The following is a 45433-nucleotide window of genomic DNA, read 5'->3' as shown; positions in this document are numbered from 1 at the left end:
ATTGCTTCCCAACCGATTCCTTCGGCGTCCGCGACGGCGCCCGCCGCTTCCGCTTCGCGAAGCAGCTTGGTCTTCAGCGGGTTGTAAATCAGGTCGCTGACGACCGCGCCCGGCCGGACGGCCGCGACGGAGATCGGAGACGCGTCCGTATTCGGATGCATGCCGATCGGCGTCGTGTTAATGAGAATATCCGCTTCGCCTATAATATGGTCGATTGCTTCCCAACCGATTCCTTCGGCGTCCGCGACGGCGCGAAGCTCGCCCGCGAGCGCCTCCGCCTTGGACGCCGTCCGGGCGGCGATCGTGAGTCTCGCCGGCGCTTCCTTCGCGAGCGCGTACGCGACGCCGCGGGCCGCCCCGCCCGCGCCGAGCAGAAGGATGCGAGCCCCGCGCAGCGCCGCGCCCGTCTCCTCCTTCAGCGAGCGCACGTAGCCGATGCCGTCGGTATTGTAACCGATCAATCGGTCGTCGCGGCGCACGATCGTGTTGACGGCGCCGATGGCGCGCGCCGTCTCGTCGATCTCGTCGAGATGCCGCATGACCTCGACTTTATGCGGAATCGTCACGTTCACGCCCCGAACGCCGAGCGCCCGAACGCCGCGGATCGCGTCGGCGAGGCTTTCGGGCAACACATGGAACGCGACGTACGCCGCATTGACGCCCGCCTCCGCGAACGCCCGGCCGAGCATGATCGGCGAGCGCGAATGGCGCACCGGATCCCCGAACACCCCGTAGAGCTCCGTGTAGCTGTCGATCCCGCTCCCCGCGCCTAGTTTCCATCCATCGTTCCCCACGTCCGCGTCTCCCCCGTTCCCTGTCTTACACCCGGACGCGCCTTAGATCAACGCGTCCCTCATGATCACCTTCACGCCCTTAGGCGCATGCACGTCCACGGTCGCGCCGGACGTACCGTTCGCCCGAATCCAGCCGAGTCCCGCGATATACAAATCGACGTCCGTCCCGGGCTTCACCCGGAAGCGGTGCCGCGTCAGCGGCGGCAGCGCCGACAAATCCTCCTTCGCGGGCGGCTGCAGCAGCTCGCCGGCGTGCTCCGCGTACAAGGCGTCCGCTTTCGCGAGCTTCGTGCGGTGAATCGTTAGCGCTGGACTCACGTAACAGGTGAACGACTGATGCGCGCCTTCGACGAAGTCGAACCGGGCGAGCGCCCCGAAAAACAGCGTCTGCTCCGCGTCGAGCTGGTACGAAGCCGGCTTCACGGGACGGCTTGGGACGATGCCCTCCAAATACCGCTTCGGCACCCGCTCCGTCAGCCGCGTCTCGTATACGATGCCCGGCGTGTCGATGACGCTCGCTTCGTCGTCGAGCGGAATATGGATCAGATCGAGCGTCGTCCCCGGATAGGACGACACCGTCACTTCGGCGTCGAGATCGCTGTAATCCGCGATGAGGCGATTGACGAGCGTCGACTTGCCCACGTTCGTCGCCCCGACGATGTACACGTCGCGTCCGCGGCGGTGCGCCTCGAGCGTCTCCGCGAGCCGCTCGAAGCCGGTGCCGCGCTTCGCGCTGACGAGCAGCACCTCGACCGTGCGCAGCCCTTCCTCCTTCGCCCGCCGCTGCACCCAATTCCGAATCCGGTTCGGATTGACGCCAGGCGGCAGCAGATCGATCTTGTTGACGACGAGCACGACCGGATTGCTGCCGACGAACCGCTGCAGCCCCCCGATCAAGCTCCCCTCGAAATCGAAAATGTCCACGATATGGACGACGAGGCTGTCCGTATCGCCGACGCCCCCCAGCAAGCGAAGAAATTCGTTCTGATTCGGCGTCACGCTCAACGCTTCGTTATAATGCTTCATGCGGAAGCAGCGCTGGCAGACGAGCGGCTTTCGCTCGAGCGCCGCTTTCGGCACGTAGCCGAGCGCCGCTTTCTCCTCCGTCTGCACCCCGACGCCGCAGCCGGAGCATTTCAATCCCGTATTCGCCGCACTCACTTACGGCAGCCACCCTTTCTTTCGCAGCCTAGAGATGAACGCCCGTTCCAAATTTCGGTTGACGTTGCGCGTCACCCAGCTCTCGTCCGCCTTCGCGATCGGTTCGACGAGAATCGTATACAGCCCGAGCCGGTTGCCCCCCAGCACGTCGGTCATCATCTGGTCGCCGACGATGGCCGCCTCGTGCGGCCGCAGCCCCATCATGCCGAGCGCCTTCGCGAACGCCGCGTTGAGCGGCTTCCGCGCCCGGGAGACGAACGGCAGCCGCAGCGGCTCCGCGAACGCCCGGACCCGGGATTCGTTGTTATTGGAAACGACAACGACCTGGAAGCCGCGAGAGCGAACGCCGTCGAGCCAAAGCCCGAGCTCCGGCGTCGCGAGCGGCACCTTCGCGCCGACCAGCGTATTGTCGAGGTCCGTCATGATCCCCCGGATGCCGTTCGCCCGCAGCGCCTCCAAGTCGATGTCGTAAATGGTGCGAACCGTCTGCTTCGGCAGCATCAACTGTAGCAAAAGCGTTCCCTCCGAGCATGGTTTCTTGGGCGTATCATACCATAATTTGCACGCCCGCGCCAAAAACGAACCGCCCCGAAGCCCAAAGGCTCGAGGCGGCAAGCGGACCGCGGCTATAAGCTTTCCCGTACTTTGCGGATGCGGTGCTCCGCTTGGGCGTATTCTTCCTCCGTCAATCGCGTCCCGCTGTATTTCGCCTTCTCGAACGTAGCCAGCAGCGCTTCGAAATCGTGCTGCAGCCACGTGTATTGCCGCTTCCAGCGCGCCGCCGTCTCGCGCAGCGTCTCATGCTCCGTCCTTCCGAGCCCCTTGCGGCGGAAACGCGCCAACAAGCGCTCCATATCGGCCAGAAACTTAAGATTGTAGTTCGGCGATTTCCGAAGGCCGCGCGTGCGCAGCAGCGTCAGCCATTGGTAACGGACCGCGAAGAACGCGAGGAAGCCGGCGGCGAGCAGCGCCGCTGCGGCCGTCACGATCCAAACGACGGCGCCGCCGCCGGAACCGGCCTCCGCGACGGGCGCCGAGGCCTCTACGGCCGGCAGGTCGGTCGGGAGCGGCGTTTCGGTTTCGTTTTCCGCTTGGAGGATCGGCAGCGTAAACCCTGCGGTCGGCTCGAACGGAATCCAACCGAACCCTTCGAAGTACACCTCCGCCCAGGAATGCGCGTCGGCGTTGCGGACCGTGAACGTGCCCGGGCCGTCGAGATCGACCTCTTCTCCGGGCAAATACTGTTCGAAAATAATGTCGGTGCTCGATTGTCCCGGCACGTAGCCCTTCACCCATCGGGCGGGCATGCCGAGCGTACGGGCCATCACGACCATCGCCGTCGAGAAATAGTCGCAGTACCCTTCTTGAATTTCGAAAAGGAACCCGTCCACGAAGTCTTCGCTCTTCTTCTTGCTTAGATCCGGATCGTTCGTATAAGGGAACGTTATGCTCAAATACGTCTCGAGCGCCTTCGCCTTCTCGTACTGCGTAGCCGCCTGCGCCGTCACCTCGGCCGCCAGCGCTCCGACCCGCGCAGGCAGCGTCTCCGGCAGCCGCAAGTATTCCCGGAATTCGCTCGCATCCTCGACCGGCGGCGCCGTCTTCAGCTTCTCACCGTCGATGATCGGCATCCGCGAAGTGACCTGATACGCCGCCGGATACGGAAAATCGTCCCGCTCCGCCCACAGTATCGTCCGGGTATCCGTATCCCAAAACCCTCGCCCGAGCGGCACCGGCTCGCCGTTGAGCAGCGCAGGCTCGACACGATCCGCGAACGGCGCCGCGAACAGCACCGGGAACGACTTGCCCTCGATGATCCGGAACGTCTGCGTCACCTCGATCGTGTCGAGGCCGCCTTCGGCGGGCGCCTCCGGGTAGTCGGGCGACATCGCGAGCGGGACGAGATTGTTGCGCTCCGTGAACGTCGAGGGCTCCCACCCGCTGCCCGTATAGAGCGATCGCGTCTCCCCCCGCCAGTAACTGCGCCGCGAGGCGTCGACCGTAAACACCGGCGTAAAGTCGAAGTTGAACGCTCCGCCGAGATTCGAATCGTTGCGGCTGTACCCCGACGCCGAGCTGCCCGCGTTCAGCGCCGCGAAGCCCGGACCGCTGCTGAACGCCGGCACGACCTCTCCTTGGTACGTCTTCCAGGCCGTATACGGATCCATAATGATCGGACGGATGCTCGGAGCCAGCACGCCCAAGGCGAGCGAGGCGGAGACGATCGTCACGATCATGACCGTGATCGGCAGCGGATAGTCCATGAGGTTCCCGTAGCCGTCCGGGTCTCTCGCCTTAAGCTGCTTCAGATGGAAAACGACGAGCATAAGGAGGCCGCAGCCGATCATGACGGCCACCTGCTCCCAAAGCCGGAACAAGCTGAACGAATCGACGACGCAAAACAAGACGATGGAGGAAAGCATGACGGAAAACAGGCGCCACTTCGTCCGGATATACCAAGCGACGATCGAGTAGACCGCCCAAGCCCCTAGCGCGAACCAAAGATACGGCCCGAGCCGGAACGTATATTCGAGCGCCCCGAGCGCCCATCCGAGCAAGTGGTCGGGCACGTCCTCCACCGCCTGCGGCCGAATCGTCCGCGCGGTCGCGTAGTACGTCGCGGCGATCGCCGCGGCGCCGCGGAGCCAAGCGGGCTTCGGCAGAAACCAGGCGCTCAGCAGCGTGGCGGCGAGCGCATAGCCGACGACGGCGACGGTCTCGTTCAGCCAGTAGAAATCGAACCAGACGACGTATTGATATAGGAAGACGCCCAGAAATAACAGCAGCGCTTTATCGTGCCAATCCGACATCAGCCACTTCGCGGCCGCCGCGAACGGATTCCGGCGCCGCTCCGCCCCCTCGAACCTCCAGCCCGTCGTCATAAGCCCTTCCCTCCTAACACGAGCGGAAGCTCTTCCAGACGCTGCACGCCGTAGGCGGCGACGCCGACCGAGCGCAGCGCTGCGGTCCAGTCGTCCCGATGCTTTGCGTTCGTCTCCTGATTGATCCACAGGTGGCAGGCGCTCAAGCCGCCCAAATCGAGCCACTTCAGCAGCTTTAGGACCGCCTCGCCTCGCTGCGGGCTGACGAGGACGACCAGCCCGCCGCTCGCCGGCAGGCGCGAGCGATCCCGGAGCGCGCGCGTCGGATCGCCGTTCGCATCGGGCTGCACCTCGATCAAGTGCTGCTCGATGCGCCTGCGCGTCTCGTGGCCGCCGGGCGTCTCCGCGTACGCCTTGCCGCCGCCGACCGAGAGGAAGCCGACGGACATGCTGCGGGTCGCGGCGAATTGCACGATGGAAGCCGCGACGGATACGGCCAGCTCGAATTGCTCGCCGGAGCGATAAGACGTCGTCTGGCGGTCGAGCACGATCGTCAGCTTCGGCAGCGATTCGCGCTCGAATTCCTTGGACTTCCAATGTCCGGTGCGCGCCGTCGCGCGCCAATGCACCTTGGCCAAACGATCGCCGTAAATGTATTCGCGCACGCCGTTAATCTGCGTCGTCTCGCGGTGCGAGCCGTTCACGGACGACTGCTGATGATTGCCCTTGAACAGCGTGCGAAGCTGGCGCCACTCGGGAATCGCGACCGTCCGGGGCAGCACGCTGAAGGAAAGCGGCATCGAGATGACGCCTCCGTGCTCGAACAAGCCGAAGATGTCCTGCGTGGCGCATTCGACCGCCTCGTATTTGTAAACTCCGCGCGCGAGCGGCGGCGTGACGTACGTCAGCTCGCCGCGACGTTTCCAATCCGGGACGAACGTGCCTTCGAACACATGGGTTTCCCCGCCCAGCTTCGTGAGCTTATCCTTGACCGTCACGTACGGAATCGGCCAGAAGCCGGGAATATCCACGTGAATGTTTGCTTTGATCGCGCTGCCCGACTGCAGCATCGCGCCGCCGGCGACGCCGCCGATTTCGCGGCGGCCGCGGGCGGAGGAGATGCCGCTCCAGCGGCCCATCAGCAAATAAACGGATAAACAAGAAATGATGATGAGCAGCATCAAACTTAACTTGCCGCCTTGGAACGCAACGAAAAACAAACAGGAGATGAGACACAGCGCCAGTCCCCAAGCTTTCGCGGACCAACGGATCGTTCTGGGGGCTCGCTGCATGCGCTTATCGCTCCAATCGGACCGGAACCTTCGCGTCCCGGAAGATCGATTCGAAGATCGAGTCCATCGATACGCCTTCCAATCTCGCTTCCGTCTCTAGTACGAGCCTATGACCGAGGACGTAAGGGGCCAGCCATTTGATATCGTCCGGGATGACGAACGCCCGTCCTTGCAAGAAGGCGTACGCCTTCGCCGCAGACAGCAGCGCCAGCGTCGCGCGGGGGCTCGCGCCGAGCATCAACTGGCGGTGCTCCCGCGTGCGCCGCACGATGTCGACCGCATAGTGGCCTACGCCGTCCTCCACGTGGATCGTTTTCACCCTATTCTGGATATCTAGCAATCTAGCGCCGTCGGTGACCGGCTGCAGCTCGTCGATCGGATGCGACACCGTCTGCACCTGCGCCATCCGCCGTTCCGTTCCCTCGTCCGGGTAGCCGAGCGCGAATTTGAGCATAAAGCGGTCCATCTGCGCCTCCGGCAGCACGTAGGTGCCCTCGAAGTCTATCGGATTTTGCGTGGCGAGCAGCAGGAACGGTTCTGGAAGCGGATACAATTCGCCGTCGACCGTGACGTGGCGCTCCTCCATCGCCTCGAGCAGGGCGGATTGGGTTTTCGTCGTGGCGCGGTTGATTTCGTCGATGAGCAATATATTCGTCATGATCGGGCCGGGGCGAAATTCGAACGTCTCGTGCTTCGGATGATAGATCGATACGCCCGTGATGTCGGTAGGGAGCAAATCGGGGTTGCATTGAATGCGGCGGAATTGGGCTTGTACCGACTTGGCCAACGCCTTGATCAGCACGGTCTTGCCCGTTCCCGGAACGTCTTCTACCAAAACATGCCCGCCGGCGAGCAGCGCCGTCAGCATGAGATCGATTTCGGCACTCTTGCCATAGATGCACGATTCTAAGTTGCGCTTCAATTCTGTTACGATGCGAACGTCGTCTTCCATGCGCATTTCCATGTCCGGTGCCTCCTCTTGTTCACGTATATCTACATATTACTAAAAGTAAGCAAACCGGTACACCTTTGGAGGTTCTAATTTTTTTTGTAACGATTTCCATGCCGCCCGGCAACAAAAAAACCGTCCCGCGGTTGGACCGCTGCAGGACGGTACGCGCAGGAGCAGCGCGCGCTACCCCTTCGGACGGACGAGCAGCGCGGCGAAGAACGAAAAGACGATCGCCGCCGAAATCCCCGCGCTCGTATAATGGTATATGCCGCTGACGAGACCGACGGCTCCGTTCTGGTGAAGCTCCGTCAGCGCGCCGTGCGTCAGCGAATTGCCGAAGCTCGTGATCGGCACCGTCACGCCCGCGCCGGCGAATTCGATGAGCGGGTCGTACCAGCCGACGCCGTCCAGGATGGCGCCGATGACGACCAGCGTCACCATCGTGTGCGCGGGGGTCATTTTCAACACGTCGAACATGAGCTGGCCGACGACGCAAATCGCGCCGCCGATGACGAACGCCCAGAAGAACGGCAGGACGGTTTCCAGCATTAACGAGCACCTCCGCTCTCGATCGCCACCGCGTGGGCGATGCAAGGTATCGTTTCCTTCTGCTGCACGGTCAGCGGCGAAAGCAGCGAACCCGTCGCCACGACCAAGATGCGATGCAGCTCGCCGCGTTCCAGCCGCTTGAGGAGATGGCCGTACGTGACCGTCGCCGAGCAGGCGCAGCCGCTGCCGCCGGCGAACACTTGCTGCTTGTCCCGATCGTAAATGAGCAAGCCGCAATCGTCGAACGTCGTCTCCTCGATCGGGACGCCGTTCTTCTCGAACAGCTCGCGCGCCATCGCGGAGCCGACGGCCGCAAGGTCGCCCGTTACGATCAAGTCGTAGTACCCCGGCGATACTTCCAGGTCGCTCAGGTGCTGCGTGATCGTGTCGACGGCCGCCGGCGCCATCGCCGCGCCCATATTGAACGGATCGGAAATGCCCAGATCGACGACGCGGCCGATCGTCGCGGCCGCGATCCGGGGACCGTCCCCATAACGGGAGACGAGGGCCGCGCCCGCGCCGGTCACCGTATTTTGCGACGTCGGCGGCTTCTGCGCGCCGTATTCCGTCGGGTATCGGAATTGCCGCTCCGCCGTGCAATTGTGGCTGCTCGTGCCGGCGAGCACCCGATCGGCGTTCCCGCTCGAGACGGTAAGCGCGGCGAGCGCCAAGCTCTCCATCGAAGTCGAGCAGGCGCCGAAGACGCCGAGATACGGGATGCCGAACGTGCGGCTCGCGAACGTCGCGCTGACGATTTGGTTCAGCAAGTCTCCGCCGATAAAGAGGTCGACGTCGTCGATCGCCACGCCCGCCTTTTGCACCGCTAGCAGCGCCGCCTCCTCGAGCATCTTCCGCTCCGCCTTCTCCCACGTCTTCTCCCCGACGAACAGGTCGTCGTGCACGATGTCGAAATCGTCGGCGATCGGCCCTTGCCCTTCCACCGGTCCGACGACGGCCGCTTGGGACGCGATGACTGGCGGCTCTTGGAACACCCAGGTTTGTTTTCCCCGCTTCATCAGGATTGCCCCCCTGTCCCGATCAGCCAATGCACGAGCGCGACGACGAACGCGGCGACGGTGCCGAAAACGACGACGGCGCCCGCAAGCTTGAACATGCGCGTCGCGACGCCGAGCACGATGCCTTCGCTGCGATGCTCGATCGCGGCGGACGACATCGAATTGGCGAAGCCCGTCACCGGCACGGCCGTCCCCGCTCCGGCCCATTGCGCGATCTTATCGTAGACGCCGAGGCTCGTCAGGACGACGGACAAGAAAATCAACGACACGACGGTCGGAATGCCCGCCTGCTCCTTCGTCATGCCGGCGTAAGCGACGAATAACGTCGTAATGACCTGCCCGATGACGCATATCGTGCCGCCGACCAGGAACGCGCGCAGGCAATTGGCCAGAACGGGGCGCGCGGGCTCCTTTTGCTTGGCCAACGTTTGGTATTCTTTCGGAGTGATGTGGAATCGTTTCTTCGTCGCGCTGGACACAAGCATTCCTCCATTTGCCTTTGCTTCTACTCATTATTGCCCGTTCCCGCTCCGGGTATGTTTCCCCCGTTCGTTCGAATTTCTTGGTAAGCTATGAATATCGCAAAAATTTGGAAGGAGCAGCAACGATGCGCATGATCCCTTATTACGATCGAATCCCCATGGACCCGCCCGACGGCTGCTGCGTCCGCTTGTCGGCGGCGGACGGCTTCGAGCCGCTGCGCGGCCGGACAGCGGTATGGCTCGAAGCGCCCGACCCTCGCGCCGCCGTCGCCGCCGCCCGCGCCGTCGTCCGTCCCGTGCTGAACTCCCTCCCGGCGGACGAGTCCGCTTGGCAGGCGATCGGCGCGCAAGCGCTGCAAGCGTTCGCCGGCGTCGTCCTTCTGCCGTATCGGCCGGGCGCCGCGGTACAGAGTTACGACGAGAACCTAGAGGCCGCGCTCTCGCTCGCCCGACGGTTCGGCGTGCCGCAAGCCGCTGTCATCGTGGACGTCTGCATCTTCCCCCGCCGAGCCGTTCCCGACCTGGCCGTATACGAAGCGCGCATCGCCCGGCTTCGCGGCCTGGGCCTCGCTAGCTGCGGCGGCGTAAACAATTATGTCTTCGGCGACGACGAACGGCTGCTGGAAGACGCCTGGGGCAGGTTAGAGACGGCGGGCATGGACTTCGGCCTCGTCAGCGCCCGTCTCGCGCCGATCGCGCTCGGCCGCGCGTAAGCGCCTGGCGGCGCAAAAAAAGAAGCACCGCTCGGATGCTTCTTCGTGGGAAATAGGCTGCGAACGCTGCTAGCATGGCGCATGCCGACATCGTCCGCATCAATGATCAGGGGTCCTCCGGGCCGAGGCCGAGGAGCCCCGCGGCGTCCTAAGCCGAAGGCGCCGCCTTTCGGAGCGCCTCGAGGCCGAGCGCCAGGGCGCCGCCAAGGCCGGCGTTGTCGCCGAGGCCCGGCGGCACGATGTACTCGTCGATCGACCCTAGGATCGACTCTGCCCGCACGTACCCGTTGAGCAGCTTTCGCACCTCCGCGCGCACGAGCGGGAAGAGTTGCTCCTGTTTCATGACGCCGCCGCCGAGAATGATTTTTTTCGGCGAGAGCAGCAAGATCGCGCTTGCGATCGCATGCGCGAGATAGTGCGCCTCGATCGTCCAAGCCGGATGGTCGACGCCCAGCTCGGTGCCTTTCACGCCCCACCGCTTCTCAAGCGCCGGCCCCGCCGCCATGCCCTCGAGGCAGTCGCCGTGGTACGGGCATGCGCCCTCGAAAGCGTCGTCGGGATGACGCCGCGTCAGGACGTGGCCGCCTTCCGGATGAACGAGGCCGTGGACGAGCTTTCCTTCCGCGTACACGCCGACGCCGATCCCGGTGCCGATCGTATAATATAAACAGCTGTCCAGACCCTTAGCGGCTCCCCACGTCGCCTCGCCGTAGGCGGCGGCGTTCACGTCCGTGTCCCAACCGTACGGTACGTCGAAGTTGCGTTTCATCTCGCCGAGGAAATCGTAGTTCGCCCAACCCGGCTTCGGCGTCGTCGTCACGAAGCCGTACGTCGGACTCGACGGATCGATATCGAGCGGGCCGAAGCTGCCGATGCCGATCGCCTCCACCCGCTTATCTTGGAAATACGCTACGACCTTCGCGAGCGTCGTCTCCGGCCGCTCGGTCGGAAAACTGACCCGGTCCTCGATCATTCCGCTTTCATTGCCGATGCCGCAGACGAACTTCGTGCCGCCTGCCTCGATTGCTCCAATTCGCATCCTAAACTCTCCCCTGCCGCGACGTATGTATTCTGCCGACTTTACGATTCGCCTTCCATTGTAGCTTGTTCCCTGTGCGCGCACAACCGACGGTTGACGTCCGTCGCTGCGCCGCCTATAATACTTCGTATTCGAATGTTTCGTATACGAATTATTTAGGAGGCTTACGCCATGGAACCGACCGCCGACCGCCAACGTCTGCAAGACGTCTTTCAATCGTTCCGGCGCGTTCATCAGGTGTTTTATCAGCAGCTCATGCGCGCGGCGCAGCCGCACGGCATTACGCCGGGGCAAATGATGGTCATGCGCGTGCTGACCGAGCGGGAGGGCATCGGCCTGGCCGAGCTGGCGGAGCGCATCCATCTCAACAACAGTACGACGAGCGGCATCGTCGACCGCATGGAGAAGGCCGGCCTCCTCGCGAAGCGGCGAGGCGAGAACGACCGCCGCGCCGTCTCCCTCGCCCTGACGGAAGCCGGCGCGGACGTCTGGCGGCGAACGGACGAGGCGAGGCTCGAGCTGCTCTCCCCCTTGCTCGCGCTGCCGCCCGAGGACGTCGACGCGCTAATGAGGATTCACGAGAGCATCGTTCGATTATTTCAGCCTAACGGAGAAGGGGAACTGCGAGATGAATAACGAAGTCCCCGCCTTGCGCCGCGGCCCGATTCTGGCCGCGCTCGTCATCGGCGCTTTCGTCGCCTTGCTTAGCCAGACGCTGCTCAACGTCGCGCTGCCGAGGATGATGGAAGACCTGCGAATTACGGCGAACACGGCCCAATGGCTGCAGACGGGCTATATGCTCGTCAACGGCGTCCTCGTCCCGATCAGCGCCTATTTGATCCATCGGTTCACGACGCGGTCGTTGTTCCACGCCGCCGTCGTCTTATTTCTCGCCGGCACCGTAATTTGCGCCCTCGCGCCGACGTTCGGCGTCCTGCTGACCGGCCGTCTCGTGCAGGCCGCCGGGGCCGGCATTCTCATGCCGCTCATGTCCATCGTCGTCCTGACGATCTTCCCGGTCGAGGAGCGCGGCAAGGCGATGGGCATTATGGGCCTCGCCATGATTTTCGCCCCGGCCGCAGGGCCGACGCTGTCGGGCTGGGTCGTCGAGCATTATTCGTGGCGCGTCCTGTTTTACATCGTCATCCCGATCTCGCTCTTCTCCCTCCTCTTCGGCTACTTCGCCATGAAGAACGTTACGAAAACGACGGCGCCGAAGCTCGACGCGCTCGGGGTCGTCCTCTCCACCCTCGGCTTCGGCGGCCTGCTGTACGGCTTTAGCGACGCCGGCAACGACGGCTGGGACAGCCCGGTCGTCATCGCTAGCCTTTGCGTAGGCGTCGTCGCCTTGGCGCTCTTCATCGGGCGTGAGCTCAAAGTCGAGAAGCCCATCCTCGAGTTCCGCGTGTTCCGGTACGGCATGTTCTCGCTGACGACGCTCATCAACGCCATCGTGACGATGGCGATGTTCTCCGGCATGATTTTGCTGCCCATCTATTTACAGACGCTGCGCGGCTTCTCTCCGCTGGAATCGGGGCTGCTGCTGCTGCCGGGCGCGCTGCTCATGGGCCTCATGTCGCCGATCACCGGCATCATCTTCGATAAAATCGGCGCGCGCTGGCTGGCGGTGGTCGGCCTCGTCATTACGACCGTCACGACGTACGAATTCAGCACCCTGACGCTCGACACCTCGTACAACTTCATCCTGCTGCTGTACACGCTTCGCATGTTCGGCATGGCGTTCCTGATGATGCCGATTCAAACCGCCGGGCTGAATCAGCTGCCGCAGCGGCTGAACGCGCACGGCTCCGCCATGTCGCAGACGATGCGCAATATCGCCGGCGCGCTCGGCACCGCGTTGCTCGTCACGATCATGACGAACGAAGCGGCAGCCCGCGGGCGAGCGCTCGCCGCCGAAGCCGGCATCGATCCGGCCGACGCCGCCGCGATGGCGCAGGTGACGACGGAAGCGGCGGTGCACGGAATCAACTACTCGTTCGTCGTCGCTACGTGGATGACCGTCGCCGCGCTCCTGCTCGCGTTCTTCATTAAGAAAGTGAAACCGGAGGAAGGCGCGCCGCCGGCGGCCGCGCCGAAGGAAGGGTAGCGGGCAGGGGAGCGCGGTTCCCCTTTCCGACCTGTTTCCCTTGCCTCAGCGGAATCGCGAGGGGCGCCCGCTCGCCGCGACGAAGGAATCGACCTTTCGGTTTGGCTGAGCAGAGGGAAACAGCTTGGAAAGAAACACGCGGCATGCCCCGTAACCTGCTAGAATATGAGCAACGCCCTCTAGAAGCCTAGTAGCTTCCGGAGGGCGTTTATGCTTGATTTGATTTACTCCGCGGAAGGCGCCTTCCAATACACGAAACGCTCGCCTAATCGCATCAGATGGAACGGCAGCTCCGGGTACGTCTGATACGCATAATCGACGAAGTAAGCCGGGTTCTCGTCGTTATGGCGGAAAATGCCGTAATGCATAGGCAACACGAGCTTCGTCCCGATGTCGTTCGCGAAATCCGCCGCCTCCCGGTAATTCATGTTGCCGACGATGCCGGCCGCCGTGCGCCGGTAATCCCGCCCGTTGATCGGCAGGAACGCCGCGTCCGGCTTCGCCGCCCCGACCCAGTCGACCAGCTCCGGAAACCCGATCGTGTCCCCCGCATGGTAGAGGACAATCTCCCCAAGCGTAAGCCCGTAACTCAGAAAATGATGATTCCCTTCGGCGTCGCGCTCGAAGTCGGCGTGCATGCCGGCGAACGCCAAAATATCGACGCCCGGAAGCCGAACCGTCTCCCCATGGTTCATGCCGACGAGCGACGAGTCCGCGAAGCCCCATTCGCGGAGCAGCGGCAAGTGCGCCCGCGGCGCGACGAGCTTGGCGCCTTCCTTCCAGCGCAGCGCCGTCAGCGTCCGCTTGTCCATATGATCCTCATGGTGATGCGTGCACAGCACGACGTCCAGCGGCGGCAGCGCCTCCGGCTCGATCGGCGGCGGCGCCGTCCGCGACCACGGTTCGCCGACCAGCTCGTACACCCAATTCGATAAATATAAATCGATTCCGATCGTCGTCGCGCCGTGCTTCATGACGAAGCCGCACTGCCCGAGCGACCAAATCGCCACCGCGTCGTCCGGCAGTCGCGTCGCGGCGATTTCCGCAGCCAAATCCCGTTTCATCTCGTTCCGTCCCTTCGCGCAAGCAGAATGATTTCTCCTTATTAAAACATAAAAACACCCGCCGAAGGGAAACAATTTCCACCCGGCGGGCCGCGTTACCTTTTCTTATAAAATTCGTGGTACAGCTTCATCAACGCTCTTTTTTCGATGCGCGAGACGTACGAGCGGGAAATCCCGAGTTCCTTCGCGATCTCCCGCTGCGTCCGCTCCTCTCCTCCATGGTCCAACCCGAAGCGGCCCCGGATGACTTCTTGCTCGCGTTCGTCTAGGATATCTAAATGAGCGTAAATTTTCGATTTCTCGATTTTCATCTGGACCTGCTCGGCCACTTCATCGGAGTCCGTGCCGAGAATGTCGATCAACGTAATTTCGTTGCCTTCCTTGTCCGTCCCGATCGGGTCGTGCAGGGAGACGTCTTTCTTGGTCTTCTTGAGCGAGCGGAGATGCATGAGGATTTCGTTCTCGATGCAGCGAGCCGCGAAGGTCGCCAGCTTCGTCCCCTTGTCCGGGGAGAACGATTCGATCGCCTTGATCAGGCCGATCGTGCCGATGGAGATGAGGTCCTCGAGATCTTCGCCGGTATTGTCGAATTTCTTTACGATATGCGCGACCAACCGCAGGTTGTGCTCGATCAATAAATTTCTGGAAACTTGATTTCCTTCCGCCATCAGTCGAAGATGCTTCGCCTCGTCCGCTTCGTTCAGCGGCTGCGGGAACGCGTTGTTCTTGACGTAGGACACCAAGAGCATTAACTGCTTGATGAATAAGGCAATCATTGCGAATAAACCAGGCACGTCGGAACACCCCCTGAAGTTTTGCCCGCCCCGTGTCCGGCGTTCTCCCCGGGACGGCGCATCCCTACATTGTATGTGGGCGGACGCCCATTCGTGCCTGTACGCATCCGCGCGCAGAACAAAGGTTATACAAAAAGAGAAGACGATTCTACTACTTTCGGAAAGCATCTTACCATTCTGCGAAGGCGTTTTCGCGGTATTGTGTAGGTAGGCATTCATTAGAAAAGGGGTATCAGCCGAATGAACGGGACAGAGCTTCGACTCGTGAGGGATTGGACGGCCGTCAAGGCGAAGATCGGCACGTACGAATGGGCAAAAGACATCTTCGATAAAACAAAGCAAACGACGGACTGGTGGGTCGCGCATTATCAAGACGATCCGACCCGCGTCGCGGGGTGGATGCACAACTATTTTTGCGCGGAGTGCGCCGTTCCGCTCGTATTCGACCCGGCTAAGCCCGGCGAGCATGCCTGCAGCCAATGCGGCAAGCCGCGCCGGGACGCGATCGCCGACGAAGCGTGGTGCGCGGCATATCGAAGCCATTCCTGCACGCAGGTGTTTCATGCGGCGGTGCTTTACCGAATTACGGAAGACGCCTCCTACCTGGAATACATCCGCAAAGTGCTAGCCTTCTATGCCGAGCATCTCCCAGCGCTTGCGGTAAGCACGCCGCAAGGCTTCGAGGGAAAATTCAGCGGCATCAACCTAAGCGACGCCGTAAGCATTTGCTGGATGTTGAACGGAATGGAACTGGTGAAGGAAACCTTTTCCGAAGAGGAGCTTACGCGTTACAAGGAACGATTTTTCTTCCCGATGGCGGAGTTTCTGCATCGCAAGAAGGGAGGCACGCCCAATATATGCTGTTGGATGAAATCCGCGCTCGGCATGATCGGCCTCTTCTTCCGAGAGCACGATTGGTGCAGGCTCGCCGCGGACGGAGAGGAAGGCATTCGGACCCAGCTGAAGACCGGCTTGCTTGCTGAGGGCTTTTGGTATGAGAGCTCCTTCCATTACCATTTCTACTGCGCCGAAGGGCTAACCTATTACGCCGCCTTCTGCAAGTTGTACGAGTACGACTTCCCGGAGCTCACGGACGGCATTCGCAGCATGTATCGGTACCCGACCCGCTTCGCGTTCCCGAACGGTCGGTTCCCGAGCCCGAACGACGGGTGGCCGCTGCTCGGCTTCGGCAATTACGCTCACCAGTACGAGTGGATTCAGAACTTATACGACGAACCTGCCTATCGATATGCGCTGTCCGAATGTTACGACGATGCGCGCATCGGCGGACTTCCGCGCTTGCTGTTCGGGACGGACTGGAAGGGAGAGCTTGACGCTTTCGAGCGGGAAACCGGCGTCTCGCCGAGACCGGAGCGAGTGTCTCATCATGATCCGTCGATTCATTATGCGATGCTCCAGAACGACCAGGCAAGCGTCTTCCTGAAATACGGATTCGTCATCCGGGAGCATTCCCATGCGGACGTGATGAATTTCGAGCTCTTCTGGAAGGACGAGATCGTCTCGAGGGACATTTCCAACAGCGGGTACGGCTCGGACTTGTTCCGGGAGTGGCAGCGCAAATCGATCGCGCACAATACGGTCATGGTCGACCGGCGGAATCAGCCGCATCGCCCGCCGGGCACGATCCTAGCCTTCGATGCCGAGCATTCCATTTGCAGCGCGGCCGCCAAGGATGTTTATCCAGGCGTTCACTATGCACGGGAACTGCGCCTAACGCCCGGGCGTCTGCACGATACCTTCGCCGTCACCTTCGACGACAGAGAGGAACATGTCGTCGACTGGTTGTTTCACTGTTCGGGCGAACTCGTCCATACGCTCCCGATGCACGACTCCCCGCCTCCCGGCGACGAGGACGGCTACCAGCTCATGCAGCACGTACAAAGCTGCATGACCGACCGGGATTGGGAGCTGCAATGGCGCTTTCCCGACAAGTCCGTGACCCTATCCATGCGGGGAAGCCCGGGCACGGAAGTGTTCATCTTCAAGGGATATGAGCACCGCGCGGACCTGCTGCGCTGGGGCGTGTTAGTCCGTCGCATCGGGCGCGAAACGTCGTTCGAAGCGGAATACCGTCTCGAATAGCTCCCCCGAAAGCAAAAAGCGCCCGCTAGGAGGCTGCTGACAGATGCTGCTGTCGGTTGCCTCCAAGCGGGCGCGATTTTCGTTTATTTCCCTTCGTTGATCGCTTTGATTTTCTCTACGGGCAGTTTCGGTACGCGGTCGTACGTGAGCAAGCCGTTGATTTCCTGCTCGACGTCGGTGAGCTGGGTGTAACAGTAGCCTTGTACGATCGGCGACGTCAGGAGCGGCTGCACGACGGCGCGCAGCTTCGCTTCGAAGTCTTCGTCGTTTTCCGCGCCGGAATAGCCCCAGCCCTCCCATTCGCTCTTCTTGTACGCGATGCCGCCGAACTCGCTGACGAGAATCGGCTGACCCGCGTACTCGTAGCCGCCTACCGACAGCCGTCGGTTCGCCGGCAGCGCGTTCACCGCCGTCTCCGCGTCGGCGTACCGCTTCTCCAGCGTCTCGCGCTTCGAGGCGTAATCGTGGATCGTGAACAGATCGGTCGCGACGAGCTCCCAGCCGTCGTTCGAGACGACCGGCCTCATCGGGTCGAGCGACTTCGTCAGGTGGTACATGGCTAGCGCGTGCTGCTGCTGCTGACGGTCGATTTGCACGTTCGGTACGCCCCAGCTTTCGTTGATCGGCACCCAAACGCACACGCTCGGATGATTATAGTCGCGTTCGACCGCCTCGATCCATTCCTGCGTGAAGCGCCGCGCATACTCCTCCGTAAAATCGTAGGCGTTCGCCATCTCGCTCCATACGATCAGTCCGAGCTTGTCGCACCAATACAAGTACCGCGGATCCTCGAGCTTCTGATGCTTGCGCGCGCCGTTGAAGCCCATCGCCTTCGTCAGCTCGACGTCCCGCTGGATCGCCTCGTCGCTCGGCGGCGTCAGGTTGCCGTCCGGGAAGTACCCTTGGTCGAGGACGAGCTTCATGTAATAGGGCCGGTTGTTCAGGCACAGCTTGCCGTTTTCGATCGAAATTTTCCGCATCCCGAAATAGCTGCTTACGACGTCCGTCTCGACGCCGTCGACGAAGACGCGAAGCGCAAGATCGAACAGGTTCGGGTTGCGAGGCGACCAGAAGCCGCCGGTTTGCTCGCTGATCATCGGGAGGCGGATGCGGCGCGTCTCGCAAGCGTGCTTCATCGCGTATTCGTCCTCGGCCACGACCTCGCCCTTGAACGTAATTTCCGCGCGAATGCGGACGTCTTTCCCCTTCGTCCAGCCGCGAACGGTCGAACGGATTTCGATTTCCTTGCGGTCGAGATCCGGCGTCAGGCGAATCTTCTCGAGCGACACCGGCGCGACGGCCTCGAGCCACACCGTCTGCCAGATGCCCGTCGTTCGCGTATAGAAGATGCCTTCCGATTTCGGCTTCCAGTATTGCTTGCCGCGAGGCACGGTCAAGTCCTCGGCGTAGTCGACGGCCTTCACGACGAGCGTGTTGTCGCCGGAAGGCGCGAGCGCGCCGGTAATGTCGGCATGGAACGGCGTGTGGCCGCCGACGTGCGTCGCGACGAGACGGCCGTTCACCCAGACGGACGCCTCGTAATCGACCGCGCCGAAATGCAGAATCACGCGCTTGTCCTTCCAGTCCGCCGGGACGGCGAACGTTCGGCGGTACCAGACGACGTCGTGGAACGACGGATCGGCGATGCCGCTCAGCTTGCTTTGCGGCGCGAACGGCACCGTAATGCGAAGCGGGAACGCCCCCGATTCGCCGTCGTGCCAGCCTCCGGCGTCGCCGGCGCGCTCGTCGTCGAACGCGAACTCCCATTCGCCGTTCAGGTTCATCCAAGCGTCGCGTGCAAATTGCGGGCGCGGGTACTCCGCGCGCGGCTGCGTAATCGTCATATGGAAGTCGCTCCTTCGATGTCGATGTCGATGACGACCGGGCCGGCTTCGCCGGAGCAGTCGATTTCGTGCCAGCCATCGCGCCCGACGACGGCGGCTACGCGGCCGTTGACGGTCGCGCGAGGCGCGGCGAACGCGTCGCCGGACGCGGCGAAGCCGAAACGGCCGCCTTCGCGCAGCGAGACGGACAGGCGCGAGTCGGCCGCGACGACGCGCTCGATGGCCGCCTGCGGCACGAGCTTGTTCACGAGGCCGATCGGCGTGACGCCGCCCGCGCGCTCCGGCACGTAAGCGTACATGGCCGTCTCCGCGGGCGCGAGCCGCAGCGGCAGGCGCTCGTCCGCGGCGAGGCGCGTCGCCTTCCCGCTAAAGTATTCATAGGCGACGAACGCGTCGCCGGCGAGCCCCGGCACGTCGGACGGGCCGGTCGACCCTTCCGCCGCGGACTCGCTCAGCCCGAACGCGGCGACGACGCCGGAGGCGCCGACCGTGTTCCACAGCTTCAGCGGCGTACCCGCGGCGACGGGATCGACCATAAGGCAGTCCGCCGTCGGCACGCCCGGCCGGTCGCAGCGAATGATGCGCCCGTCGCGGTAGACGAGCGGCCAAATGTGGTCCGGATTCGTGCCGCCGACTTTATCGCTGACGTACACCGGGCCGCCGCTGACGGCGCGCAGCGCCATGTTTTGCACGGCGTCGTGATTCGTGCTCCAGAACATATCCCAGTCGCCCCAGTAGAACGAGCCGTGGAAGTAGGAGTTATACGCGTTCTGCAGCGCGTGCTCGCGGAAGCCCGTCGCCTCCTCCGGCACGAAGTCGTCGCTGTTGCGGGAGACGGCGGACATCGGTCGATGCCAAACGTTTTCCGAAGCCATGCCCATGCAGTTGATGATCGTGCCGCCGAAGTGAAGCGCGACCGACGCCTCGAGCGCCGTATGCGCCGCCTTCGCCGCCGCGCCGATCGGGGCGAGCTCGCGGAAGAAATTCAGCACTGCGCTCTGGCTGTCGACCTTGACGAAGTCGATGCCTTGGCGCTTCAGGTACCCGTGCCAGTCGTTCCAGAAGCCGAACGCCTTCGCGGCATCCGGCGCGGGCACCCAGACGCCGCCGTTCGTCTCGAACAGATGCCCCCGGTTCCCTTCGAACAGCTCCCCGTCCGGATCGACGCCGCCCCAATAGCCGGCGATCGTGTGCCAGACGCCGACCCAGCGGACGCCATGCTTCGCTTTCATCTCGTTCACGACCGGCGCGAGGCCGCCCGGGAACTTGCGCCGGTCGGCGTCGTACGTGCGCAGCCGCTTATCGTCGCTGATCTCCGACCAGCCGTCGTCGATCATGACCCAGCGGACGGGCAGCCCCGCCGCGGCGAGCTCCGCGGTTTTCGTCAGCAGCCCTTCCGCGTCCACCTTCTGATAGAAGGCGTCCCAGCTGCACCACCCGAGGTAATCGAGCGGCTCCGGATACGACTTGTCGGCCCGCGGCTTCGCGAGCGCGTCGCGGGCGGCGAGGCCGAGGGCGGCCGTCTCGTCCGCCAGGGCGTACGGATCGTCGCCGGCCGCGAGCGCGAACGCCGCGGTCGAGACGGAGGCGAAGCCGCCTTGGAAGGCGGACAGGCGGACGTCGAAGCCGCCGGACGGCGAGCCGCACAAATCCGCGCGGAACGCGTCGTCCGTCATCGGCAGCAACTGCGCGTAGCCCGCTTCCCCGGCGCGCCAAAGCAGCGACAGCGTGCGAGGCGGCAGCGCCGCGAGGTTCGGGTCGACGTGCGGCCGCGTCCACCAATCCTTGTGCTGATAGTTCGCCATCAGCGACGTGAGCCCCGGCGCGTTTCCGACATGCACGACGACGCCGGCCTCGGACGCGAGCGTGACCCGGTCGCGGAACAGTTCGCGGTTGTGCACGTGCGCGCGAACGAACAGCGCCGCGCCCGCGCCGGCGGCCGCCAGCTCCAGCTTCGCGTACGTGCGGCCTTCGTCGGCGGCGAAGACGACGCGCTGGATTTGGCGCGCCCCGAGCCGAGACGGCACGGATGCGTCTTCCGCCGCTTCCTCGAAGGAAGCGAACGGCAGCGCGACGTTCCGCCCGTCGTGCAGACGCAGCGATACGGCGATATTTTCTAAGATGACGCGATCCCCGTCAACGATGCTGACGACGCCGCCGTGAACGTGAAATTGCAAGATAAGCTCCTCCCGATTCTAGAACCATACTTTGAACGTCTTGATTTCGTAAGGCTTCAATCCGAACGTCAGACGCTCCCCGGCGAACGCCGCCGCGCCTTCCTCTTCCTCCACCAGATTGCACTCGACCGCTTTGCGGATCGGCCGATCGAAGACGATCGCGGCCTCCGATGTGCGGTATTGCTTGTATTCGTACACCCGAACGACGATCGCGTCGTCGTCCTCGGCCTTCTTTACCGTCTCGAGCATCGCATGCTCGCATTCGAGCGTCGCGAAGCCGCCGGCCGCAGGCAGCGCGCCTTGCGGATTCCCGGCGACCGGCGTCGCGGAGAGCGGCGCGTTCAGCTCGTACGCCGCGCGAGCGACGTCGGCCTCCCGCCAGCCGCCCGCGTGCGGAAGCAGCGCGTACGTGAACGCGTGATGCCCGCGATCCGCCGTCTCGTCCGGCTCGATCGGCGACTTGAGCAGGGTCAGGCGCATGACGTGTCCCTTGATATCGTAGCCGTATTTGCAATCGTTCAAGAGCGCGACGCCGTAGTTGCCTTCCGACAAATCGGCCCACTTCTGCGCGGCCACCTCGAATTTGGCGTAATCCCAGCTCGTGTTCCAGTGCGTCGCTCGCTCGATATTGCCGAACTGGATGTCGTACGTCGCCTTCGTCGAGCGGACGGCGACGGGGAACGCGACCTTCAGCAGCACTTGCTTCTCGCGCCAGTCGATGTCCGTACGGAAGTCGATGCGCGGGTCGTCCGCGTACAGCGTAAGCCGCTGCGTAATCGTCGAATCGAGGAAGCGCCATACGAGACGAAGCGTGCCTCGCAGCGGGCCTTCCTCCTCGACGACGGCCTCGACGAGGTCGTCGACGACGGTCATCTTCTCTTGATAAAACAGGTCGATGTCCCAGGCGTCGAAGTTGATCGGCTTGTCCTCGAACGCTTGCAGCACGTTGCCGAGCTCGCCTTCGGCGAGCACCTCCCGCCGTGCGCGCTTGTCGTAGATCGAGGCGATCTGGCCTTGCGCGTTCAGTCGAATCGCGTAGAACGCGTTCTCCAGCGCCTCCGGCGCGATTTTCAGCGCGCGTTCGCCCGCGGCGTCCGCGGCGTTCGCGGCGTTCGCGCTCGCGGCCGGAACGAACGCCGCCGCTAGATATCCGAGCGAAGGGACCTTCGGCGCCTTCACGAGCAGCGCGTCGCGCCCGTCGCGGGTCGTCGTCCGTTGCGTCGCCGGCGTCGCAGCGCCTTCGAGCGCCCGTCCCTCCAACTCCGGCGTCCAATCGAGCTCCAGCAGGCCGTCCCGCTCCCAGCCGAGCGCGTTCCAGACGAGGAGGCCGTCCCGCTCCGTCCGAACGCGCGCCGCCACCGCCGTTTCCGCCGCTCGCAGCGCCTCGCCGCCGATCCGCTCGATCGTCTCAAATTCCTTGCGCGTATCCTCGTACACCTGGCGAATCGAGGAGCCCGGCAAAATATCGTGGAACTGGCTGAGCAGCAGCATCTCCCAGCCTTCGTTCAGCGACGCTTGCGGATAATTCCGGCCGCCCGTCAGCACGTCCGCGTACGCGCTCAACCATTCCGCCGCATGGTACAGCAGCTCGGCCTTGCGGTTCGCCCGCTTCAGCCATGCCTGCGACGTATACGTTCCGCGGTGGTACTCGAGGTACAGCTCTCCGTCCCATACCGGCAATGCCGAAGGCTTTACGCGTTCGCCGAGCCTCTCCAAATACGGCTCCATCTTTCCGAGCTCGAAACGCGGCAGCCCCGGCACGTCCTTCAGCACCTCGGCCGCCTCCAAGAAGTCCTTCGTCGGGCCGCCGCCGCCGTCGCCCCACCCGAACGCCATAATCAACTCTTCGTTGACGTCCTTCTGCTTGTATTGGTCCCACGTGCCCTTGACCTCGTACGGTCGAACGAGGCCGTTGTACGTGTAAGACTTCCCGCTTCCGTCCTCCGGCGTCGTAATGTAATGCGTCATAATTTCCGTGCCGTCGACGCCGCGCCACATGAACGTGTCGTGCGGGAAGCGGTTGTATTGGTTCCAGCTGATCTTGCTCGTAATAAAGTAGTCGATGCCGCTGCGCTTAATGATTTGCGGCAGCGCCCAGTTGTAGCCGAATACGTCCGGCAGGAAGACGACGTTCGTCTTCTGGCCGAACTCCTCCCGGATAAACCGCTTCCCGAACAAAATTTGCCGCACGAGCGACTCTCCGTTCGGCACGTTCATATCGGGCTCGATCCACATGCCGCCGGTAATTTCCCACTCGCCCGAGGCGATGCGCTCCTTCACTTGCGCATAAATTTCCGGGTAATCCTGTTTCAAGAACTTATAAAGCTGAGGAGACGTATGCAGAAAACGATACTCCGGATACTGCCGCATCAGATGCAGTACGGTCGAGAACGTGCGCGACGCCTTCTCCCGCGAGTGCGCGAGACGCCACAGCCAGGCCATGTCGATATGCGAATGTCCGAAGCCGATCACCTTCGGCTTGCGCGCCCCCGGCTGCTTCCACGACTCGATGTCCGCCGCGAGCCCTTCCGCCGCCGCGGCGATCGACTCGTAATATGTTTTCGAACGCGGTTTCATAAAGTCGACCGTCTGCACCGCGCGGTTGATCGACTGCAGAATCACGCTTCGATGCAGGTCGGTCTCCGGCAGCTCCTTCACGGCCTTGAGCAGCGTATCCGCCATAAAATACAGCTTCTCCGCGGGCCGGTCGACGACGACCAGCTGCGCGACCTTGAATCGGCGCACGTCCGGTACCTTCAGCACGCTGCTCCACGCCTTCAGCGCGATATGGATTTCGCCCTTCGCCGCGAGCTCCGGCGGCAGCCAGGCGTCTTCGTGCCAGATGTCGATCGCCTGCAGCGGCGCGCCGTCGACGTAAAGCAGCGTCTCGGCCGTCGAGCCGCCGCCGTCGCGCGGCCCGACAAGGAAGCGCAGCGCCAATCGTTCGCCGCGCCAGCGCTCCGGAATCGCGACCTTCGCGCGGAAATAAGCGGTCTTATCGTACCCGCCCCACGTCGACCCGACCTGGAACGGCTTCCAGCCCGAATCGTCGAATTCGGGCCTGCGCCAATCGTCGGGCACTTGCTGCATCTCGTCGAAATCGCCTTCGATATACAAGAACGAAGGGATCTCTTGCACCTCGCGGTAGATCGCGGATTTTAGCTCCTCGATTCGCCGTCCCAGCTTCTCTTCCGTTAACCACATAGACATGGATGACTTAGTTTCCCTTCATGTGAATTTCGTTCATCGCAACCGACAGCGAGGCGAGGTCGCCGACGCTTTCCCCGAGCGCCGCCGGCACGATCTCGCAGTTGTCCGCCGTAATCGGCAGCGCTTCCTTGCGTAGGACTTCTAAAACAATAGGTTCTAGTATGGCCTGTTGCCGGCCGTAGATGCTTCCGATGACGATGCGTTCCGGATTGAGGATATCGACGAGCATGGCGAGCCCCTTGCCGAGCTTCGCGCCGACGATACCGTACACCTCGAGCGCCAGCGCGTCGCCTGCCTGCGCGGCGAGGCCGACCGTCTTCGCCGTTACGCCGTCGAGCTCCGCTTCGTTCGCGCAGAAGCTTGGCGGTTCGCCCCCGGCGCGCAGCCGCTCGAGCGCCATCGACCGCGCCAAGTTCGCGATGCCGCCGCCGCTGCAGAAGCCCTCGAACGAGCCGGCCTTCCCGTAGCCCATCGGGCCGTCGTCCTCGAGCCGCACGTGGCCGACCTCGCCGGCCATGTCGTTCTTGCCGGCGTACAGGCGGCCGTTCAAAATGAGCCCGGCGCCCATGCCGGTGCCGAACGTCAGGAACACCATATGTTCCGTCCCTTGCCCGGCGCCCCATTGCCATTCGGCGAGCGCGCAGGCGTTGGCGTCGTTTTGCAGACCGACGGGGACGCCGTACCGCTCGCGCAACGGGCCGACGACGTCGAGCCGGTCCCAATCCGGCAAGTTCGGCGGAGACAGGATGAGCCCGCGTTTGCTGTCGAGCGGGCTGCCGCAGCTAATGCCGATCGCGTCCGGCGCGGCGGCGCCGAGCTCGCGCAGCAAATCGTCGAGCTGCGAAATAAAAGAAGCCACCGCCTCGGCGGGCGGGGGCGTAGGGTACATGCGTTTGCCCAGCAGCTCGACCTTGCCGTTCGCGGCGCGGCCGAGCACGACGGCACACTTGGTGCCGCCGATATCGATTCCGGCGAGCAGTGTCATTTTCCGAAAAACTCCTCTTCTAGCATAATGCAAATCGCATGATAAATCGGCAGGTGGCGCTCTTGGACGTCCGGCGTGGAATCCTTCGGCACGCGGATCGTCACGTCGCACAGCGACGCAAGCTTCCCGCCGGTACGCCCCGTCATCCCGATGGTCTTGAGGCCCCGGTGCTTCGCCACCTGCACGGCGCGCACCACGTTCGCGGAATTGCCGGAGGTGGTAAGCCCGACGAGCACGTCGCCCGGCTTGCCGTAGCCGTACACCTGCTGCGCGAACATCATATCCGCGGCGACGTCGTTAATGAACGCCGTGAGCAGCGCCGTGTGGCTGACGAGCGAGATCGCCGGCAAGCCGCCCTGGAGATGGTCCGCGATGTAGCGGCCTTCTTCGCCGTACGCTTCGACCCAACGCGCGCGCTCCTCCTCGCTCACCGGACGCCGCGACATAAAGCCCTTCATCAGCTCGCCTACGATATGCTCGCTGTCCGAGGCGCTGCCGCCGTTGCCGCAAAACAACGCCTTGCCGCCGTTCGCGTAACTTTCCCGCATAATGTCGTACGCGGCGACGATCTCGTCCCGGCACGCTTCAATATCGGGATATTTCTCAAGCAATCGGACCAATGCCATCGATTCCATCTACGTATCCTCCCGTAACTCGTGCTTGACCGGGCAGACGACGACCTTCACGCCCAGTTCCTCCATTTCGCGCACCACCGACGGGTCCACGAGGTCGCTCGTAATGACCATGTCGACGTCTTGCAGACTGCTGAACGAGACAAGCGCCTGGCGTTGAAACTTGCTGTGGTCCGCCAAAATGACGACGCGCTGGCCTGCCGCGATCATCGCGCGCTTGATTTCGGCCTCGTAAATATCCGAGCTCGTAAACCCTTTGCGCGGGGAGATGCCCGACGTGCCTAGGAACACGAAATGCGCATTATACTTCTGCAGCTCCATCTCCGCCTGCGGTCCGACGACGCTCATCGATTTCTTGATCAGCTTGCCCCCGAGCAGGAATATCGCGGCCTCCTCGTTCTGGCTGCATTCCTCCGCGACGTTGATGCCGTTCGTCACGACCGTAAGGCCGCTCGTCTGCTTCAGGTGGCGAGCCATGCACCAGGTCGTGGAACCGGAGTCGAGAATGACGATCTGCTGTCCCGTCACGAGCTCGGCGGCTTTCTTCCCGATGGCGTTCTTCTCTTCGAAAAATTGGAACTTCCGCTGCTGTACCGGCGGGACCGCTACCGTCTCGATGTCCTCGATTAAAATCGCGCCGCCGTAATTTTTCTGAACGAGTCCTTCCCGCTCCAATTGATTCAGATCGCGGCGGATCGTCTCCTCGGAGACGTTGAATTCCTTGACGAGCTCCGACACCTTCACGCTGCGCTGTTGGAAAAGCTTCTCTTTAATCTTATGCCTTCTTTGGACAACGATCATACGCTTCCCCCCCGTAGTTGGTTCGGTTCCCCTCCGCAAAGCGTCAAGCCGGGAGCGTGCCGCCCCCGCTCAAGACTCCCATTTCCTTCTAGGCTTATAGCCGGCGTTGTGCAGGAAGTCTTCGACGATCGGCGGCTCCAGGCTGCGCAGCTTTACGCCGGCCGCGCCTGCCGTTACGAGCATGCGGCACGCCATCTCCAGCGTCTGCAGCGCCATGCGGGCTTCTCGCACGCTGGTATCGTAGACGAGCACGCCGTGATGCTCTAGCAGCAAGATATTCGCTTTCCTTGCGTGGGCGGCCACCGCGTCGCCGAGCGCTTCCGAGCCCGGATGGCGATACGGCACCCGTTCGACCCGCTCTAAATAGTACATCGTCTCTACGAACCAATCGGATTTCAGCTCCAAGTCCGAGCAGGCTACCATCGTAGCGTAGAACGGCGAAGCGTGCAGCACCGCGTTCACCTCGGGCCGCAGCTCATAGACGGCGCGATGCATCGGCAGCTCCTTCGAGGGCTTCTTGTCCTCCGGCCGAAGACGTCCCCCTCGAAAGTCGCATTCGACCAAGTCTCCGTCTTCGAGCTCGCCGAGGAACGTGCCGCTTGCCGTGATCATGTAACGGTCCTCGCCCGTCCGTGCGCTAATATTGCCCGCGTTGCCCCAGGCGAGTCCATGGGCCATCATATACCTTCCCGCGTCCTGCAGCTGCGTTCTAGCCTCTTGGGGCGTCAGCATACGTCACCTCCGCATTGAGTGTGGCTTCTCTGTACAATGAGGTTGGTTTTGTTGGTTGTTGAACGGTTTGTTTCGGTTTATCCTCTCATTTTGACGAATACCCCACATCATGTCAACTATTTTTCACCGATTGCGCTTGGCATTGGGGAATAGGGAATGTCTCAGCCCTTGCATGCGCGCACGGCTCGGATTCCCTTTACGGAACGAAGAACGCGCGAAGCCGTCGAAGGCTCCGCGCGTCGTGTTCCGCATGGGTTAAGACAAGCATTTCTCGATGAGCGCCATGCGTAAATACAGCCCGTTCTGCGCCTGCCGGAAGTACGCGGCTCGCGGGTCGCGATCGACGGACGCCTCGATTTCGCCGGCCCGCGGCAGCGGGTGGAGAATAATCGAGTCGGAGCGCATCGCGTCCAGCACGGCGCCGTCGATCGTATACTTCCCGGCCGCCTTCTCGTACTCCTCGAGCGAGAAGAACCGTTCTTTCTGAATACGAGTTTGGTAAACGACGTCCGCGGTCTCCGCGACCTTCAGCAAATCGCTCGACTCTTCGAAGGAGACGCCTTTCTCCACCAAGTACCGCTTCACCTCGAGCGGAATTCGGACATTGTCGGGAGCGACGAAGTCGATATGCACGTTCCGATAATTCGTTAGCATATAGCTAAGCGAATGGACGGTGCGGCCGTTCGCGAGATCGCCGATCATCGCGATGCGAATGCCGTCGATGCGGCCGATTTCTTTTTGAATCGACAACAGATCGAGCAGCGCCTGGGTCGGATGCTCGCCGGCTCCGTCGCCGGCGTTGATGACCGGTACCGTCGCGACCGTCGCGGCCAGCTGCGCGGCGCCGATTTCCGTGTGCCGCATGACGATTAAGTCGCTGTACCCCGAGACGATTCGGATCGTGTCCTCCAGCGTCTCTCCCTTAATGGCGGACGAAAACTGCGCCGCGTTCTCCGTGCCGATCACCCGCCCGCCGAGCCGATGCATCGCCGACTCGAACGACAGCCTCGTCCGGGTGCTCGCCTCGAAAAACAACGTCGTCAAAATCTTGTTCGAAAACCGCGTGGAGCCGCCTTCCCGCACGACCCGCTCCATCTCGCCCGACGCGGCGAACAGCTCGTCCAGCGTCGCTCGGTCGAATTGTTTCGCCCCGAGCACATGAAATAAAGTATCCGACATGCTTCTTCCGCCGTCCCCCTGAACAAAATGCCAAGCTTTTCCCTCATCCTATCGCAACCTGCGCCCGCAAGCAACCGGTACGTCGACGATTCGCGTACAATCGCCAAGCCGAATCGGCGCGGCGAACCGGAACGGCCTCGTCGATGCGTTGCGCCCGGCATGCGCGCGGCTGTCTCGAAAGGATTCGAACGCAACAAAAAAGCCGGAAGCGTATGCTCCCGACTTGTTACGTACGTGGATTATGCCGAAACCGCTTCTTTCCGAAAGAGAGGCTCTAGGGCGCTTCTGAATTCTTGCAATTCTTTATCAGACGCCTGTAGAAATCCGCAAATGAGCTCGTTCGCGACCTCGTCGCCGAGCAGTTCTTTCAAATCGTTGACGACCCCAGTGCAAATCTTCTTTTCCATACCATGCACGCCCCTATCTTTTCGTTGTGGTTTCCCGCACCGGAAATGAGGCGTAAGCTCGAACTCGCCTCTTATTTTCGGCAGCTGGCTGACTTGGGTTTGAGCACCTTTAGTCCCTATAGCTTTGCGTCCCTGTTTTTCAGCAGGTTTGCCCTTCTCGCGTATAAGAGTGAGAATTGTTAATAGTATAACATAATTTGTCGATAAGTACAGACGTCCTTTTCTCGGGCGGCGCAGGGGCGCGTAGGAAACCAACCTTTCCCCGTTATTCTAAGGCGAGCGGTTCGATTACCACTCGGACAAAGAACCGTCCTTGTTTCGCCAAATCGGGTTGCGCCAACGATGGCCGATCGCGGCCATCTCCCGTACCTTCTCCTCGTTGATTTCGATGCCGAGTCCGGGACCCTCCAGCCGACGAACATAGCCGTCTTCGTATTCGAACACCGTCTTATCCGCCAAATAATCCAGTAGGTCCGAGCCTTGATTATAATGAATGCCGAGGCTTTGCTCCTGGATGAACGCGTTCGGCGTGCAGAAATCCAGCTGCAGCGAAGCCGCCAGCGCGATCGGCCCGAGCGGACAGTGGGGCGCCACGGACACGTCGTACGCCTCGGCCATCGCCGCGATTTTGCGCACCTCCCAGATGCCGCCGGCATGGCTGAGATCCGGCTGGATGATGTCCACCGCGCCGCCGGCGATCGCGTGCTTAAAATCCCAGCGCGTGAACATGCGTTCGCCGGTCGCGATCGGTACGGTCGTGACGCGAGCGAGCTCGAGCAGCGCCTCGTTGTTTTCCGGCAGCACTGGCTCCTCGATAAACATCGGTTTGTACGGTTCAAGCTCCTTCATCAGTACCTTCGCCATGCTCTTATGCACCCGTCCGTGGAAGTCGATCCCGATGCCGAGCTCGTACCCGACCGCTTCCCGTACCGCGGCGATGTTGGCGACGGCCGCGTCGATCTTCGCATGCGTGTCGATCCATTCCATCTCCGAGGTGCCGTTCATCTTCACCGCCGTATAGCCGGCCGCGATTTTCTCCCGCGCCGCGTTCGCCGTCTCGGCCGGCTTGTCGCCCCCGATCCATGCATATACGCGCACCTTGTCGCGCACGGCGCCGCCGAGCAGCTCATACACCGGTACGCCGAAGCGCTTGCCTTTGATGTCCCAGAGCGCCTGCTCGATGCCCGACATCGCGCTCGTCAAAATCGGTCCCCCGCGGTAAAACCCTCCCCGGTACATGACCTGCCACAAATCCTCGATATTGCCGGCTTCTTTCCCGATCAAGTAATCGGCCAGCTCCTCGACGGCCGTCTTCACCGTCGCCGCCCGCCCTTCGACGATCGGCTCGCCCCAGCCCGTCAGCCCGTCGTCCGTCGTCACCTTCAAAAACAGCCAACGCGGCTCCACCGTAAACAGTTCGACGCTTCGAATTTTCATGCCCGTCTCCCCTTATCCCCGATATTGTTCGAAAATGTCCTCCAAATGCAGCGTCATCTGCCGCCGAGCCGCCTCCGCGCGGCCCTCCGACACGGCATGGGCGATCAAAAGATGGTACGACGCGGTCTTCTCGTCCATGCCGCTCCACTTCATCGTGCGGCGCCGACTGTCGAGCAGCAAATCCGAAATTTGCCGCATCATCTCCCGCAGCACGACATTGCCGGAGGCGCCGGCGATCAGCTGATGAAATTCCATGTCCTCCCGCAGGAAATCCTCCCCGCGCGCAATCTTCTCTTGCATCGCCCGGGCGTTGTCGAGAATCGCCCGTTTCGCGTCGGCGTCGGCATGCGCCGCCGCCCGTGCCGCCAGCTCCGGCTCGATAACGAGCCTCGCCTCCGTCAGCTGCAGCAGCGTCGCGTTCTCGAGCGCGTCGAGCCGCTCCGTGCCGTCGCCGACGCCGCCGGCCACGTACGTGCCCCGGCCTTGCTCGATGCTGAGTACGCCTTGCTTGCCGAGAATTTTGACCGCCTCGCGCACCGAGGATACGCCCGTCCCGAATTCCCGGGACAGCTCCTCGATCGTCGGGATGCGCGAACCGACCCCCCAGACGCCTTCCCGAATCCGCGCCCGGATGCCTTCGTACACCGCTTCGTACGCAAGCCTCTTCAGCTTCATTCCCCCTCGGAACCAAATCATCATATGTATATGGTTATATTATAATAATTCATATGATGTTTCCACAAAAAAAACGCCCCGGCCCTGACGGCGCCGGGACGACTTCGTTTTCGATTATAGAGAACGAACGTCTAACTTACATACATGCTCGTACTTTCGGATGTCGCGGAAGACGTCCACGACCAAGCTATGCTCATGCACTTGCGCCCGCAGCTCGAAACGGAACGTCTGGTCGTCCAGCTCCGTCACCTTCGTTCCCTTCACCTTGATCTCGTGCCTTGCGAGATGCTCCTTCAGGCCCGCATAATGCTCCACGTCGCGGACGACGAACGCCACCAATATTTCTTTGGACGTTAAGGCGTCCGGTCCCCACCGTCGCAATAGATAGGGGATTAGATCGACGCCGATTAAAATAATGAGCAGCGAAATCCCCGCTTCCCGATAGTAGCCCGCCCCGACGGCGATGCCGAGACCCGAAGCGCTCCAAATCATCGCGGCCGTCGTAAGGCCGCTGATAACGTCGTCGTGGCGCTTGAGGATCACGCCCGCGCCGATGAAGCCAATGCCCGATACGATCTGCGCAGCCAGACGCAGCGGATCCATCATCATGTGGCCGACCTTCGGAAAATCGTATGCCGCTTGAATGGAGACGATCGTTAGCAAACAGCTGCTGACCGCGAGCACCAAGCAAGTCTTTAACCCCAGCGGCTTCTTCTTGAGCTCGCGATCGATCCCGATCACGAGACCGAATAACGCGGATAAGCCGATCTTTAATAAAACGAGGCTCACCGGTCGACCTCCTTTCATAGCTGTTTCGAATATATATATTCGGAATCGGCTGCCGTTATCCCGCGACGGCGGAACCGCCGGCGCCGGACCCCTCGCCCGCCCATTCGTTCCCTGAGGCCTCGATCATGTCGATGAACGCCTCCGCCAGCTCCGGGTCGAATTGTTTGCCCGAGAACGCGCGCAGCTCGGCGATCGCTTCCTCGAACGTCTTCGTCTTCTGGTAGGGGCGTTCGGTCGTCATCGCATCGAACGAATCGATGACGCAAAGCGCGCGGGCGAGCTTCGGAATTTCCTCGCCCTTCAGGCCGAAAGGGTAGCCGGACCCGTCGTACCGCTCGTGATGCAGCTCGATCAGCGGCAGCAGCGGTTTGAACTTGTCGTTGGTAGAGGCGATTTCCTTGCCCCAGGTCACGTGTTTTTTGACCATCTCCCATTCCTCGTTCGATAGCTTGCCCTTTTTATTGAGGACGTCGCGCGGGATTTCCAATTTTCCGATATCATGAATCAGCGCGCCGAGCACAAGCGTCTTCTTCTCGGCGTCGCTGAGCGACAGCCGATCGCTCAGCTCGAGCGCGTAACGATAAACTCGCTTGCAATGCTGGAACGTGTACACGTCTTTGGATAGGAAAATATTTAATTGCTGCTCGATTTCGCGAATGTCTTGCTCGATATCGAGGGTGCGCTGCAGCACCGAATCCTCGTTGTATACGTGTACGGCATTTTTCCCTTGGGCTTTGGCGTAATACATCGCTTGGTCCGCGCGGTCGACGAGTTGGTTTTTGTCGTACACGTCTTTCGAATACTCCGCCACGCCGGCCGAGAACGACAAACAACCGTGCGGGAACAGCTCGACCCCCTCGAAGTATGTGTCGTTGATTCGTTTGCGGATTTGGTTCGCGGCGGCGCACGCCGCATCGGCGCGAACGCCCGGCAAGATGATCGCGAACTCCTCGCCGCCGTATCGTGCGACGACGACGTCTTCCTGCTCGCATTGACGCCGCAGCTGCCCGCCGAAAAATTCAAGCAATTGGTCCCCTTTCAGATGACCGAAGGCGTCGTTATATTTCTTGAAATTGTCCAGGTCCAGCAACACCAGGGAAAACGGCGCCCCGGTCCGCCTCGCTTCCGCGAGCCGCGATTCGAGCGCCTCCTCGAAGTAGCTATGATTGTACAAGCCCGTGCGTTGGTCGTAGATCGCGCGCTCGGACACCGAACGATACAACTCGAACAGCAGCTTGAACGACTTCGAAATAAGGACGGCGATCGCCATAAACAAAAACAAGCCGAAGAACGGCGTTCTTTCGAAGAGGCTCGTCAGTACGAGCGATAACAGCAAAGTGCTCGCGTACGCAGATATCGACTCCTTGATTACGCCGTTGATGACGTTCAAAATCGGCTTCCCCATAATCATATGGTACAATCCGAAGATGAACGTGTTCACGACGAAGTACACCGCCAAACAAGCCAGGTAGATGTATACGCTCTCAACCTCGAGCACGCCGAAATGGCCGCCCATCCCCTTAAACATGACCGACGTCACGACGAGCATGATGACGTACATCGAAAAATTCGCCAAGTGCTTCCATACCGCGACCTCGCGCCGGATGACCGACAGAATGCCATAACTGAGCAGGAGGACGTACAACACTAGGTCTATGCCGTGCACGAACAAGGAGGCCAAAATGACGGCGGAATCCATCGACTGTTTCGTCCCGCTCGGAGGCAGCTGAAAATCCAAGTGATTGAGCACGACGACGGAAGCGACAAGCGCGTACAAAAGCACCCAATCGTTCAAGGCGAACGCCGGCGGGCGAACGAACGCGGCGAACAGACCGACGCCGCACGCGCACACGAGGATCACGTATAGATGTTGTCTTTCCTTCATCGCAGTTATATACGCCTTCGCGGTCTCTATCATCGTCCCCACCCGCATTTCCGCTAGTTTCACGTTATTATACACGAAAATCAGATAGGTTAATAGAATAAAGAAACGCGCTTGCGGCCCGGAAAACGAAAGAGCCGTTCATCGGGCCTGCGCCCCGATGAACGGCTCTTCGCGATTGCTGCATTAACCCCACTTATAGCCGGACGTCAACGCGACAATTACCGATGCGACGATAGCCGCGTTGACGATCAATTTCCCGAATTTGATGCCTTCGAATTGTTTTTTCATCATATATTCCTCCTAGGCAGGTTTCGATTTAGCCCCACTTGTAACCGGAAGTCAGCGCCACGATTACGGATGCGACGATAGCTGCGTTCACGATCAATTTGCCGAACTGAATGCCTTCCAACTTCTTCTTCATAGTAGAAAACCTCCCATTAGGATTAGATTGATTATTTGTATGTAAGCTATTGCATTATGCCCGCTGGAATTCCGTGCCTTTGCCATGATCCAAGCCATTCTTCTCGGCCGTCATAATCCGCTGCAGGAATACGAAGATCCCCACGTTCATGACGATATCGCCGATGCTGATGACCATCTCCCTCGGATAAGGGGCCACGACGGGGATAATATCCCCGAGGAACGGAAGCTTCGTATGCTCCATTAACGCGGCGTGCTTAAACACGACATCGTTCGTCCGGAGCATATCCGCGTATTCGAGACCGATCATGGAAGCGGCTTCCAAAGAAACCGGCATCGTGCCGCCGTTCAAGGCCATGACCAGAAAGTTTAAGAATACGCCGACAAAAATCGTCTTAAAACCTGGTTGTCTTCTGTTCAAAGCTACGAACAAAAGACCGATAACATAAATGACCATGATCGATATTCCCGTATACTGCTGCAGCGCTTCATTCCGGCCTTGCAGATAAAAATAACCGAACTGAAACAACAGGAGCAGCGGAAATATCCAACCTGCCACAAGCTGCAATCGGGATAATCCCTTCAGAGCGCCGAAGAAGCCTCCGCGAATCATTCCGACGATCAACCCGATCACGATTCCGTCATAAACCATGTCGTCTCTCCGCTCGTCGTTGGGCTTGTAACTGTTTTCAATATATCATGGATATATTGACATGTCTAGTACTTATTTGAAAAAAAGTTAAATTTTTATAACATTTTAAACGAAAACGCCTCCGGCGCAGCGATTCGGTACCCGTTATTCCTTCGGGCACCGATCCGTCTGCGGCGGAGGCGTTCGGCCGGCTATGCTCTATCGAAGTCCGTTGTTCTTCAGCCACGCCATGCTCGTCGCGACGCTCTCGAGCGGCGGGTTTTGGCAGTGGTCTTGTTCGACGATCAGCCACTCCGCGCCCGCTTCGGCGGACGCCTTCGCGATAGCCGTCAAATCGACCTCTCCCTTGCCGAGCTCTACCGTGACCGGTTTGCCCTCTTCGCGTCTCATATCTTTCATGTGCACGAGCGGTAGGCGGCCGCTGTACTTTCGGATATATCCGACCGGATCGACGCCCGCGTTATGAACCCAGCAAGCATCGAGCTCCACCTGCGCCGTCGGCGCGGCGTCGAAGATCGCATCGAGAAGCAGCTTGTCGCCGATCTTGCGCTCGAGCTCGAACGAGTGGTTATGGTACCCGAAGACGATGCCCCGTTCGACGCACTTGCGCGCGATCGACTCGATTTCGCGGCAGGTTTGCACCAGCGCCGCCTCGTCCGCGTATTTTTCTTCCGGCATCCACGGCACGACGAGGTACTTGTTGCCCAAGGTCAACGCATATTCGATTTCCTCGTCCGGCGCCTCCAACATACGGGCGAGCGATACGTGCGCGCCGAGCGCCTTGAGCCCTAATGCGTCCAATTCGGCCTTGAGCGTCTTCGCGTCCAATCCGCCGTAGCCCGCGAATTCCGCGCCTTCGTATCCGAGCTCCGCTACCTGCCGAAGCGTCCCGAGGAAATCGGACGCCGTTTCGTTCCGGAGCGTATACATTTGCAAACCGATCGACAATCTTGACATTTGAGCTTCATCTCCTAGTAGGTTGTTGACTTTACTGTACCCTGTTACCCTTGGTATCGTACATATACGATATCGCCCGAATATGAACTATCCGGCTATTTTTTCCGCGGCCGGGCTGTTAATCGAACCAGCCCTTGCGCTTAAACCACCAAAACATGGATAAACCGATCCCCGCCATGAACCCGAGCGCGACGAAGTAGCCCCACCGGGTCTCCAGCTCCGGCATATAAGAGAAATTCATCCCGTAGATGCCGGCGAGGAACGTCAGCGGCATAAAAATCGTCGTAATGACCGTCAGCGTCTTCATGATATTGTTCATTCGGTTGGCGTTCAAGGAGACGTAGCTGTCCCGAATGTCGGCGGTCATGTCGCGGTTGGATTCGATCATCTCCGACAGCTTCAGCAGATGGTCGTGTACGTCCGCGAAGTACGCCCGCACGTCTCCCATGCCCTGAATCCGTTCGCTGTTCACGATTCGATAGACGAGCTCCCGCATCGGGAAAATCGTGCGACGAAGCCGGAGCAGGTCGGACCGGATGTCGAACACTCGATCCATGATCGCGTCCGTAACGTCCCCCGCCCGGCGCTGGTCCATATCGAACAGCGCGTCCTCGATGCTGTACACGGCCGGAAAATACTGATCGACGACTTTATCTACAACCGTGTACAACGCGTATAACGGTCCTTGTCGAACCGCATCGCCGGAAGCGCTCCACTTCGCGAAGGCGTCTTCCAGCTCGGGCACGGCGCGAAGGTGGAAGGTAACCAGGAATCGTTCCGATAGGAAAAGATCCAGCTCATCGGTCTCGAGCGTCTGGGGCTGCAGCGTGTGCAGGACGAAGAAATGCACGTTCTCGTAATGATCCAGCTTCGGCCGCTGCAGCAGCTGCAAGCAGTCCTCGATCGCGAGCGGATGGAAACGGAACCGCGTCTCGAGCAGCGCGATCTCCTCCTCCGTCGGTTCGGAAAAATCGGTCCAAAACCAAACGATGTCCTCCCGCTCGAGCTCGTCCAGCGGCATGTCCTTATGCGTATGGCCGTCCGACGTGACGGCGATCGTTCGGATCATATGACGTTCCGCCCTTCTGGCCTCACGCCGGGTCCCGTTCCGCCGCCGGCAGCCGGATCGTGAACGTCGTTCCGCTGCCGACCTTGCTGCGCACGGAGATGAACCCGCCGTGATCGCTCATGATTTTTTGGCTGATCGAGAGGCCGAGGCCCGTCCCTTTCGCCTTCGTGGAGAAGAACGGCTGGAACAGTCTGGCGAGATGCTCGTCGGGAATGCCGACGCCCGTGTCCGTCACGTCCACGACCCCGAACTCGCCGCGCCGGTAAACGGCGATCGTCAGCGTCCCGCCCGGCTCCCCCATGGCGTCGATGCCGTTGCGAATGACGTTAATGAGCACCTGAACGATCTTATCCTTTTCCAACAAGGCGGAAATTGGCGCTTCGTCGGCGGTAATGCGCAGCTGGTGCCCGTGCTGGATCGCTTCGGATTCCGTCAGCTGCACCGCCGTTTGCACGCACTCCTGCACCGTCGTCCAGCTCGGGCGCAGCGCGGCGGGCTTGGAAAACTGCAGAAACTCGGCCGTCAGATCGCTCATGCGCTTGATCTCGTGCATGATGATGTCGTAGTAATCCGTTACGTTGTACCCGTTTTGTTTCGAAACCTGCAAAAACCCCTTCACTGTCGTAAGGGGATTCCGGATTTCATGCGCCATGCCGGCGGCGAGCTCGCCGACCGCCGTCAGCCGCTCGTTGTGCAGCCAATGCGCTTCGCGCTCCAGCCACAGACGCCGCTTCGTCTCCAGCATCCGCTTTTGCACCAAGGCGACGAACGCGACGGGGTCGCTTTCTTGGTCCGGAAACAAGGCGTAGCCGTATGCGAGCCGAATGTCCGCCACCTCCGGAATTTGCCGATCCAACGCGTTCTCGAGCGTCGCGGCGGGATTGTCCGGCATCGGAATGACGACCGCGAACTCGTCCGAGCCGTACCGTCCGATCAAGAGCGCCTCCGGAAAATACGACCGCAGCAAATTCGCCACGTTCTTCAGCGTCCCGTCGACCGTATGATACCCTTGCTCCGTGTTCAGCGACTTCACGTCGTCGCAGTCGACGAGGAAGAAGCACACCCGGACGCCTTCGGACAGCAGCGTCTGCAATCGGGCTTGGAACGTCTGAAAATTGAGGAGACCCGTCAGCAAGTCGTGCTGCGTCAAATACGTATACTCCTTAAGGAGCGACTTGCGGCTTCGGTCCAATTGCAAATACCAATCCGTCGCGAGCAGCGCGGCAAGGAAAAACGCCGCGTACAAAGCGAAATTGCCCCAATCCACCCCCGTCCCCCGCGCCTCCCAAGCTTCGCCCGCAAGGACGCCGGCGAGCGCGAGCGCCGCGAGCGACGGCCAAGCGACGGCCCTTCGCCGGACGGATTTCGCGATCCAAGCGGAGCCCAAACCGACGACGGTCGTCTCGACCATGTAGGGAACGTACGACTCCGTCGCGAGCAAGCCGCCTGCAAGCAATGCCGCGCCCGCGCCGAAGACGGTCGCTCGGGAGGAGCCGTGCAGCGCGCAAAGCGCGATCGGAGCCACATGAAAGCAAAGAAAGCGATAAGAATCCTCATTCCCGTTAAACGCGAGCAGTACGGCGCCGACAACGCCGTAATAGGCGCCGTACAACGCGTGCAGATACCGCTTCGAGCCTGCTTGAAGCGGTCGTTGAAACAGGTAGCTTCCGACGAATACGCCGGTAATGAGCAGTGCAGCGTTCACGATCAGCTCTCGTACCATATCCACCGCCTCGGCCTGAAAAAAGATGAGAGAGTCGATTAAAATATTCGCCTTCTGCAAACTTTTTCCTTCCGACGCCGTGCCGCGAATCGGGAAAACATGATTGGGGTTTCATGCCGCGCCGCGGATCGGGGAGAAAGATACGGAACTGCTCGTCCTTCCCCGAATTGGGTTGCCGTTTTTGGGTAGCGTTCCCTAAGCGGGCGGAATCCTATGCGCGGCAGGCCCCGTCCAGCCTTGCGCGGCGGCCGTCTCCGGCAGCACCTGCCGGAATTGCTTCGCGCGGGCCTCCCCCTTCACGTCCCCGGTAGATCCGAGCTGCAGGACGGAAGCCGACGACACCGCCAGAACGGTCAGACGCCCGACCCGAATCGCCCCCTCTTGCCGCACCGCCGCGTCTGCCGGCGCCGGAAGCTCGGGCGGCGCGGGAATCGCGGCGCCGAACAACGGGTAATGGCCGAAGTCGCCCTCGTCCCCAAGGTAAACGGGGATTTCCCGCTTCACCGCGATGGCCCGGGAACGAGCGTCGATGCGGCGGCCGTCGCCGATCAAGACGATGCTCGAGGACGATACGCTGTTCACGTACACCTCGGCGACGATCGAGGAGCGCGCCGCCCGTCTCATCGGCCGCTCGACCCTTCCGGCGGCAGCGGCCGGATCGGGGCGACGATGATGGACTCGGGCGGCGTGTCGAATACCGAGGCGTTGCGGATGCTGCACGCATCCCCGACGAGCAGCACGGATGCGCTCGCGACAGCGACGACGCGGATCGAACCGACGGACAGCTCGCGATTGACGACGTTCAGTTGAATCATGTTTCGAGTTCCTCCTTCCGGGCCGAATGCGTTCGTTTGCCCGCGACGAAGCTGCGCAGCGCCGCCTCCACGTCGCGAATCGTTCGATCCGCCACAGACCCTTCGAACGCGGCCGGATCGCGGGAAGGGTCGAGTTCCGACAGCTTCATGTAATATTGAATCCGGCCGTCGACTTGGGCCGCCAAATCGGCGACGACGCGGTCGACCTCCTCCGGTTCGAGCTCGTACTCCGCCGCTTCGCAAAGCCCTGCCAGCAACGGGGGCACCGCGTTGTGCAAATACTCGCGCACCGCGCGCTGGATATTCAGGAACGGCGACGGCGGCGGCGCGGCGGGGGGCGGCGCGGCGCCGATTGGATCGGCGGCCGGCACGACGTTCGGCGTCGGCAGCTCCGCCTCCCCAAGCGACCAGATCGGCTCCGCGCCCGCTTGCTCCGGCCGAATGCCGATATGCAAGGTGCCTTGCAGCGTATCGATCTTTAACTGATCGAAGCGGTATTCGATCTTTTCGACGGCGTGCGTCGGTCTGCGCTTCCACTCCTCGGCCTCGGCCTCCAGCTTCGCCAGGCGCTCCTCCGCCCTCGCCAGCCGTTCGGCCAGCGACGCGATCTCGGCGATCCATCGGTGCATCTCCACGGCCTTCCCTCCTTCTCCGTAATATGTATGCGGCAGAGAAGGAAGTTAGCTTAGCTTACCGGAAGTCGAGCGGGCGAGGGCAGCGGCACGATGGGCGCCGGCAGCGGCACGCCGACCGGCTCCGGTGCCGGTCCCGCGAAGCCGCCGGTATTGTATAAATTCGAAAGCGAGCTGATTTGGCCGGACGTGCCGATTTGAAGAACGGACGAGTTAGAGACGTTTTCGACCCGCAATTGATGGATTACGATGCTCTGGTGTACCGTCCAGTTCACGACACCACCCCGCCTTGTTCGCTCAGGTTGGTGGAATCGTTCACGTCCGCATCCTGCGTATTCGTATTGCTGATCGCCTGCCGCGTGTTCGAGAGGTCGCCCGTCACGAACGACCCGGCGCCCGCGAACGTCTTGGAGCTGCTGTTCGGGCTCATCTGATAGGCATCTCCGAAATTGACGATCGAGCTCGGGCCGACGCTTAAGATTTTGACATTGCCCACGATCGATGGCATGGTCGTTCCCTCCCCGCCGGAATATGACTCATCATATGTGGGTCCTCGCCCGGATGTGCAGGAAGCGCCCCTCCGGGAAATCGAACCATCGAGCACCGGCGGCCGTCTTCGCCCATATACTGTCATCGGTAACGTCAAGCAGCGCCTGCGGACGGAAGGAGATACGGATGTCATGAGCGACGGAGCCTGGAATAAGGACGGTTGGGATACGTTCAGGCGATGGATGAACGAAAGCCTGCCTTTCGCTTCCGACGGGGACGACTTTCGTTGGGTAACCGATTACGTGGACAGCGTCGTGAAGGAGGCGTTGGCGGCTCCGGCCGGGAAAACTGCGGGAAAGCGGCCGCCGGATGCGGGGGGAAAGCCGTTGTCCTACGAGCTGTTCCAAACCCACCGGCATGTCATCGTCCGGTTCGCCGTCCCCGAGCGTTGGAAGCCTCGTCGGCTTCGCGTCTTCGCGGGATGGCAGCGTCTCCGCCTCGAAGGGCTCCCGAACGGGGCCAAGCAAGTCGTCGCGCTGCCCGCGTTGGTCTACTCCGATTCGGCCAGAGCTTTGTATAAAGACGGCGTACTGCAGGTCAAGTTGATGAAACGCCGAGATAACGAGCGCTTCGAAGAGGTGTACGTTCGTTATGAATAAGCGCCGTTCGGAACGCAGCGCCCGAGAACGCGCAAGGGCCGTCTCTTCCGTCGGTCGCGCGGCGAAGTGACAGCCCTTGGCTGGAGAAAATATTAAATTATGCCGGTTGTCCGTCGGTCGATTCGACCGAGGTGGCGGCGACTTCGCCCGCGATGTCGCCGTAGCGTCGGAGCATCTCGTTCGCGGAGATGGCGATCCGTTTCGGGACGAGCATCTCGGCGCGTTCGTCGAGCCGATCTTTGCCCTGCGGATGGATAACGGATAAGAGACATTTCAAATACAATTTCGTCGCGACCGAGAAGAAGCCCCGCGGCAAGTCGGCGACCGTGAAGCCGAATTGCTCGACGCCGCGGTTGACCATCGACGTCCCGACGACCGCTTTCACCGACTTGGCATCGCCCCGTAAGAACACCGATGCGGCCAGCGCCGGCATCGCCTTCTCCATCGCCCGAATGAGCTGGATGGCCAGCTGCAGCGGCGAGCGGGATTTGCGGCCGAATTCGTATAACAGCCCGTTGTTCATGTGCAGTTCGACGATCTTGTCCCCGGCGCGCAAGGCGTCGCCGTCGGCGAGCGGAATCGTCTCCCCGTGGTATGCCGTAATGCGGTAGAACAGGAAGCTCCTCGGATCGCCGGGCACGGCGGACTGCAGCCGGAACAACGCGTGGAAGCACCGTTCCCAGAGGAGCCATGCGGCGACGAGCGCTTTGCGAAGCGGGCCGGGCTCGCGCTTTGCCCTCGCCTTCGCCGTCGTCTGGATCAGCTCGTCCACGCGAACGAACGAGAAGCCCCGCTCCAACGCCTCCGGGATGAACTTCTCCAGCGCCGCGATCGTATGCTTCGGCGCCCCGATGTCGGCCCCGAACGTATTTCCGCAGTCGTGCAGCAAGTACACTTGGCCGCCGCGAAGCGACTTCGACAATCGCGCGCCGATCTTCTCCGCGCCCGTCGATTCCCGCCAATCGCCCGCCATCATGGACCAGAGCACGATCTGCATTCGACTCCGGCTCGCGAAGTCGAACACGTTCATAACGCCCCACGGGGGACGATAGAGCTTCGGCTTCTCGCCGGTGATGCGTTCGATCGCCTCGGCCGTCATCCGCACCTGCTTCGCGACCGTCTTCGGCCGCATCAACCAGTTGCTGCGGTGTAAGTAATTATGAATCCCGATCGAGTGGCCTTCCCGGTGCATGCGCTCTACGATCTCGGGATGCGCCTCCGCATGCTTGCCGACGACGAAGAAGGTCGCCTTCACGCCGTACCGCTGCAGCACGTCGAGCAGCCGAGGCGTGTACACCGGGTCCGGCCCGTCGTCGAACGTCAAGCTGACGTGACGGTCGGACAACCCTTTCTTGAATACGCGAAAACCGAACATTCGGCTGATCAATCCCGGAAGGAACGCGTAAAACGTGAAGAAATAAAACAAATAGAGCAGAACCGTGCTCACGCTCTCCCCCCTCAACTCCGTAAGCGAATCGTTGCTTGCGGCTCGTCCCCATAGCCTTACTCAACCGCACGAAGAATATTATAGCATTCGATCTGTTAGTTTTCAGCAAATACCTTCGGCGAAGCCCGCGAAAAGACGACGGAGAGCGAACGCTCCGCCGTCTCGAGCGTAAGTACGGTTACGGCCGCGATCCGCTTTCCGCCTTCGCGAGCGCGTCCATCACGGCGCGAAATACGGCCGTCGCCCGGTTCGGCGACTCCGGCGGACGCGCCTCCGCCAGTACGGCGACCGCGTACCTTGGACGATCCGCCGGCCCGTAACCGACGAACCATTGGTGTACTGCCGGGCGGCCGTCGACGACGACCTCCGCGGTCCCGGATTTGCCCGCGAGCGGCCATATCGCCGCTTGGAGCGACGCCCCGGTGCCGCCGTCCGCGGCGACGCGCTCCAGCATGCGCCGCACGGCGAATGCCGTCGCCGGCGACAGCGAGGCTCGGAAGTCGTTCAGCCGCTTGCGCTCATACCGTTCCAGCGCGACGCCGTCGGCCGTCCGGAGCGCGGAAGCCGCGCGGGGCGACGCCGCCGCGCCGCCGCGCAGCAACGTCACCATCCAATTCGCCGCGGCGAGCGGCGTCAGCCGCGCATCCCGCTGCCCGATGGCGGTTTGCGCCAACACTCCTCCGTCCGCCGCGTCCGCCGCTCCGGCGAACAGCCGGCCGGGCTGCTCCTCCGGAAGCTGCCGGACGGGGGTGCCGTCCACCGCGGAGACGCCGCGCCACCCGACCGTCCCGGTCAGTCCCAGCGCCTCCCCATACCGTTGCAGCGTCGGTCCGGTCAGTCGTTCGCCCACTGCCGCGAACGCTACGTTGCACGATTGCGCCAGCGCCTCCTCGAACGTCAAGCGTCCGTGCCCGCCTTCCTTCCAGCAGGTCAGCCCGTATCGATCGTAGGTGCCGTCGCAGTCGAACGATTCGCGCGGCGAGACGACGCCTTCTTCCAACGCGACGGCGGCGATGAACGATTTCATGACCGAGCCCGGCGCGACGGCGCGGATCGCCCGGTTCGCCCAATCGTCGCCGGCCGGCGACAGCCGCTCCGCGTCGAATGTCGGACGGCTCGCCATGGCGACGACGTCCGCGGTAGCGGCGTCGAGCACGACGACCGCCCCTGCGGGCAATCCGACCGCGTCGATCGCGTCCTCGATCGCCCGCTGAAGCGAAGCGTCGAGCGTCGTCGCAAGACGAACCGGATAATACGGATTGTCGCCCCCGATCGTCTTCACCCCAAGTCCCTCCAACCGTTCTCCGCTCCCGGCGGCGTAGGAGACGATCCGCTTCTCGCCGGCGCTCTGAAGCTGCCGGTCGAACGCCAGCTCCAGCCCCGCGGCGCCGATCGGCGTCGACAAGGATAACCGTCCTTCCCGCACCTGTCGGGCGTACGCCGACGCCAGCCGCTCCGGCTGCTCCGCGACGAAGCCGACCAAGTGGGCCGCGAGCCGGCGCTCCGGATATCGCGTTTGGCGCCCGGCCACGACGGCGCCCGCCAGCCTCATTCTTCGAATCGCCTCCGCTTGCGCCGCCGTCAGCGGCTCCGGCGTGTCGCGCGCGCCTCCGGCGTTCCACCAGGCGGGACGTTGCAGCGCCCGCCATGCCGCAAGCAGCCGGCTCGGCGGCACCTCAAGCAGACGGGCCAACGCCTGCAGCTCCGTCTCGGTCAACCGTTCCGCCCCGCCCGGCAGCAGCAGCAGCCCCTCCTCCGTGCGACCGGTCAGCGGCACCCCGCTGCGGTCGACGATGTGCCCCCGCCCCGGATCCAGCGTAACCCCCTGGGCGCGCTGGCGCACCGACAGCGCCGCCGCCTCCGCGCCTCGGGGAAGCGAGGAGCCGACCTGCAGCCAAAAGAGCCGGCCCGCCAGCAGCGCGATCATGGCGGTGAACGCCAGCAACAGATGAAACAACCGCCGAATCCGCATCTCGCTGCGCACCTCCGCTTCGCCCTCATCCTGGAGCTCGTTCGAGTATCTTCTCCCAGTATGCGCTGGCGTCGCAACAAACAAACGCCGCCTCGGCGGCAAGCCGAAGCGGCGTTCATGGAACGAGCGGTCGTTACAAACGGAATTGATTCAGCGTGTCGCGCAGACGGACGGACACGTCCTCGAGCCGTCCGGCCAAGCCGACGAGCGATTCGCCGACCTGCAGCTGATCGGCGCTCAGGCTCGCCACCTGTTCGGTCGTCGCCGACGATTGCTGCGCGACGGCGCTGACGCTCGCCATCGCGTCGGAGAGCGTGCGCTGCGTCGCTTCCAATTGGCGGATCGCCTCGGAGACGCCGTCCAACTGACCGACGAACTCCCCCATCCGATCGTTCACGGACAAGAAGATTTCGTTCGACTGCTTCACCGATGCGATCTGTTCTTGGAACAGCGGATACGCTTGTCCCATGAGGCCGACCGTCTCGTCGATTTCGGCGCGAATCCGATCCGTAATGCCGCCGACGGTCTCGATGGATTGCTTGGACTGGTCCGCAAGCTTGCGGATTTCGTCCGCGACGACCATGAAGCCGCGTCCCGCTTCGCCGGCGCGCGCCGCCTCGATCGTAGCGTTCAATGACAAAATATTCGTCTGCTTCGTAATATTGTTCAAGAGCGCAAGGATTTCCCGAATCGATCTCGTGCTCTTCTGCAAGTCCTCCACCTTGTTCACCATCGACTGCGTCAGCCGTTCCGTCTCCGCCGTCTTCGCGCTGAGCTCGTTCATATACTCCGCGCCTTGCTGGCTGGAATGCCGAATATCGGCGGCGGCCGCCGCCATCTGCTCGTTCGCCTGCATCGCGACGACCATCTTGTTTCCCATGACGGACGTCACGTCCGTGACCTTCTCCGCTTCCACCGCTACGTTGGAGGCGCCGATCGCGATTTGCTCCGTCGCCG

Annotated in this window: 42 protein-coding genes and 1 riboswitch; of the genes, 5 read left to right on the top strand and 37 right to left on the bottom strand. The window is 61.9% G+C overall.

Annotated features, from left to right (window positions below; translation table 11 throughout):
• From aroE to spoVAC, 9 genes are all read right to left on the bottom strand, one after another.
• The coding region (aroE, locus tag VEZ38_RS11715; protein WP_324893544.1) for a shikimate dehydrogenase at nt 1–794 on the bottom strand (794 nt) is incomplete at its 3' end.
• Nucleotides 795–836: 42 nt separating this feature from the next.
• A complete protein-coding gene (gene yqeH / locus VEZ38_RS11710) occupies nt 837–1955 on the bottom strand; it encodes a ribosome biogenesis GTPase YqeH (protein WP_324893543.1) in 1119 nt (372 codons plus the stop codon).
• Nucleotides 1956–2468, bottom strand: coding sequence for a YqeG family HAD IIIA-type phosphatase (locus VEZ38_RS11705; RefSeq protein ID WP_324893542.1), 513 nt, complete (start codon nt 2466–2468; stop codon nt 1956–1958).
• Between the two features lie 113 nt (nt 2469–2581).
• Nucleotides 2582–4837, bottom strand: a complete 2256-nt coding sequence (locus VEZ38_RS11700; RefSeq protein ID WP_324893541.1) for a transglutaminase TgpA family protein — start codon at nt 4835–4837, stop codon at nt 2582–2584.
• On the bottom strand, nt 4834–6069 hold the full coding sequence (locus VEZ38_RS11695; protein ID WP_324893540.1) for a DUF58 domain-containing protein: 1236 nt from the start codon (nt 6067–6069) through the stop codon (nt 4834–4836). Before VEZ38_RS11695 ends, VEZ38_RS11700 begins: the two co-directional genes overlap by 4 nt.
• Nucleotides 6070–6073: 4 nt before the next feature.
• Nucleotides 6074–7033, bottom strand: coding sequence for a MoxR family ATPase (locus VEZ38_RS11690; protein ID WP_324893539.1), 960 nt, complete (start codon nt 7031–7033; stop codon nt 6074–6076).
• Between the two features lie 171 nt (nt 7034–7204).
• Nucleotides 7205–7555 (bottom strand): stage V sporulation protein AE, encoded by a 351-nt coding sequence (gene spoVAE, locus VEZ38_RS11685; RefSeq protein WP_324893547.1) that lies wholly within the window; start codon nt 7553–7555, stop codon nt 7205–7207.
• 14 nt (nt 7556–7569) lie between these two features.
• On the bottom strand, nt 7570–8586 hold the full coding sequence (gene spoVAD, locus VEZ38_RS11680) for a stage V sporulation protein AD (RefSeq protein ID WP_324893538.1): 1017 nt from the start codon (nt 8584–8586) through the stop codon (nt 7570–7572).
• Entirely contained in the window at nt 8586–9071 is a 486-nt protein-coding gene (spoVAC, locus tag VEZ38_RS11675) for a stage V sporulation protein AC (RefSeq protein WP_414694707.1), read from the bottom strand. Before spoVAC ends, spoVAD begins: the two co-directional genes overlap by 1 nt.
• Nucleotides 9072–9193: 122 nt before the next feature.
• Here spoVAC and VEZ38_RS11670 point away from each other — a divergent pair, with 122 nt between their 5' ends.
• Complete coding sequence (locus VEZ38_RS11670; RefSeq protein ID WP_324893536.1) at nt 9194–9781, top strand: hypothetical protein; 588 nt, start codon at nt 9194–9196, stop codon at nt 9779–9781.
• A gap of 148 nt (nt 9782–9929) precedes the next feature.
• Here VEZ38_RS11670 and VEZ38_RS11665 read toward each other — a convergent pair whose 3' ends face one another.
• A complete protein-coding gene (locus tag VEZ38_RS11665) occupies nt 9930–10820 on the bottom strand; it encodes an ROK family protein (RefSeq protein WP_324893535.1) in 891 nt (296 codons plus the stop codon).
• Between the two features lie 171 nt (nt 10821–10991).
• On the opposite strand from VEZ38_RS11665, the gene VEZ38_RS11660 reads away from it, so the two are divergent.
• Complete coding sequence (locus VEZ38_RS11660) at nt 10992–11456, top strand: MarR family transcriptional regulator (protein ID WP_324893534.1); 465 nt, start codon at nt 10992–10994, stop codon at nt 11454–11456.
• The gene (locus tag VEZ38_RS11655) at nt 11449–12927 is read left to right on the top strand and encodes a DHA2 family efflux MFS transporter permease subunit (RefSeq protein WP_324893533.1); all 1479 of its coding nucleotides are present in this window, start codon (nt 11449–11451) and stop codon (nt 12925–12927) included. Before VEZ38_RS11660 ends, VEZ38_RS11655 begins: the two co-directional genes overlap by 8 nt.
• A gap of 224 nt (nt 12928–13151) precedes the next feature.
• Here VEZ38_RS11655 and VEZ38_RS11650 read toward each other — a convergent pair whose 3' ends face one another.
• Nucleotides 13152–13991, bottom strand: a complete 840-nt coding sequence (locus VEZ38_RS11650; protein WP_324893532.1) for an MBL fold metallo-hydrolase — start codon at nt 13989–13991, stop codon at nt 13152–13154.
• A gap of 95 nt (nt 13992–14086) precedes the next feature.
• Complete coding sequence (gene sigK, locus VEZ38_RS11645; protein ID WP_324893531.1) at nt 14087–14785, bottom strand: RNA polymerase sporulation sigma factor SigK; 699 nt, start codon at nt 14783–14785, stop codon at nt 14087–14089.
• A gap of 240 nt (nt 14786–15025) precedes the next feature.
• Here sigK and VEZ38_RS11640 point away from each other — a divergent pair, with 240 nt between their 5' ends.
• The gene (locus VEZ38_RS11640; RefSeq protein WP_324893530.1) at nt 15026–16888 is read left to right on the top strand and encodes a heparinase II/III domain-containing protein; all 1863 of its coding nucleotides are present in this window, start codon (nt 15026–15028) and stop codon (nt 16886–16888) included.
• A gap of 83 nt (nt 16889–16971) precedes the next feature.
• Here the strand turns inward: VEZ38_RS11640 and VEZ38_RS11635 are convergent, their stop codons facing one another.
• From VEZ38_RS11635 to VEZ38_RS11530, 22 genes are all read right to left on the bottom strand, one after another.
• Nucleotides 16972–18732, bottom strand: coding sequence for a glycoside hydrolase family 2 protein (locus VEZ38_RS11635; RefSeq protein WP_324893529.1), 1761 nt, complete (start codon nt 18730–18732; stop codon nt 16972–16974).
• Nucleotides 18729–20909 (bottom strand): Sip1-related alpha-galactosidase, encoded by a 2181-nt coding sequence (locus VEZ38_RS11630; RefSeq protein ID WP_324893528.1) that lies wholly within the window; start codon nt 20907–20909, stop codon nt 18729–18731. The genes VEZ38_RS11635 and VEZ38_RS11630 overlap by 4 nt, the downstream gene beginning before the upstream one ends.
• Nucleotides 20910–20927: 18 nt before the next feature.
• Nucleotides 20928–24119, bottom strand: a complete 3192-nt coding sequence (locus VEZ38_RS11625) for an alpha-mannosidase (RefSeq protein WP_324893527.1) — start codon at nt 24117–24119, stop codon at nt 20928–20930.
• Nucleotides 24120–24126: 7 nt separating this feature from the next.
• The gene (locus VEZ38_RS11620) at nt 24127–25104 is read right to left on the bottom strand and encodes an ROK family protein (RefSeq protein ID WP_324893526.1); all 978 of its coding nucleotides are present in this window, start codon (nt 25102–25104) and stop codon (nt 24127–24129) included.
• Nucleotides 25101–25739 carry an SIS domain-containing protein gene (locus VEZ38_RS11615; protein WP_324893525.1) on the bottom strand — a complete coding sequence of 213 codons (639 nt, stop codon included), beginning with the start codon at nt 25737–25739 and terminating at the stop codon, nt 25101–25103. The genes VEZ38_RS11620 and VEZ38_RS11615 overlap by 4 nt, the downstream gene beginning before the upstream one ends.
• On the bottom strand, nt 25740–26537 hold the full coding sequence (locus VEZ38_RS11610; RefSeq protein ID WP_324893524.1) for a DeoR/GlpR family DNA-binding transcription regulator: 798 nt from the start codon (nt 26535–26537) through the stop codon (nt 25740–25742).
• A 69-nt stretch (nt 26538–26606) separates the two neighbouring features.
• Entirely contained in the window at nt 26607–27269 is a 663-nt protein-coding gene (locus VEZ38_RS11605) for a class II aldolase/adducin family protein (protein ID WP_324893523.1), read from the bottom strand.
• 255 nt (nt 27270–27524) lie between these two features.
• On the bottom strand, nt 27525–28448 hold the full coding sequence (gene pyrB, locus VEZ38_RS11600) for an aspartate carbamoyltransferase (RefSeq protein WP_324893522.1): 924 nt from the start codon (nt 28446–28448) through the stop codon (nt 27525–27527).
• Nucleotides 28449–28687: 239 nt separating this feature from the next.
• The gene (locus VEZ38_RS11595) at nt 28688–28855 is read right to left on the bottom strand and encodes a hypothetical protein (protein WP_324893521.1); all 168 of its coding nucleotides are present in this window, start codon (nt 28853–28855) and stop codon (nt 28688–28690) included.
• A 76-nt stretch (nt 28856–28931) separates the two neighbouring features.
• Nucleotides 28932–29018: riboswitch (cyclic di-GMP riboswitch) on the bottom strand.
• A gap of 125 nt (nt 29019–29143) precedes the next feature.
• Entirely contained in the window at nt 29144–30292 is a 1149-nt protein-coding gene (dgoD, locus tag VEZ38_RS11590; protein ID WP_324893520.1) for a galactonate dehydratase, read from the bottom strand.
• A 12-nt stretch (nt 30293–30304) separates the two neighbouring features.
• Nucleotides 30305–30967: a FadR/GntR family transcriptional regulator gene (locus tag VEZ38_RS11585; protein WP_324893519.1), complete on the bottom strand. Its 663-nt coding sequence runs from the start codon at nt 30965–30967 to the stop codon at nt 30305–30307.
• A gap of 114 nt (nt 30968–31081) precedes the next feature.
• On the bottom strand, nt 31082–31774 hold the full coding sequence (locus tag VEZ38_RS11580; RefSeq protein ID WP_414694706.1) for an MgtC/SapB family protein: 693 nt from the start codon (nt 31772–31774) through the stop codon (nt 31082–31084).
• A gap of 37 nt (nt 31775–31811) precedes the next feature.
• On the bottom strand, nt 31812–33641 hold the full coding sequence (locus VEZ38_RS11575) for a diguanylate cyclase (RefSeq protein WP_324893517.1): 1830 nt from the start codon (nt 33639–33641) through the stop codon (nt 31812–31814).
• Nucleotides 33642–34116: 475 nt separating this feature from the next.
• Nucleotides 34117–34713 (bottom strand): DUF5317 domain-containing protein, encoded by a 597-nt coding sequence (locus VEZ38_RS11570; protein WP_324893516.1) that lies wholly within the window; start codon nt 34711–34713, stop codon nt 34117–34119.
• Between the two features lie 198 nt (nt 34714–34911).
• Nucleotides 34912–35670, bottom strand: a complete 759-nt coding sequence (locus VEZ38_RS11565) for a sugar phosphate isomerase/epimerase (protein ID WP_324893515.1) — start codon at nt 35668–35670, stop codon at nt 34912–34914.
• Nucleotides 35671–35788: 118 nt separating this feature from the next.
• Nucleotides 35789–36739, bottom strand: coding sequence for a magnesium/cobalt transporter CorA (gene corA / locus VEZ38_RS11560; protein WP_324893514.1), 951 nt, complete (start codon nt 36737–36739; stop codon nt 35789–35791).
• Nucleotides 36740–36761: 22 nt separating this feature from the next.
• Nucleotides 36762–38462 (bottom strand): ATP-binding protein, encoded by a 1701-nt coding sequence (locus VEZ38_RS11555; protein WP_324893513.1) that lies wholly within the window; start codon nt 38460–38462, stop codon nt 36762–36764.
• Between the two features lie 195 nt (nt 38463–38657).
• Entirely contained in the window at nt 38658–39086 is a 429-nt protein-coding gene (locus tag VEZ38_RS11550) for a spore germination protein GerPE (RefSeq protein ID WP_324893512.1), read from the bottom strand.
• Nucleotides 39083–39277, bottom strand: a complete 195-nt coding sequence (locus VEZ38_RS11545) for a spore gernimation protein GerPD (RefSeq protein WP_414694705.1) — start codon at nt 39275–39277, stop codon at nt 39083–39085. The genes VEZ38_RS11550 and VEZ38_RS11545 overlap by 4 nt, the downstream gene beginning before the upstream one ends.
• Nucleotides 39274–39906 (bottom strand): spore germination protein GerPC, encoded by a 633-nt coding sequence (gene gerPC / locus VEZ38_RS11540; RefSeq protein ID WP_324893545.1) that lies wholly within the window; start codon nt 39904–39906, stop codon nt 39274–39276. Before gerPC ends, VEZ38_RS11545 begins: the two co-directional genes overlap by 4 nt.
• 56 nt (nt 39907–39962) lie before the next feature.
• Complete coding sequence (locus VEZ38_RS11535; RefSeq protein ID WP_324893511.1) at nt 39963–40184, bottom strand: spore germination protein GerPB; 222 nt, start codon at nt 40182–40184, stop codon at nt 39963–39965.
• On the bottom strand, nt 40181–40417 hold the full coding sequence (locus VEZ38_RS11530) for a spore germination protein (protein ID WP_324893510.1): 237 nt from the start codon (nt 40415–40417) through the stop codon (nt 40181–40183). Before VEZ38_RS11530 ends, VEZ38_RS11535 begins: the two co-directional genes overlap by 4 nt.
• 172 nt (nt 40418–40589) lie before the next feature.
• On the opposite strand from VEZ38_RS11530, the gene VEZ38_RS11525 reads away from it, so the two are divergent.
• Entirely contained in the window at nt 40590–41057 is a 468-nt protein-coding gene (locus tag VEZ38_RS11525) for an Hsp20/alpha crystallin family protein (protein WP_324893509.1), read from the top strand.
• A 97-nt stretch (nt 41058–41154) separates the two neighbouring features.
• Here the strand turns inward: VEZ38_RS11525 and VEZ38_RS11520 are convergent, their stop codons facing one another.
• The 3 genes from VEZ38_RS11520 to VEZ38_RS11510 all read right to left on the bottom strand — a co-directional run.
• Nucleotides 41155–42504 (bottom strand): polysaccharide deacetylase family protein, encoded by a 1350-nt coding sequence (locus VEZ38_RS11520; protein ID WP_324893508.1) that lies wholly within the window; start codon nt 42502–42504, stop codon nt 41155–41157.
• 178 nt (nt 42505–42682) lie between these two features.
• Nucleotides 42683–44476, bottom strand: coding sequence for a peptidoglycan D,D-transpeptidase FtsI family protein (locus VEZ38_RS11515; RefSeq protein ID WP_324893507.1), 1794 nt, complete (start codon nt 44474–44476; stop codon nt 42683–42685).
• Nucleotides 44477–44609: 133 nt separating this feature from the next.
• A partial coding sequence (locus VEZ38_RS11510) for a methyl-accepting chemotaxis protein (protein ID WP_324893506.1) occupies nt 44610–45433 on the bottom strand: 824 nt, incomplete at its 5' end.

The organism is Paenibacillus sp. (assembly GCF_035645235.1).
In the GTDB taxonomy this organism is placed as follows: Bacteria; Bacillota; Bacilli; order Paenibacillales; family YIM-B00363; genus Paenibacillus_AE.
This window is presented reverse-complemented; position numbering and strand designations above follow the sequence as displayed.

Bases quoted from the DNA above. Each gene is read 5' to 3' on its own strand.
- spoVAC (WP_414694707.1), bottom strand. From the start codon at position 9,071: ATGCTTGTGTCCAGCGCGACGAAGAAACGATTCCACATCACTCCGAAA.
- VEZ38_RS11660 (WP_324893534.1), top strand. From the start codon at position 10,992: ATGGAACCGACCGCCGACCGCCAACGTCTGCAAGACGTCTTTCAATCG.
- dgoD (WP_324893520.1), bottom strand. From the start codon at position 30,292: ATGAAAATTCGAAGCGTCGAACTGTTTACGGTGGAGCCGCGTTGGCTG.
- VEZ38_RS11530 (WP_324893510.1), bottom strand. From the start codon at position 40,417: ATGCCATCGATCGTGGGCAATGTCAAAATCTTAAGCGTCGGCCCGAGC.
- VEZ38_RS11615 (WP_324893525.1), bottom strand. From the start codon at position 25,739: ATGGAATCGATGGCATTGGTCCGATTGCTTGAGAAATATCCCGATATT.
- VEZ38_RS11640 (WP_324893530.1), top strand. From the start codon at position 15,026: ATGAACGGGACAGAGCTTCGACTCGTGAGGGATTGGACGGCCGTCAAG.
- VEZ38_RS11595 (WP_324893521.1), bottom strand. From the start codon at position 28,855: ATGGAAAAGAAGATTTGCACTGGGGTCGTCAACGATTTGAAAGAACTG.
- VEZ38_RS11605 (WP_324893523.1), bottom strand. From the start codon at position 27,269: ATGCTGACGCCCCAAGAGGCTAGAACGCAGCTGCAGGACGCGGGAAGG.
- VEZ38_RS11690 (WP_324893539.1), bottom strand. From the start codon at position 7,033: ATGGAAATGCGCATGGAAGACGACGTTCGCATCGTAACAGAATTGAAG.
- corA (WP_324893514.1), bottom strand. From the start codon at position 36,739: ATGATCCGAACGATCGCCGTCACGTCGGACGGCCATACGCATAAGGAC.
- VEZ38_RS11620 (WP_324893526.1), bottom strand. From the start codon at position 25,104: ATGACACTGCTCGCCGGAATCGATATCGGCGGCACCAAGTGTGCCGTC.
- VEZ38_RS11515 (WP_324893507.1), bottom strand. From the start codon at position 44,476: ATGCGGATTCGGCGGTTGTTTCATCTGTTGCTGGCGTTCACCGCCATG.
- VEZ38_RS11610 (WP_324893524.1), bottom strand. From the start codon at position 26,537: ATGATCGTTGTCCAAAGAAGGCATAAGATTAAAGAGAAGCTTTTCCAA.
- VEZ38_RS11635 (WP_324893529.1), bottom strand. From the start codon at position 18,732: ATGACGATTACGCAGCCGCGCGCGGAGTACCCGCGCCCGCAATTTGCA.
- VEZ38_RS11695 (WP_324893540.1), bottom strand. From the start codon at position 6,069: ATGCAGCGAGCCCCCAGAACGATCCGTTGGTCCGCGAAAGCTTGGGGA.
- VEZ38_RS11565 (WP_324893515.1), bottom strand. From the start codon at position 35,670: ATGTCAAGATTGTCGATCGGTTTGCAAATGTATACGCTCCGGAACGAA.
- VEZ38_RS11650 (WP_324893532.1), bottom strand. From the start codon at position 13,991: ATGAAACGGGATTTGGCTGCGGAAATCGCCGCGACGCGACTGCCGGAC.
- gerPC (WP_324893545.1), bottom strand. From the start codon at position 39,906: ATGCACCGATGGATCGCCGAGATCGCGTCGCTGGCCGAACGGCTGGCG.
- pyrB (WP_324893522.1), bottom strand. From the start codon at position 28,448: ATGTCGGATACTTTATTTCATGTGCTCGGGGCGAAACAATTCGACCGA.
- spoVAD (WP_324893538.1), bottom strand. From the start codon at position 8,586: ATGAAGCGGGGAAAACAAACCTGGGTGTTCCAAGAGCCGCCAGTCATC.
- VEZ38_RS11555 (WP_324893513.1), bottom strand. From the start codon at position 38,462: ATGGTACGAGAGCTGATCGTGAACGCTGCACTGCTCATTACCGGCGTA.
- VEZ38_RS11665 (WP_324893535.1), bottom strand. From the start codon at position 10,820: ATGCGAATTGGAGCAATCGAGGCAGGCGGCACGAAGTTCGTCTGCGGC.
- VEZ38_RS11525 (WP_324893509.1), top strand. From the start codon at position 40,590: ATGAGCGACGGAGCCTGGAATAAGGACGGTTGGGATACGTTCAGGCGA.
- VEZ38_RS11545 (WP_414694705.1), bottom strand. From the start codon at position 39,277: ATGATTCAACTGAACGTCGTCAATCGCGAGCTGTCCGTCGGTTCGATC.
- VEZ38_RS11575 (WP_324893517.1), bottom strand. From the start codon at position 33,641: ATGAAGGAAAGACAACATCTATACGTGATCCTCGTGTGCGCGTGCGGC.
- VEZ38_RS11655 (WP_324893533.1), top strand. From the start codon at position 11,449: ATGAATAACGAAGTCCCCGCCTTGCGCCGCGGCCCGATTCTGGCCGCG.
- VEZ38_RS11570 (WP_324893516.1), bottom strand. From the start codon at position 34,713: ATGGTTTATGACGGAATCGTGATCGGGTTGATCGTCGGAATGATTCGC.
- VEZ38_RS11580 (WP_414694706.1), bottom strand. From the start codon at position 31,774: ATGAAAGGAGGTCGACCGGTGAGCCTCGTTTTATTAAAGATCGGCTTA.
- VEZ38_RS11550 (WP_324893512.1), bottom strand. From the start codon at position 39,086: ATGAGACGGGCGGCGCGCTCCTCGATCGTCGCCGAGGTGTACGTGAAC.
- VEZ38_RS11585 (WP_324893519.1), bottom strand. From the start codon at position 30,967: ATGAAGCTGAAGAGGCTTGCGTACGAAGCGGTGTACGAAGGCATCCGG.
- VEZ38_RS11700 (WP_324893541.1), bottom strand. From the start codon at position 4,837: ATGACGACGGGCTGGAGGTTCGAGGGGGCGGAGCGGCGCCGGAATCCG.
- VEZ38_RS11625 (WP_324893527.1), bottom strand. From the start codon at position 24,119: ATGTCTATGTGGTTAACGGAAGAGAAGCTGGGACGGCGAATCGAGGAG.
- VEZ38_RS11670 (WP_324893536.1), top strand. From the start codon at position 9,194: ATGCGCATGATCCCTTATTACGATCGAATCCCCATGGACCCGCCCGAC.